The sequence below is a fragment of the Allgaiera indica genome (assembly GCF_900106675.1).
In the GTDB taxonomy this organism is placed as follows: Bacteria; Pseudomonadota; Alphaproteobacteria; order Rhodobacterales; family Rhodobacteraceae; genus Acidimangrovimonas; species Acidimangrovimonas indica.
This window is the reverse complement of sequence record NZ_FNOB01000030.1, coordinates 1-40,815: the sequence shown is the minus strand read 5'-3', so window position 1 is coordinate 40,815 and position 40,815 is coordinate 1. Positions and strand designations below refer to the sequence as shown.

Here is a 40,815-nt window from a genome sequence, read left to right as displayed (position 1 = left end):
ATGCCGGGCGACAACCTGAAGTTCGAGGTCGAGCTGATCGCGCCGATCGCCATGGAAGAGAAGCTGCGCTTCGCCATCCGTGAAGGCGGCCGCACCGTCGGCGCCGGCGTCGTGTCGAAAATCATCGAGTAAAGGCAGGCTGGCGGGGGCGACCCCGCCACCCCAGCCCGAGGGCAGAGATATGCAAGGTCAAACCATTCGCATCCGGCTGAAGGCCTTCGATTACCGCGTGCTCGACAGCAGCACCCAGGAAATCGTCAACACGGCCAAGCGGACCGGCGCGCAAGTGCGCGGGCCGATCCCGCTGCCGAACAAGATCGAGAAGTTCACGGTTCTGCGTGGTCCGCACATCGACAAGAAGTCGCGCGACCAGTGGGAGATCCGGACGCACAAGCGTCTTCTCGATATCGTAGACCCGACCCCGCAGACCGTGGACGCGCTGATGAAGCTCGATCTCGCGGCCGGCGTGGATGTCGAGATCAAGGTTTAAGGGGGCATGACCGAGATGCGCTCTGGAGTTATCGCAAAGAAGCTGGGCATGACCCGGCTGTTCATGGAGGACGGTCGCCAGGTTCCGGTCACCGTTCTTCAACTTGACACCCTGCAGGTCGTCGCGCAGCGCACCGCCGAGAAGGATGGCTACACCGCCGTCCAGCTGGGCGCGGGCACCGCGAAGGCCAAGCGGACCTCTGCCGCCCTGCGCGGCCACTTCGCCAAGGCGAACGTGGCGCCGAAGCGCAAGGTGACCGAATTCCGCGTCTCCCCCGAGAACCTGATCGGGGTGGGCGAGGAAATCACCGCCGACCACTACTTCGAGGGTCAGTTCGTGGATATCGCGGGCACCTCGATCGGTAAGGGTTTCGCCGGTGCGATGAAGCGGCACAACTTCGGCGGTCTGCGCGCCTCGCACGGCGTGTCGATCAGCCACCGCTCGCATGGCTCGACCGGCCAGTGCCAGGACCCCGGCAAGGTGTTCAAGGGCAAGAAGATGGCCGGCCACATGGGCGCCGCGCGCGTGACCACGCAGAACCTGCAGGTCGTGCGCACCGATGCCGACCGCGGCCTGATCATGGTCAAGGGCGCGGTTCCCGGCTCGAAAGGTGGCTGGGTCACGATCAAGGACGCGGTCAAGAAGCCGGTCCCCGACAACGTGATCCTGCCGGCCGCGCTGAAATCCGCCGCGGAAGCCGCGCACAAGGCCGCTGAAGAGGCTGCCGCCGCTGCCGCCGCCGAAGCCGAAGCCGAGGCCAAGCGCCTGGCCGAGGAGCAGGCCGCGCAGGAAGCCGCCGCCATGAAGGAGGCCGAGGCCTCGATCGAGGCGGAGAAGGCCGAGGGCGAAGGCGACGCGTCTGATGGAGAGAAAGAATGAAACTCGATGTGATCAAGCTCGATGCCGGCAAGGCGGGTTCGATCGATCTCTCCGACGAGATCTTCGGGCTCGAGCCGCGCGCCGACATCCTGCATCGCGTGGTGCGCTGGCAGCGGGCGAAGGCCCAGGCCGGCACCCATTCGGTGCTGGGTCGGTCCGAGGTCAGCTATTCGACCAAGAAGATCTATCGCCAGAAGGGCACCGGCGGCGCACGCCACGGTTCCAAGAAGGCGCCGATCTTCCGTCACGGTGGCGTCTACAAGGGGCCGACGCCCCGCAGCCATGCCCATGACCTGCCCAAGAAGTTCCGCGTCCTCGGTCTGAAGCATGCGCTTTCGGCCAAGGCCAAGGCGGGTGAGCTTGTGGTTCTGGATGCGGCCGAGATGGCCGAAGCCAAGACCGCGATCCTTGCCAAGGCCGCGAAGGAGCTGGGCTGGAAGCGGGTTCTCGTCATCGACGGCGCCGAAGTGAACGAGAACTTCGCCCGTGCCGCGCAGAACCTCGAAGGGGTGGACGTGCTGCCGTCGATGGGCGCCAATGTCTATGACATCCTCAAGCGTGACACGCTGGTGCTCACGAAGGCGGGTGTCGAAGCTCTGGAGGCTCGTCTGAAATGAGCACGAAACCCGAACATTACGATGTGATCCGCAAGCCCGTGATCACCGAGAAGGCGACCATGGCCTCGGAGGCCAACGCGGTTGTCTTCCAGGTGGCGCCGGACGCGACCAAGCCGCAGATCAAGGATGCGGTCGAGGCGCTCTTCGGTGTCAAGGTGAAGGCGGTGAACACGACCATCACCAAGGGCAAGACCAAGCGCTTCCGGGGCATCCCGGGCCGGCGCTCGGACGTGAAGAAGGCCTATGTCACGCTCGAGGAAGGAAATACCATCGACGTGACCACCGGCCTCTGATAGAAGGCCGCGAATCTTTCGGCCCCGGGTTCGCCTCGGGGCCGGTGATTTTTCAAGCTCGGGGACCTTCGGGGCCCTATACCAACCATAGGCGGGCCGTTCCGAAACGGACCCCGCCGCAAGCAGACGGAAGACAGGAAGCATGGCACTCAAGTCGTACAAACCGACGACGCCTGGCCAGCGCGGGCTGGTACTGATCGACCGTTCGGAGCTTTGGAAAGGACGCCCCGTCAAAGCCCTCACCGAGGGTCTGACGAAGAACGGCGGCCGGAACAACACCGGACGGATCACGATGCGCCGCAAGGGCGGTGGGGCGAAGCGCCTCTATCGCATCGTCGATTTCAAGCGTCGCAAGATGGATGTTTCGGCCACGGTCGAGCGCATCGAATATGACCCGAACCGCACCGCCTTCATCGCGCTGATCCGCTACGAGGACGGCGAGCAGGCCTATATCCTGGCGCCGCAGCGCCTGGCCGTGGGCGACAAGGTGATCGCGGGCGCGAAGACCGACGTGAAGCCCGGCAACGCGATGCCGTTCTCGGGCATGCCGATCGGCACGATCGTGCACAACGTGGAACTGAAGCCCGGCAAGGGCGGCCAGATCGCGCGTTCGGCCGGCACCTACGCCCAGTTCGTGGGCCGCGACGGTGGCTATGCCCAGATCCGCCTGTCGTCGGGCGAATTGCGCATGGTGCGTCAGGAATGCATGGCCACCATCGGCGCCGTGTCGAACCCCGACCATTCGAACCAGAACCTCGGCAAGGCCGGCCGCAACCGCCACAAGGGCATCCGTCCGTCGGTGCGCGGTGTCGCGATGAACCCGATCGATCACCCGCATGGTGGTGGTGAGGGCCGGACCTCGGGCGGCCGCACGCCGGTCACCCCCTGGGGCAAGGACACCAAGGGTAAGAGAACCCGCTCGAACAAGACGACGGACAAGTACATCGTCCGCTCGCGTCACGCACGGAAGGGTCGCTAACATATGGCACGCTCTGTTTGGAAAGGCCCCTTCGTCGACGCTTACGTCCTCAAGAAGGCCGAAAAGTCCCGGGAATCGGGGCGCAACGAAGTCATCAAGATCTGGTCGCGCCGTTCGACCATTCTGCCCCAGTTCGTGGGCCTGACGTTCGGCGTCTACAACGGGCACAAGCACATCCCGGTGAACGTGTCCGAGGACATGATCGGCCAGAAGTTCGGTGAATACTCGCCGACGCGGACCTATTACGGTCACGCGGCCGACAAGAAAGCCAAGAGGAAATAAGCGTCATGGGTAAGGAAAACAATCCGCGCCGCGTGGCCGAGAACGAGGCGATGGCGAAGACCCGCATGTTGCGGACCTCGCCTCAGAAGCTGAACCTCGTGGCAGCCATGATCCGGGGCAAGAAGGTGGAAACGGCGCTGGCCGATCTGACCTTCTCGAAAAAGCGCATCGCCGGCGACGTGAAGAAATGCCTTCAGTCGGCCATTGCGAATGCCGAGAACAACCACGGGCTCGACGTTGACGAGCTGGTGGTCGCCGAAGCCTGGGTCGGCAAGAACCTGATCATGAAGCGCGGCCGTCCGCGGGCGCGTGGCCGGTTCGGCAAGATCATCAAGCCGTTTTCCGAGCTGACCATCAAGGTTCGGCAAGTCGAGGAGCAAGCGTAATGGGTCAGAAGGTCAATCCGATCGGTATGCGCCTCCAGGTCAACCGTACCTGGGACAGCCGCTGGTTCGCCGACAAGAAGGAATACGGCGATCTGCTTCTCGAAGACCTGAAGATGCGCGAGTTCATCTTCAAGGAGGTCAAGCAGGCCGGCGTCAGCCGCGTCATCATCGAGCGCCCGCACAAGAAGTGCCGCGTGACGATCCACACCGCGCGCCCGGGCGTGATCATCGGCAAGAAGGGCGCCGATATCGAAACCCTGCGCAAGAAGCTGGCGAATTTCACCGACAGCGAGCTGCACCTCAACATCGTCGAGGTCCGCAAGCCCGAGTTGGACGCCCAGCTGGTGGCGGAATCGATCGCCCAGCAGCTTGAGCGCCGGGTGTCGTTCCGCCGCGCGATGAAGCGCTCGGTTCAGAACGCGATGCGCATGGGGGCCCTGGGCATCCGTGTGAACGTCGCCGGTCGTCTCGGCGGTGCCGAGATCGCCCGGACCGAATGGTATCGCGAGGGCCGGGTGCCGCTGCACACGCTGCGCGCCGACATCGACTACGCGACGGCCGAGGGTGTGACGCCCTACGGGATCATCGGGATCAAGGTCTGGATCTTCAAAGGCGAGATCATGGAGCACGACCCGCAGGCCCGCGATCGCCGCAATCAGGAGCTTCAGGAAAGCGGCGGCGCCTCGCGTCCGCAGCGTCGCTGAGCGGAACTGAAGGAGACGCATTATGCTTCAACCGAAACGCACGAAGTTCCGCAAGCAGCACAAGGGCCGCATCCACGGCGAGGCGAAGGGCGGGTTCAATCTCGACTTCGGCTCCTACGGCCTGAAGGCGGTTCAGCCGGAACGTATCACCGCCCGTCAGATCGAGGCCGCGCGCCGCGCCCTGACCCGTCACATGAAGCGTCAGGGCCGGGTCTGGATCCGGATCTTCCCGGACGTTCCGGTGACCTCGAAGCCCACCGAAGTGCGGATGGGTAAGGGTAAGGGCTCGGTCGATTTCTGGGCCGCCAAGGTCAAGCCCGGCCGGATCATGTTCGAGATCGACGGTGTCAACGACGTCGTCGCGCGCGAGGCTCTGCGCCTGGCCGCGATGAAGCTGCCGATCAAGACCCGCGTGGTCGCCCGCGAGGACTGGTAAGTCCTCCGCACGAGCGGATCGAAAAAAAGGCCCCCGCCGAGCGATCGGTGGGGGCCTTTTCGCTCTCGGGGCCGAGCCCGGGGGTCTCGCGTTCCCCGGGGCGCCGCGATTGCCTCCCCTCGGTGTAGGGTGCTCTCACCCCGACCCAGTGCGATATTTCCACCTGAAAGAAGAAGACCCTCATTGCTTTCATTGTTCGGCAAATACGCCGGGGGTGCAGGGGGCAGAGCCCCCGCCAGCGACCAGAGCAAGGAAAGCAGGGGAATACCGCGACTGTAAGGCGATTTCCGCCGGCGCGGGGTTGCCAGACCGCCCCAACCCGCCTATAGGAGCGACTTCTGCAAGACCTCCATCAGAATCGGGGTCACCCAATGGGGCCCTCTGGTGATGTTGAAAGGAAAAATTGGCGATGAACGCCCAAGACCTGCGTGACAAGACGCCGGACCAGCTGCGCGATCAGCTGACCGTCCTGAAGAAAGAGGCCTTCAACCTGCGCTTCCAGCAGGCGACCGGCCAGCTCGAGAACACCGCCCGGATGCGCGTTGTGCGTCGTGACGTGGCGCGGGTTCAGACCGTGCTCAACCAAAAAGCCGCTGAAGCGGCGGCGAAGTAAGGAGCCCGATCCATGCCCAAACGCATCCTGCAAGGCACCGTCACCTCGGACAAGAACGACCAGACGATCACCGTCCTGGTCGAGCGCCGCTTCACCCATCCGATGATGAAGAAGACGGTCCGGAAGACGAAGAAATACCGCGCCCATGACGCGGAAAACCAGTTCAAGACCGGCGACATCGTTCGCATCGAAGAATGTGCGCCGATCTCGAAAACCAAGCGCTGGCGGGTCGTGACCGAAGCTTCGGCTTAAGTCTACGCCTGCCAGTCTGATCGAAACCCTGGGGACCCGAAAACAGGTGGGACCCAAAGGTCGGGAGAAACCTAAATGATCCAGATGCAGACCAATCTGGATGTCGCTGACAACTCCGGCGCTCGCCGGGTGCAGTGCATCAAGGTCCTGGGTGGCTCGCACCGGCGCTACGCGTCGGTCGGCGACATCATCGTGGTGTCGGTGAAGGAAGCCATTCCGCGGGGCCGCGTCAAGAAAGGCGACGTGCGTAAAGCCGTCGTCGTGCGCACCGCCAAGGAAGTTCGCCGCGAAGATGGCACCGCCATCCGCTTCGACCGCAACGCGGCCGTGATCCTGAACAACCAGAACGAGCCGGTCGGAACCCGTATCTTCGGGCCGGTCGTGCGCGAGTTGCGGGCGAAGAACTTCATGAAGATCATCTCGCTGGCGCCGGAGGTGCTGTGATGGCTGCGAAGCTGAAGAAAGGCGACCAGGTCGTCGTCCTTGCCGGCAAGGACAAGGGCAAGAAAGGCGCGATCAGCCGCGTGCTGCCGCAACAGAACAAGGCCGTGGTCGAGGGCGTCAACATCGCCATCCGCCACACCAAGCAAAGCCAGTCCGCGCAGGGCGGTCGCATCCCGCAGGCGATGCCGATCGATCTGTCGAACCTGGCGCTCGTGGATGCGAACGGCAAGGCCACCCGCGTCGGCTTCCGCATGGATGGCGACCAGAAGGTGCGCTACGCCAAGACCACCGGGGAGGCGATCTGATGTTGGATACCGCGAACTACACCCCGCGCCTGAAGGCGGCCTTTCGCGACAAGATCCGTGCCGCGCTGAAGGAAGAGTTCGGCTACCGGAACGACATGCAGATCCCCAGGCTCGAGAAGATCGTGCTGAACATGGGCGTCGGCGAGGCCGTGAAGGACACCAAGAAGGTCAAGGGCGCCCAGGAAGAGCTGTCGCTGATCGCCGGCCAGAAGGCCGTGGTGACCAAGGCGAAGAAGTCGATCGCCGGCTTCCGCGTCCGCGAGGACATGCCGCTGGGCACCAAGGTGACGCTGCGCGGCGACCGGATGTACGAATTCCTCGACCGCCTGATCACCATCGCGCTGCCGCGCGTGCGCGACTTCCGCGGCGTGAAGGGGTCCTCGTTCGATGGCCGCGGCAACTATGCCATGGGCCTGAAAGAGCACATCGTGTTCCCCGAGATCGATTTCGACAAGGTCGACGAGATCCTGGGGATGGACATCATCATCTGCACCACCGCGAAGACCGACGCGGAAGCGAAGGCGCTGTTGAAGCATTTCAACATGCCGTTCAACAGCTGACGCGGGAGGAAGAGAGATATGGCGAAGAAATCTATGGTCGAACGCGAACTGAAGCGCCAGCGCCTGGTCAAGCAATTTGCTGCCAAGCGTGCGCGCCTGAAAGAGATCGCGACCAATCAGGATCTGCCGATGGAAGAGCGCTTCAAGGCGCGTCTGAAGCTGGCCGAACTGCCCCGCAACTCGTCGCCCACCCGGCTGCACAACCGGTGCGAGCTGACGGGCCGTCCGCATGCGTATTATCGCAAGCTCAAACTCTCGCGGATCATGCTGCGTGACTTGGCCTCGTTCGGCCAGATCCCGGGCATGGTGAAGTCGAGCTGGTAAGGAGAGCACGATGTCTGTGAACGATCCTATCGGCGATATGCTGACCCGCATCCGCAACGCCTCGATGCGCGGCAAGTCGACCGTTTCGACCCCGGCGTCGAAACTGCGCGCCTGGGTGCTCGACGTGCTGGAAAACGAGGGCTACATCCGCGGCTACGAGCGCAAGGATACCGCGAATGGCCAGGGCGAGCTGATCATCAGCCTGAAGTATTTCGAGGGCGCCTCGGCGATCCGCGAACTCAAGCGCGTGTCGAAGCCCGGCCGCCGCGTCTATGCCGCCGCGAAAGAGCTTCCGAGCGTTCGCAACGGGCTGGGCGTGTCGATCGTCTCGACGCCGAAGGGCGTGATGTCGGATGCCAACGCGCGTTCGGCGAACGTCGGCGGCGAAGTGCTCTGCACCGTGTTCTAAGGAGGTCTGGATGTCTCGTATTGGGAAAAAACCGGTCGAGCTGCCCAAGGGGGTGACTGCCACCCTCTCCGGCCAGACCGTCGAAGTGAAGGGGCCCAAGGGCACCCGCAGCTTCACCGCCACCGACGACGTGACGATCACGATCGACGGCGACGCGGTGAAGGTGGATCCGCGCGGCTCTTCGAAGCGCGCCCGTGCCCAGTGGGGCATGAGCCGGTCGATGGTGGCCAACCTGGTCCAGGGCGTTACCGAGGGTTTCAAGAAAGAGCTTGAGATCAACGGCGTCGGCTACCGCGCGCAGGCTCAGGGCCAGATCCTGAAACTGTCGCTGGGCTACAGCCACGAGGTGAACTTCGAGGTCCCCGCCGGGGTCACGGTGAGCACCCCGAAGCAGACCGAGATCGTTGTGGAAGGTACCGACCAGCAGCTTGTGGGTCAGGTCGCGGCGAATATCCGCGAATGGCGCGGCCCCGAGCCCTACAAGGGCAAGGGCATCAAGTACAAGGACGAATACATCTTCCGCAAGGAAGGCAAACGGTAAGGGGCGCGATCATGGCGAACACCAAACGACAGCTGTTCCTCAAGCGCCGTCTGCGCGTGCGGAACAAATTGCGGGCGATGGCCAATGGCCGCGCACGGCTTTCCGTGCACCGCTCGTCCAAGAACCTCAGCGTCCAGCTGATCGACGACGTGAACGGCCGCACGCTGGCGGCCGCCTCGACGCTCGAGAAGGATCTGGGCGTGCTCGGCAAGAACAACGTCGAAGCGGCGGCCAAGGTCGGCGCGGCGATTGCCGAGCGGGCCAAGAAGGCGGGCGTCGAGGAATGCTACTTCGACCGCGGGGGCTTCCTGTTCCACGGCAAGATCAAGGCGCTGGCCGACGCCGCTCGCGAAGGCGGGCTGAAGTTCTGAGAGAGGTGGGGGGCGTTCGCGCCCTCCCGATGATCCGGGCCCCGGGGGCAAGTTCCGGGGCACCAGGATTGGACCAAACGGCGCGGCTGAGGCGCCACCAAGCAAGGAATGCCTGATGGCAGAACGTGACAACCGCCGGGACCGCCGCGATCGCGACGAAAACCCGGAATTCGCCGATCGTCTGGTGGCGATCAACCGCGTGTCGAAAACCGTGAAGGGTGGTAAGCGCTTCGGCTTTGCCGCGCTTGTGGTGGTCGGCGACCAGCGTGGCCGTGTCGGCTTTGGCAAGGGCAAGGCCAAGGAAGTGCCGGAAGCGATCCGCAAGGCGACCGAGCAGGCGAAGCGCTCGATGATCCGCGTGCCGCTGCGCGAGGGCCGCACCCTGCATCACGACATCGAGGGCCGCCATGGCGCGGGCCGCGTGGTGATGCGCACGGCCGTTCCCGGTACCGGGATCATCGCCGGTGGTCCGATGCGCGCCGTGTTCGAGATGCTGGGCCTGCAGGATGTTGTGGCGAAGTCGCTGGGGTCGCAAAACCCCTACAACATGATCCGCGCCACGATCGACGGCCTGAAGAAGGAAGCCTCCCCCCGGATGATCGCGCAGCGCCGCGGCAAGAAGGTGGGCGACATCCTGAAGAAGGACGAGGCGCCCGCGGCGGCCGAGCCCGAAGCCGCCCCGGCCGAAGCGTAAGGAGAGCGGACAATGGCAAAGACGATCGTCGTCAAGCAGGTGGGTTCGCCCATCCGCCGCCCGGCCATCCAGCGCGACACGCTGAAGGGTTTGGGACTGAACAAGATGAACCGCACGCGCGAGCTGGAGGATACGCCTTCGGTGCGCGGCATGGTCGCGAAGATCTCGCACCTGGTGGAGATCATCGAAGAGCGCGGCTGAGGCTGGTTCTGACCTGAGAGATTGAAGCGCCCCGGTCCGATGGATCGGGGCGTTTTCTAATTGGCCTTGTGCAATCAGAAGTCCACTCGATCGCCCGACAATCTCTTGAACTCCTTCAGAAAAAGCGCGCATTCGCGCCGAGCGTCTTCGTTGCCGATGGTGGCCGCGACTCGCAGAAATGATAGCACGCCTCGGTAGACATAGTTCCACATGTCATGCTCATGATCCTTCCGAAACGGATTGTTTGGCGACGGTGCGGTGACGAAAAAACTGCTTTCTGGGTCATACATTTCCATGACCTGGCTTGATGCTGCGTGTACGTAGCCGGACAATGTGAAGTGTATGGCCAGCGCATTGTTCGATACTTCGAAGGGGTTATCTCCTGTCCCAACGTAGCTAGCCAAGTAGTTGATAATCTTCCTTCGGGAGGGAGCGCTCCGGCCCTTCACTCTCTGACCTTCTTCCAGACTTTCCAAAGCGATTTCCTCTGCAAAAAACGCGTCCAAATAGTCTGTGAGAAGGCGCGGCGCCGGGTGCTGTCGCGACGCGTGCGCCAAGAACGTTACATCTTCCTCAATGTCGTGAAGCATTCTGCAGAGCGCGATCTGTTCCTGGAAGAGGCCTTGCTCCAACAGCAGAAAGGTGGCTCTTAGCCCCGATATGACGCGAGCGAGTTGCTGAATCATCGCTTGGTCGGGGCGCTTTTCGACAAATCGGAACGTCGTCAGTCCCTTCTGGTCGATACGTTGGGGAGGTGGGATGCTTCGGCAAAGCGCTTGGTGCTGTCGATCCATCCAGTCGAACGTTCGTTCGTAGAGAGCTTTCATCTCATTCTCCCAAGCGCTTCCGCCAGGGTATCTGGGGTACTCCCCTTGATCCAAGACATACTTCAGCTTATACGCCCCCGGTCGGGTCTTCCCGACTCACATGAACCAAAAAACGCCGTGGTCGGCCGCTCCCGTCGCTGGGGGCCGCATCCGGCAAGGAGAAGCGACATGAAACTGAACGAACTTCACGACAACGAGGGTGCGACCCACCGTCGCAAGCGCGTCGCCCGCGGCCCCGGTTCGGGCAAGGGCAAGACCGCCGGGCGCGGTATCAAGGGTCAGAAATCGCGCTCGGGCGTGGCCATCAACGGCTATGAGGGCGGCCAGATGCCGCTTTACCGGCGCCTGCCGAAGCGCGGCTTTTCCAAGCCGAACCGCAAGACCTTCGGCGTGGTGAACCTGGGCCTGATCCAGAAATTCATCGACGCCGGCAAGCTGGATATCAAAGCGCAGATCACCGAGGACGCGCTGGTCGCGGCCGGCCTGACCAACCACAAGCGCGACGGCATCCGCGTGCTGGCCAAGGGCGAGATCACCGCGAAGATCGACCTGGCCGTGACCGGCGCATCGAAGACCGCAGTCGAGGCGATCGAGAAGGCCGGCGGCAAGGTCACGCTTTCGGTAGCGGCGGCGGCTGAAGCGGCCCCGGCAGAATAAGAGGTTGTGAGCGGGCCCGATCCCGCTTACATCGTCTTCCAAGGATTTCCTGCGCCGCCGACCGGAAACCCGGGCTGGCGGCGCTGTGATGAAAGAGATCAAGCATGGCATCTGCTGCAGAGCAAATGGCGGCGAACCTCAGTTGGGGCGCCCTGGGCAAGGCCACCGACCTTCGCCAACGGATTCTGTTCACCCTCGGTCTGCTGATCGTCTATCGGCTGGGCACCTATATCCCGGTCCCCGGCATCGACGGCGCGGCCCTGCGCGACTTCATGGAGAAGGCGAGCCAGGGCGTCGGCGGCATGCTGGCAATGTTCACCGGCGGCGCGCTGACCCGGATGGGCGTCTTCGCGTTGGGGATCATGCCCTACATCACTGCCTCGATCATCGTGCAGTTGCTGGTGACCATGGTTCCGTCCTGGACCGCGCTGAAGAAAGAGGGCCAGCAGGGCCAGAAGAAGATCAACCAGTACACCCGCTACGGCACGGTGGGGCTGGCCACCTTCCAGGCCTGGGGCATCGCCAAAAGCCTTGAACTGGGCCATCTGGCGCAGAACCCGGGCTATTTTTTCCAGATCTCGGTGGTCATCACCCTGGTCGGCGGCACCATGTTCCTGATGTGGCTGGGCGAGCAGATCACCAGCCGCGGCATCGGCAACGGCATTTCGTTGATCATCTTCGTCGGCATCATCGCCGAGGTTCCCGCCGCGCTGGCGCGCTTCCTCAGCCAGGGCCGCGAGGGGGTGGTCTCGCCCGCGGTGATCGTGGGCGTCCTGATCATGGTGGTGGTGACGATCGCGTTCGTGGTGTTCATGGAGCGGGCGCTGCGAAAGCTGCATATCCAATATCCACGTCGCCAGGTCGGGATGAAGATCTACGATGGCGGTTCGTCCCACCTGCCTATCAAGGTGAACCCCGCCGGCGTCATCCCCGCGATCTTCGCCTCGTCGCTGCTTCTGCTGCCGACCACGATCTCTACCTTCTCGGGCAGCCAGACGGGGCCGGTCATGGCGACCATCCTGGCCTATTTCGGTCCCGGCCAGCCGCTGTATCTGGCGTTCTTCACCGCGATGATCGTGTTCTTCACCTATTTCTACACCCATAACGTCGCCTTCAAGGTTGACGACGTGGCGGACAACCTCAAAAGCCAGAACGGCTTTGTGCCGGGCATCCGGCCGGGCAAGAAGACCGAGGAATACCTGGAATACGTCGTGAACCGGATCCTCGTGCTTGGCTCGGCCTATCTTGCACTTGTCGGCCTGCTTCCGGAGATTTTGCGCAACCAGTTCTCCATTCCGTTCTACTTCGGCGGCACCTCGGTGCTGATCGTGGTTTCGGTGGCGATGGATACCGTCAGCCAGGTGCAGTCGCATCTGCTTGCGCATCAATACGAAGGACTGCTTGAGCGTTCGCAGCTGCGCGGCAAGAAGCGCACGGGCGCGACCAAGAAGAAGGCTCCTTCGCGCCGATGACCAATCTCATTCTTCTTGGACCGCCGGGCGCCGGCAAGGGCACCCAGGCGAAGCGTCTCGTCGATCAGCGCGGCATGGTGCAGCTGTCTACCGGGGATATGCTGCGCGAAGCCATGGCAAGCGGATCGGAACTGGGCCGGCGGGTCAAGGACGTGATGGCGCGGGGCGATCTGGTCTCTGACGATATCGTGATCGGGCTGATCGGTGAGAAGCTGGAAGCGGGGGGCGAGGGCGGCTTTATCTTCGACGGCTTCCCGCGGACGTTGGCGCAAGCGGATGCCTTGGCCGCGGCGCTGGCGGCGGCGGGGCAGGGCCTGGACGCTGTGATCGAGATGCGCGTGGACGACGCGGCATTGGCCGAGCGGATCACCGGGCGCTACACCTGCGGCAATTGCGGCGCCGTCTATCATGACAAGACGCGGCCGACGAAGGTCGAAGGCGTCTGCGACGAATGCGGATCGACCGACCTGCGCCGCCGGCCGGATGACACCGAAGAAGCACTGCGCAACCGGCTGATGGAATATTACAAGAAAACCTCGACGCTGATCGGCTATTACTACGCCAAGGGTCAGCTTTCGGTCGTGGACGGGCTGGCCCCGATCGAGGAAGTCGGCGCCGCGATCGACGCGGTGCTGGACGTCGATTGACCGGTGGATCCCACGACCGGGACCGCGCGCGCACTGCCTGCCGTTTCGGGATGCGGGACTTGCGTGATGTTCACCATCACTTTCGTTCCGCGGTCTTGACGTTCGGGTGAAAACCCCTTAGGTCACGGCGTCCCGCTTGGGAATCATCTTGACATGCAAGGTGACATCAACCGGCCCGAAGCCGCGCGTTTCGGGCCTCGATCGTGAAAAAAGGTTCTGGGGTTACGGAACCGCGTCGAAAGGAAAGAACTTGGCTCGTATCGCTGGCGTCAATATTCCGACGGGGAAGCGCGTCCCCATCGCGCTTACCTATATCCACGGCATCGGTCACCACGCCGCCGAAGAGATCTGCAAGGCGGTCAACATCGACCTGACCCGCCGTGTGAACGAACTTTCGGATGCCGAGGTTCTGGCCATCCGCGAACATATCGACGCGAACCTGACGGTCGAAGGCGATCTGCGCCGCGAAGTCGCGACCAACATCAAGCGTCTGATGGACCTGGGCTGCTACCGTGGTCTGCGCCATCGCCGCAACCTGCCCGTGCGCGGTCAGCGCACCCACACCAATGCCCGCACGCGCAAAGGCCCCGCGAAGGCCATTGCCGGCAAGAAGAAGTAAGGGGAGGCAGGAAAGATGGCTCGTGACAAGCGCGCACCGAAGCGCAAGGAACGCAAGAACATCGCCGCTGGCGTGGCGCATGTGAACAGTTCGTTCAACAACACCAAGATCCTGATCTCGGATGTGCAGGGCAACGCGATCTCGTGGTCGTCGGCCGGCACGATGGGCTTCAAGGGCTCGCGCAAGTCGACGCCCTATGCCGCCCAGATGGCCGCCGAAGATGCCGGCCGCAAGGCGCAGGAACATGGCGTGAAGACGCTGGAAGTCGAAGTGCAGGGGCCCGGCGGTGGCCGCGAATCGGCGCTGCGCGCGCTGGCCGCGGTCGGCCTGACCATCACTTCGATCCGCGATGTCACGCCGCTGGCGCACAACGGCTGCCGCCCGCCGAAGCGTCGCCGCGTCTGATCCGGAAGATTTTTCCCCGGGCCGTGCCTTGGTGGCGCGGTCCGGGTTCGTCATTACTGATCCTCGGGCGTCCGCCGCTTTCGGTCATGAGCAGCGGACAAGAATGGAGGCGACACGCATGATCCACAAGAACTGGCAGGAATTGATCAAGCCGACCCAGCTGGACGTCAAGCCGGGGGCCGATGCCAGCCGTCAGGCGACGGTCGTGGCCGAACCGCTGGAACGCGGCTTCGGTCTGACGCTCGGCAACGCGCTGCGCCGGGTGCTGATGTCCTCGCTGCAGGGCGCCGCGATCACCAGCGTTCAGATCGACAACGTCCTGCATGAATTCTCCTCGGTCGCTGGCGTGCGCGAGGATGTCACCGACATCGTGCTGAACCTCAAGGGTGTCGCGCTGCGCATGGATGTCGAGGGGCCGAAGCGGCTGTCGATCTCGTCCAAGGGGCCCGGCGTCGTCACCGCCGGCGACATTTCGGAATCGAGCGGGATCGAGGTTCTGAACAAGGATCATGTGATCTGCCATCTCGACGACGGCGCCGATCTGTTCATGGAACTGACCGTGAATACCGGCAAGGGCTATGTCGCGGCCGACAAGAACCGCCCCGAGGACGCGCCCATCGGCCTGATCCCGATCGACGCGATCTATTCGCCGGTGAGGAAGGTCAGCTACGAGGTCACGCCGACCCGCGAGGGCCAGGTGCTGGACTATGACAAGCTGACGCTGAAGGTGGAAACCGACGGCTCGCTGACCCCGGATGACGCGGTGGCCTATGCCGCGCGCATCCTGCAAGATCAGCTGTCGATTTTCGTGAACTTCGAAGAGCCCGAGCAAGCCGGGCGCGGCGCCGAGGATGACGGGCTGGAGTTCAACCCGCTGCTGCTGAAGAAGGTCGACGAGCTGGAGCTGTCGGTGCGTTCGGCGAACTGCCTGAAGAACGACAACATCGTCTATATCGGCGACCTGATCCAGAAGACCGAAGCCGAGATGCTGCGCACCCCGAACTTCGGCCGCAAGTCTCTGAACGAGATCAAGGAAGTGCTTTCGGGCATGGGCCTGCACCTTGGCATGGATGTCGAGGACTGGCCGCCGGAGAACATCGAGGATCTGGCGAAGCGGTTCGAAGACCAGTTCTGAGGTCCGCGTTTCGCGAAGATTGGCGGCGGGTCCTTCGGGGCCCGCCGTTTTCTTTCGGCCCCAACGTTTTCTTAACCACGCGGGGCTAGAACGGGGCCGAAGGAACGAGGCCCGCGATGATCGTCAGCGACCGTTGGATCTGGCTGCACATGCCAAAATGTGCGGGCACCGCGACCGAACAGCTGCTGCAGCGCGCGTTCGGTGCCGACCCTGCGGTGCGGTTTGATCCGGTCGGGCCGGACCAGCCGGTGATCTGGCATGAAAGCCTTGCCGAAAGGGCGGCGCGGGTGCCCGGCTTCGCGGCGGACGGACGCGCGGTGATCGCCAATATCCGCCGCCTGCCACTGTGGTTGCTGTCACGGGTGCATTTCGAGGTTCAGCGCTATGGCGCCCCGGCCGTCGTCGACCGCGAGGTGCTGTGTTCGGGGCGCTTCCGGCCAGTTCCCAAAGGCGTTGTGAAGCCCCTGCGCCGCGCGGATGACGAAATCGCCCGCTTCGCCGACGGCGTGACCCATTGGCTGCGTTGCGAGCATCTGGCGCAGGATATGGAAGCGGCTTTCGCAATCCCGATCCCGCCGCGCGACGCACGTGCGCGCGTCAACGCGACGACGCTGAACTACATCAAGGATCCGGCCTTCTGGTTCACCCAGGCGGAGGTGGACGCGCTATATGCGGCCAATCCGCTATGGGCGGGGATCGAGGCGGAATGCTACGGCGGACTGCTGCGATTGTCCGGCGACTGACGCGCGGGTGCGCTGCTGCCCCCGCAAAGACAGGGTTTACAAGGCCCTGATCGCAGTCTACAGAGCAGCGTCCCATCAACGGGATGGGCCCTCGGGCCCCAAGGGGTGCGGTCCTCTACGCAAGGACCGCCGGACAAAGTAAAACGCTAGGAGAAGACACATGCGTCACGCCCGCGGCTATCGCCGCCTTAACCGCACGCACGAACATCGCAAGGCACTGTTCGCCAACATGGCCGGCTCGTTGATCGAGCATGAGCAGATCAAGACGACTTTGCCGAAAGCCAAGGAACTGCGCCCGGTTGTCGAAAAATTGATCACCCTCGCCAAGCGCGGCGATCTGCATGCGCGCCGCCAGGCGGCGTCGCAACTGAAGCAGGACGCCTATGTCGCGAAACTGTTCGAGGTGCTCGGCCCTCGCTACAAGGAGCGCCAGGGCGGTTATCTGCGCGTCCTGAAGGCCGGTTTCCGGTACGGCGACATGGCGCCGATGGCGATTATCGAATTCGTCGATCGCGACCCCGCTGCGAAGGGCGCCGCCGACAAGGCCCGCGTCGCCGCCGAGGACGACGCCGAGGACTGAGCCCCGTGTAGGGGTGTTCCCCCTATGAAATGAGGGACCACAGGCCTATTTTCGGCCCGTCGCGCGTGGTGCGGCGGGCCATTCTATTTGCATCGTGTTTTCCGCACCGGGGGTTCTGGACGCTGACGAGGGCCGGTTGATCGCGGCCTGGTCGGCTGGAACCCTGCCTGCATCGGTTCAGTCGCCCCTGGCAACCGGCCCAAAACTGGGCGTGCGCGGCTTGTCTGCATCACGACCGCCCCGGGATGGCCGGCGCGGTCGTGATGCAGACAAGCCGCTTTAGATGCGTTACCACCGCATCTTTCATGCGGTGGTCTGGCGGTGGACGAATCTCCAATCTAAGGTTGACGCAGAATCGTTCAACCTGTCCAAAAAGACATGTCCAACCAGCTAGAGATCGACAGGCAAATACGGAAGCTCGGGCCGATGGCTCCGATGGGCTATTCCATCGGCTTGCATATCCGGTTCTCGGCGCCGCTGATGATGTTCCAGGGCTATGATCAAAGCTGGCTGGATCACTACACCGAAAACGGATTCGTCCTGCGCGATCCTATGGTCGCATGGGGGTTCTCGGCGACCGGTTGGATCCGCTGGAGCGACGAAAGGGTGCCCGATCCCTTCGGCATTCTGGGAGAGGCCGAGCAGTTCGGACTGCGCTACGGGGTGACCATCTCCTGCGGGCCGATCAAGTCGCGCACCATCGCCAGCTTTGCCAGGGCGGACCGGGAATACACCAATGAAGAGGCCGGGCTCATCGAGCCGATCGTCAACCAGTTGCATGTGTTGACCGAGCCTCCGGAAGAGCTGACCAAGGCGCAGGTCGAGGCCCTGCGCTGCATCGCGGGCGGGCTTCGGCACGCGGCGGCGGCCGACAAGCTGGGGATTTCGGAAAGCGCTCTCAAAGCGCGGATTTCCTCGGCACGCGACCGCCTGATGGCCAGGACCACGGCAGAGGCAATTCAAAGGGCAAAAGACAGCCGACTTATCTGACGCGAACCGACCCCCCGGTTTTCGTGTATCCTAGTTGCTGCAGGCAGGAGGCTAACATGCAGACGACGACACTATCTTTCGCCAATTTGCACAATCATGGCGAGCTATTCGCGAACATGCTGCGCGCGCGGCGCGAGCTGTTCATCGTTCACAACAAATGGAACCTGCCCGAGGCGATGGGCATGGAATACGACCAATACGATACGCCGGCCAGCCGCTGGGTCGTGGTGCACGACGAATACGGTCAGGTCCTGGCCGGTAACCGGCTGACCCCGACAACCACCAAATGCGGGATCTACAGCTACATGATCCGCGACGCGCAGCGTGGCCTGCTGGAAACGATCCCCTCGAACCTGCTTTACGACGAGGCGCCGGTGTCGGACGAGATCTGGGAAAGCTCGCGGCTGTTCGTGGCGCATGACGTGCCGGCCTCGATCCGGCGTCAGGTGCATGCGCGGCTGATCACCGAAATCGGCGTGTCGTCCCGGCAGATGGGCGCCAGCAAATGCCTGACGCTTCTGGCGGCCACCTGGCCGCGCTGGTCGAAGCGCGTGAATGTCGACATGAAGGCCATGGGCCCGGTGATGGAGATCGAGGGCATCGCCAACCAGGTCGTCGAGATGGATTTCAGCGCCCAACTGCACTGAGCCTCAGCGCGTGCGGGCAAGGGGCGGTGTGTCTGCGGCCAGGTTCCCGAGCGCGCCCTTCAAATCGCGCCGAACCGGTGGCAAAAGGCCAGCGCCAAAGAGGGAGGTCCCTGATGAAAGCGCTTGCAACCTTGCTTGCCGTCCTGCTGATCGGCGGGGCGGCGATGGCAGGGACGACGGTTCCGACCAGCCGCGCGCAGGTCACGCTGTCTTTCGTCCCGATCGTGAAAGAGGCCACGCCCGCGGTCGTCAATATCTACGCCAAGACGGTAGTGCGACAGCAAAGCCCCTTCGCCGGTGATCCCTTCTTCGGAGAGCTGTTTCGCCAGCTCGGCCCCGGCCAGCCGCGGGTCGAGAATTCCTTGGGTTCGGGGGTGATCCTGTCGCCCGACGGGCTGGTGGTGTCGAACTACCACGTCGTTGGCCGGGCCACCCAGATCCGGGTGGCGCTGAACGACCGGCGCGAATTCAGGGCGCATGTGATTCTGGCGGACAAGCGGCTGGACCTTGCGGTGCTGAAGCTTGATGGAGCGCATGGCCTGCCTTCGCTGCCGCTGCGCAACTCCGACACGGTCCAGGTGGGCGAACTGGTGCTGGCGATCGGCAATCCGTTCGGCATCGGGCAGACGGTTTCGAACGGGATCATCTCGGGGCTGGCGCGTTCGGGCGTGTCGCTGGGGGGGCGCGGCTATTTCATCCAGACCGATGCGGCGATCAATCCGGGAAATTCGGGCGGCGCGCTGGTCGACATGTCGGGTCGGCTGGTGGGGATCAACTCGTCGATCCTGACGCGATCCGGCGGGTCGAACGGCATTGGCTTCGCGATCCCGTCGAATCTGGTGGCGCAATTCCTGAAGCAGGCCGAGGCGGGTGCGAAGCGGTTTCAGCGCCCCTGGGCGGGGGTGAAGGCACAGACCGTCACGGCGTCGCTGGCCGACAGCCTGGGGCTGGATCGTCCCGAAGGGGTGCTGGTATCGGGGCTTGCGCCGGCCAGCCCCTTCGCCAAGGCAGGGCTGAAGCGCGGCGACATCATCCTGACGGTGGGCGGCGAACCCGTCGACAGCCCCGAAGAGATGCTGTTTCGGATGACCACCCTCGGCATCGGTACCCAAACGCAGGTGGGCTTTCTGCGTCGCGGCACCAAGGCGACCGCCACGCTTTCGCTGATCGCGGCACCAGAGACGCCGCCGCGCGACGCGCTGACGATCACCTCGGATCAGAACGTCTTCGACGGGCTGGCATTGTCGCGCATCAATCCGGCGGTGATCGAAGAGATGGGCCTACCGGAAACCGCCAAGGGGGTCGTGGTGACCGCGACGCATGGCTCTTCGGGCCAGACCGGGCTGAAGCCGGGCGATGTGATCCTGGGCATCAACGGCCGCGCGGTCCATACGCCCGCCGGCGTGCGGCGCGCCGGGCAGGATATGCGCAACTACTGGCGTCTGCTGATCGTGCGCGGCGGTCAGCGCATCCGCCTGCAATTCAGCCTGTAGCCGCCGCCGTCCTTCCGCTTGCGCCGCATGGGTCCCCGTCTTGCCTCCCCCCTCGTCTTCCCCTGCGCGGCCGGGTAATCTGGCACGCATGAGTGACCTGTTCGACAAGCTGCCCGGGGATGAGCCCACGCCACAGGCCCCGCGCCCGCTGGCCGACCGCCTGCGTCCCCGCGCGCTGGCCGAGGTGATCGGCCAGGACCATGTGCTTGCGCCCGAGGGGCCGCTGGGCGCGATGCTGGCCGCGCACAGCCTGTCGTCGCTGATCCTGTGGGGGCCGCCCGGCGTGGGCAAGACCACCATCGCCCGGCTTCTGGCCGACGAGACAGAGATGACCTTCGTCCAGATCAGCGCGATCTTCACCGGGGTGCCGGAGCTGCGCAAGGTGTTCGAGGCGGCAAAGCTGCGGCGCCGCAACGGCCAGAGCACGCTGCTGTTCGTGGACGAGATCCACCGTTTCAACAAGGCCCAGCAGGACGGCTTTCTGCCGCATATGGAGGACGGCACGATCCTTTTGGTCGGGGCCACCACAGAAAACCCCAGTTTTGAGCTGAACGCCGCCCTTCTGAGCCGCGCGCAGGTCATCGTGCTGGAGCGCCTGGATCTGGCCGATCTGGAACGCCTGGCGCAGCGCGCCGAGAAGGATCTGGGCCGCGCCCTGCCGCTGACCGGCGATGCCCGCGACGCGCTGCTGGAAATGGCCGATGGCGACGGGCGCGCGCTTTTGAACCTGATCGAGCAGGTGACGGCCTGGAAGGTCGCCAAGCCGCTCGACCGTGCCGCGCTGGCGCAGCGGCTGATGCGGCGCGCGGCGAAATACGACAAGTCCGGCGACGAGCATTACAACCTGATCTCGGCGCTGCACAAATCGGTGCGGGGGTCCGACCCGGACGCGGCGCTCTATTGGTTCGGGCGGATGCTGGAGGGCGGCGAGGATCCGCGCTATCTGGCGCGCCGCATCACCCGCATGGCGGTAGAGGACATCGGGCTGGCCGATCCGCAGGCGCAGACCCATTGCCTGCACGCCTGGGAACTTTATGAACGCCTCGGCAGCCCGGAGGGCGAGTTGGCGCTGGCGCAGGCGGTGATCTACCTGGCGCTCGCGCCGAAATCGAATGCGGGCTACATGGCCTACAAGGCGGCGCGGGCGGCGGCGCAGAAAACCGGATCGCAGATGCCGCCCAAGCACATCCTGAACGCGCCGACGGGGATGATGCAGGATCAGGGCTATGGTGCGGGCTATGCCTATGATCACGACGCCGAGGATGGCTTTTCGGGGCAGAACTACTTCCCCGAGGGCATGAAGCGCCCTGTGTTTTACGCCCCGCCCGAAAGGGGCTATGAACGCGAGTTGAAGAAGCGAGTCGAGTATTTCGCCAAGCTTCGCGCGAAGCGGCAGGGCGGCTGAGGCCCGCGCGCACAGGCAAGGGAAGCGCCTATATGTTGACGACGGTTTTACAGGTCGCCCTGGGTGGCGCGATCGGGGCTTCGGGCCGCTATCTGCTGGGGGTGGCGATCGGCCACAACATCCACAACAGCCCGATCCCGCTGGGCGTTCTGGCGGCGAATATCATCGGCTCCTTCCTGATGGGGGCGTTGGTGGTGTTCCTAGGCCAGAAGGGGCTGACCCATTGGAACGCCTTCCTCGCCACCGGGGTACTGGGCGGCTTCACCACCTTCTCGTCGTTCTCGCTGGAATCATGGCGGCTGATCGACACCGGGCGCTATGAGCTGGCGATCACCTATATCATGCTTTCGCTCGTGCTGTCGCTGATCGCGCTGATGGGCGGCGTGGTGATCATGCGGGGGATGCTGACGGCATGAGCGAGGTCAAACAGCTGACGGTTTCAGCCGACGAGGGCGAGCAGCGGCTTGACCGATGGCTGAAGCGGCGGTTTCCGCAGATCACGCAGGGCCAGGTGGAAAAGATGTGCCGCACGGGCCAGGTGCGGGTGGATGGCGGCCGGGTGAAGGCCAATGCCCGCGTCGCCCCGGGGCAAAGCGTGCGCGTGCCGCCGCTGCCCGGTGCCGATGCGCCCAAACCCGCGAAGGCGGCCGGCGTCAGCGACGCGGACGCCGGGATGATCCAGGCCGCGGTGCTTTACCGCGACGACCATATCATCGTGCTGAACAAGCCCCCGGGCCTGCCCAGCCAGGGCGGCAGCGGCCAAGGCAACCGCCATGTCGATGGGCTGGCCGAGGCGCTGAAATTCGGCCGCTCCGAGAAACCCGCGCTGGTGCACCGGCTGGACAAGGACACCTCGGGCGTGCTGCTGCTGGCGCGTGCGCCGCGCATCGCCCGGGCGCTGTCCGAGGCCTTCCGCCACCGCGATACGCGCAAGATCTACTGGGCCGCTGTCGCCGGCGTGCCGCACCCGAAGATGGGCACCATCCGCTACGGTCTGGTGAAGGCGCCGGGCCGGGGTCGCGGCGGCGAGGGCGAAAAGATGCGTTGCGTGATGCCCGATCAGGTCGCCGCGACCGAGGGCGCCAAGCGCGCCACCACCGATTACGCGGTGCTTGACGCGCTGGCCACGCGGGCGGCCTGGATGGCGCTGGTGCCGATCACCGGGCGCACGCATCAGCTGCGCGCCCATATGGCCGAGATCGGCCACCCGATCGTCGGCGACGGCAAATACGGAGGCTCGGGGCAAGAAAACCTGGGCGACGGCTGGGGCGCCCAGCTGGGCGGCGAGATCAGCCGCAAGCTGCATCTCCATGCCCGCTCGCTGACCATCACCCATCCGATCACCAAGCGGCAGATGACCTTCACCGCGCCGCTGCCCGACCACATGAAGCGCACCTGGAAGACGCTCGGCTGGCATGAGAACGACGTCCCCGCCGACCCCTTCGCGGAGGAAGAATGACCGCGGTTCCGTCCACCGATCTGCGCCTTGTCGTCTTCGATGTCGACGGAACACTGGTGGACAGCCAGCATGAAATCGTGGCCTCGATGCGCGCCGCCTTCAACATGCTGGGCCGCCCCGCGCCCGACCGCGAGACGATGCTGTCGGTCGTGGGCCTGTCGCTGCCGCAGGCGATGGCCGCCCTCGCGCCGGAGGTGACGAAGGACGAACTGCGCGACCTTGTCGACCGCTACCGCGCCAGTTGGGTGAGCGGGCGGACGGCCGCGCCGCTGTTTCCGGGCGCGCTTGCGGCGCTCGACGCGCTTTCGGCGCACGATGAGGTCTTGCTGGCGGTCGCGACCGGCAAGTCCCGGCGCGGGCTGGAAAAGCTGCTGACCGCCCATGACCTGGGAAGGCGGTTCGTGTCGCTTCAGGTGGCCGACGATCACCCGTCGAAGCCACATCCCTCGATGCTGATGGCGGCGCTGGCCGAGACCGGGGTCGAGGCGCATCGCGCGGTGATGGTGGGGGACACGGAATTCGACATGCAGATGGGCCGCGCCGCGGGGCTGGCGACGATCGGTGTCACCTGGGGCTATCACCCGCGTGAGCGGCTGGCGGGGGCTGACGTGCTGATCGACGATTTCGCCCTGCTCGGGGACGCGCTGGAACGGATCTGGAGGGCGTGATGGCCGAATGGGCGCCGAAACGGTTCTGGAAAGAGGCCGCCGTGGCCGACCTGCCGGAAGGCTTCGCGGTGCGCCTCGATGGCCGCCCGGTCCGCACGCCCGGCAAGGCTCCGTTGTCGGTGCCGACGCGGGCCCTGGCCCATGCGATCGCGGCGGAATGGGACGCCCAGGCAGAGCGCGTCGAGCCCGAGACCATGCCCTACACCCGCGCCGCGAACGCCGCGATCGACAAGGTCACCCCGCGCTTCGACGATGTCGCCCGGATGCTTGCCGATTACGCCGATGCCGATCTTCTGTGCTACCGCGCCGAAAGCCCCGAGGCTCTGGTCGCGCGCCAGGCCGCGGGCTGGGATCCGCTGCTGGACTGGGCGGACAAGGCGCTGGGGGCGCGGCTTGTTCCCGTCTCGGGGGTGATGCATGTGCCGCAGCCGGGCGAAAGCCTGCGCGCGCTGGGCAAGCGCGTCTTCGCGCTGACACCGTTCGAATTGACGGCACTTCACGACATGGTCACGATCTCAGGCTCGCTCGTGATCGGTCTGGCCGCGATCCAAGGACACCGCGAGATCGCCGATCTCTGGGAGGTCAGTCGAATCGACGAGGTCTGGCAGGAAGAGGCCTGGGGCATCGACGAAGAGGCCATGGAGCGCACAGAGAACAGGCGTAAGGCCTTTCATCATGCGGCAAATTTTCACGCCATGCTGCAGCGCCGCGTCTGACCTGCCGCCAATCCGTTAATACTAAAGCGACAATGCGACCCGGCCGCCTTGCCGCGCGCGGATGGGATTGGGTCCGTTTCGGACAGATTGCTTGACCTCGTCTTGGCAATTTGAACAAACTGGCTTTCACGAAGGGTCACGAACCCTTGAGTGCATGTCGGCTGAGAGGCCGATCAAAGGCCGCATTATGGAGCGGCGCAGCAGGAAGAGGTAACAATGAAGAAATCCGTAATCCTTGGCGTGGCGGGGGCTGCCAGCCTTGCGGCTGGCATGGCCACCGCGGGCACCCTGGACGAGGTCAAGCAGCGCGGCGAGTTGAACTGTGGCGTGACCACCGGCCTCGCGGGCTTTGCGGCGCCTGACGCGAACGGGGTTTGGCAGGGCTTCGACGTCGATTACTGCCGCGCGGTCGCGGCGGCCGTTCTGGGCGACCCGACCAAGGTGAAGTTCGTTCCGACCACCGGCCAGACCCGCTTTACCGCGCTTGCCTCGGGCGAGGTGGACATGCTGGCGCGCAACACCACCTGGACCTTCTCGCGCGATGTCGACCTGAAGTTCACCTTCGTCGGGATCAACTACTATGATGGCCAGGGCTTCATGGTTCCGAAGTCGCTTGGCGTGTCCTCCGCGAAGGAGCTTGATGGCGCCACCGTCTGCATCCAGACCGGCACCACGACCGAGCTGAACTTGGCCGACTACTTCAAGGCCAATAACATGAAGTACGAGCCGGTCCCGATCGAGACCAACGCCGAGGCCCAGCAGCAATTCCTGGCCGGCGCCTGCGACGTCTACACCACCGACCGTTCGGGTCTGGCCGCCACCCGCGCGACCTTCGCCAAGCCGGACGATTATGTGGTTCTGCCCGAGGTGATCTCGAAAGAGCCGCTGGGGCCGCTGGTGCGCCAGGGCGACGATCAGTGGGCCGACGTGGTGCGCTGGGTTTCGAACGCATTGGTCGAGGCCGAAGATCTGGGCATCACCTCCGCCAATATCGAGGAACTGTCGAAGGGTACCAACAACCCCGAGATCAACCGCATCCTCGGCACCGACGGCGGGCTGGGCAAGATGCTGGGGCTTGACGACGCCTGGGCCAAGCGCGCGATCGCCGCGAACGGCAACTACGGCGAGATCTTCGCCGCGAATCTGGGCGAATCGACCCCGATCGGGCTGGCCCGCGGCCTGAACGCGCTGTGGACCCACGGCGGGTTGCAGTATTCGCCGCCGTTCCGCTAATAGGCAGACACTTGGAGGGGCGCGCCGTGGCGCGCCCCTCCTTTAGCTAGCGAACAGGCTGACCAACCGCACCCGACCCGGGACTTGGCTGCCGGGCACATGAAAACCAGAATGCGGTGGTTTCAGGGGGATCTTCCGACATGGCCGACATAACGACGCCGCCGAAAGACAGCTTTCGGTTGAGCATGCTCATTTACGACACCCGGTATCGGTCGCTGACCATCCAGGTTGTGTTCATGTTTCTGCTGATGGCCGGCGCGACATGGCTTATCAACAACACGATCTACAACCTGCATGTGCTGGGCAAGGATTTCAGCTATACCTTCCTGTGGTCGCGCGCGGGCTATGACATCAACCAGCGCTTCATCGCCTACAACAGCGACGACACCCATGGCCGGGCCATGCTGGTGGGGCTGCTCAACACGCTGTTCATCGCCTTCATCTCCTGCGTCGCGGCGACTGTGCTGGGCGTGATCGCCGGCGTGCTGCGGTTGTCGAAGAACTGGGTCGTCGCGAAGCTGATGGCGATCTACGTCGAGTCGTTCCGCAACATCCCGCTGCTGATCTGGATCCTGGTGATCTTCGCGGTGATGACCGAAGCCGCCCCCGCGCCAAGCGCGTTCCGCGGCGCCGACCCCTCGGCGCATATGTGGTTCTTCGACAGCGTCGCGGTCACCAACCGGGGCGTCTATATCCCCGAACCGCTGTTCGCGCGCAGCCTTGGCAACATCGACCTGGGGATCTTCCTGGTCTCGACCGACCTTCTGGCGATCATCGCGGTCATGGTGCTTAGCATCCTTGGCTACAAGCGCCTGCAGCGCAACGCCGAGAAGGTGCAGAATGCCTCCGGGATCCGCCCGGTGACCTGGTGGAAAAGCGCCCTCATCCTGATCGCGCCGATCGTGATCTTGCTGGTCGCGCTGGGGTTCCATCTGGGCTATCCGGAACTCAAGGGCTTCAACTTCCGCGGCGGCGTCCATGCTCGCAACTCGCTGATCGCGCTGTGGGCGGCGCTGTCGATCTATACCGGCGCCTTCATCGCCGAAATCGTCCGCGCCGGCATCCTGGCGATCTCGCGCGGGCAGACCGAGGCTTCGCTGGCGCTTGGGCTCAAGCCCGGGCAGACGATGAACCTGGTGATCCTGCCGCAAGCGCTGCGGGTGATCATCCCGCCGATGATCTCGGAATACCTCAACATCACCAAGAACACCTCCCTGGCGATCGCCGTGGGGTACATGGATCTGCGTGCCACTCTGGGCGGCATCACCCTGAACCAGACCGGACGCGAGCTGGAGGCGATGCTTCTGATGATGGGCATCTACCTGGTGATCAGCCTGAGCATCTCTTCGGTGATGAATCTTTACAACCGCAGCGTCAAGCTGAAGGAGCGTTGAGATGGCCGAGCAACCCCTTCACTATGTCCGGACCGAAATGCTGGAGGCCAAGGCGCCGCCCAGTTCCCAGATCGGGCCGCTGCGCTGGGCGCGAGAGAACCTGTTCTCGGGCTGGTTCAACTCTTTGCTGACGTTGGTCTCGCTTTACGTCATCCTGACGCTTCTGGCCGGGATAGCGCCCTGGTTCGGCCATACCGTGTGGAACGCGGGATCGCTAAGCGAGTGTCGCAAGATCATCCATAACGATTTCGGCCCCAATGCCGATGGCGCCTGCTTCGCGGTGATCCACGAGCGCTGGAACCAGCTACTTTACGGCTTTTATCCCGAAAACGGCTACTGGCGCGCCAATCTGGCGCTGGTCGGGATGCTGCTGGCGATCGCGCCGATCCTGTTCAGCCAGGTGCCGCGCAAGCTGCTGTGGTTCTCGGCGCTTTATCCCTTCGCGGGCTTCTGGCTGATCTGGGGCGGTTCGCTGTGGTTTCCCGTGGCGGCGCTGCTTGGCTTCGTGGTCGGCGGGATCGCCTTTCGCCTGCTGGCCGAGAAATCGGCGGTTATGGCGGCAGCGGCGGGCTTTGTCGCGGCCTGCTTGTGGTGGTTCTTTGCCGCGGGCCCCGTGGATGAGGGTCTCAGCGCGGTGTTCCCGATTGCGCTGCAAACCGTGCAGTCGCGTGATGTCGGCGGCTTCCTTCTGTCGATCATCATCGGCATCTCGGGGATCACGCTGTCGCTGCCGCTGGGGGTTCTGCTGGCGCTGGGGCGGCAGTCGAACATGTTCTTCATCCGCACCGTATCGGTGGGCTTCATCGAATTCATCCGCGGCGTGCCGCTGATTACGCTGCTGTTCACCGCGTCGCTGCTGTTGAACTACTTCCTGCCGCCTGGCACCAATTTCGACCTGATCCTGCGCGTCGTCATCATGGTCACCCTGTTCGCCGCCGCCTATATGGCCGAGGTGATCCGCGGTGGCCTGGCGGCCCTGCCGCGCGGCCAGTACGAAGCCGCGGATGCGCTGGGCCTCGACTACTGGAAGGCGCAGCGGCTGATCATCATGCCGCAGGCGCTGAAGATCTCGATCCCCGGCATCGTCAACACCTTCATCGGGCTGTTCAAGGACACGACGCTGGTGGTGTTCATCGGGCTGCTCGATCCGATTGGCTTCATCAATGCGATCCGCGCCACTTCCGAATGGAACGGCATCTATTGGGAGCTTTATATCTTCGTCGGCGCGCTGTTCTTCGTCTTCTGCTACGGCATGTCGAAATATTCCATGTATCTCGAGCGCAAGCTCCAGACCGACCATCGCTAGGAGGGTCCAATGTCAGAACTCGTCACCGACCGTGAAGTCGACCGCTCCAAGATGAAGGTCTCGGAGGAGGTCGCGGTCCAGATCACCCGGATGAACAAGTGGTACGGGGCCTTCCATGTGCTGCGCGACATCGACCTGACGGTGCACAAGGGCGAACGCATCGTCATCGCCGGGCCGTCGGGCTCGGGCAAATCCACGTTGATCCGCTGCATCAACCGGCTGGAGGAGCATCAGGCCGGCCAGATCGTGGTGGACGGGATCGAACTGACCAATGACCTGAAGAACATCGACAAGGTGCGCTCCGAGGTCGGCATGGTGTTCCAGCATTTCAACCTGTTCCCGCACCTGACGATCCTGGAGAACTGCACCCTGGCGCCGATCTGGGTGCGCAAGACGCCGCGCCGTGAAGCGGTGGAAACCGCGATGCATTTCCTGGAAAAGGTGAAGATCCCCGAGCAGGCGCACAAATACCCCGGGCAGCTTTCGGGAGGGCAGCAGCAGCGCGTGGCGATCGCCCGGTCGCTGTGCATGAAGCCGCGCATCATGCTGTTCGACGAACCCACCTCGGCGCTCGATCCCGAGATGATCAAGGAGGTTCTCGACACCATGATCGCGCTGGCCGAGGAAGGCATGACCATGCTTTGCGTCACCCACGAGATGGGCTTTGCGCGGCAGGTGGCGAACCGGGTTATCTTCATGGATCAGGGCCAGATCGTCGAGCAGAACGAGCCCGAGGAATTCTTCAACAACCCGCAATCCGACCGCACCAAGCTGTTCCTCAGCCAGATCCTGGGGCACTAAGCGGGCCCGGGCGGCGGTTTCCGAAGGGCAGGGCGGCGCCGTCGGGCGCCGCTCACGCCGTCGTTGCCTCGGGGCAGCGCTGCCGCGTCTGCCGCCGCTTGACAGGGGCCGCGAAAGCGACAGGTTGAGGGGACAACATCGGAGAATGCCATGGACCTTCAGAACACCCAGGTGATCGCAGCCCCCCGCTCGGAGGTTTGGGCCGCGATCAACGACCCGGACGTGCTCAAGCGCTGCATCCCCGGCTGCGAGGAGATCGAGCGCGTCTCGGACACCGAGCTGGACGCCAAGATCACGCTGAAGATCGGCCCGGTGAAGGCCTCGTTCAAGGGCAAGGTGACCTATGAGGACGTCAGGGAACCCGAAAGCCTGACCCTGGCCGGCGAAGGCTCGGGCGGGGTGGCGGGTTCGGCCAAGGGCTCGGCCGACGTGACGCTGAAGGAGGTGCCCGAGGGGACCGAACTCAGCTACGAGGTGCGCGTCAACATCTCGGGCAAGATCGCGCAGCTTGGGTCCCGGCTGATCAACTCAACCGCGAAAAAGCTGACCGGGCAGTTCTTCGAGCGGCTGGAGGCGGAATTCGCCCAGGCCGAGTGACCGGATTGGTTCGGGTTTAAAATTTTAAACTTGAAGCAGTTTCGCGCGGCTGGCATGTTTCGCATGTTGGCGGCGGGAGACAGGCGATGAAGATTCTGGTTATCGGTGGGGGTCCGGCGGGCCTCTATTTCGCGATCAGCATGAAGCGGCGCGATCCGGGCCACGACGTCACCGTGGTCGAACGCAACCGCGCCGACGACACCTTCGGCTGGGGGATTGTGCTGTCGGACGAGACCCTGACCAACATGGCCGCGAACGACGCTGAGAGCGAGGCGCAGGTCCGATCGCATTTCGCCTATTGGGACGATATCGCGGTGATCCATGCCGGGCATCGCACCATGTCTTCGGGGCATGGCTTTTGCGGCATCGGGCGCAAGCAATTGCTTATGGACCTGCAGACCCGGGCGCGCGATCTGGGCGTGGATTTGCGCTTTGAAACCCCGGCGCCGCCGGTTGGGGAGGCAATGGCGGAGTATGATCTTGTGGTTGCGGCGGACGGGCTGAACAGCGGCGTCCGCACCGCGCTGGCCAAGCATTTCCGACCCGAGATCGACCTGCGACGCAACAAGTTTGTCTGGCTGGGCACCCGTCAGAAATTCGGCGATGCCTTCACCTTCATCTTCGAGAAGACCGCGCACGGCTGGATCTGGGCGCACGCCTACCAGTTCGACGCCGCGACCGCGACCTTCATCGTCGAGTGTGCGCCTGAAACCTTCGACGCCTTCGGCTTCGGCGAGATGAGCAAGGAAGAGAACGCAGCAGTTCTAGAACGGATATTCGCAAAATATCTGGGCGGCCATGCGCTGATGTCGAACGCCAACCACATCCGCGGCTCGGCCTGGCTGAATTTCCCCCGCGTTCTGTGCGAAACCTGGCACTGGAAGAACGTGGTACTGCTGGGCGATGCCTCGGCGACGGCGCATTTCTCGATCGGGTCGGGGACCAAGCTGGGGCTGGAAAGCGCGATCGCGCTGGCCAACTTCCTGAACGATGGTTCGGATATGGAAACCGCCTTCCGCCGCTATCAGGAAGACCGGCGCCTCGATGTGCTGCGGCTGCAATCGGCGGCGCGCAATTCCACCGAATGGTTCGAGGAGGTCGAGCGTTACCTCGATCTCGATCCGGTGCAGTTCAACTATTCGCTGCTGACCCGCAGTCAGCGCATCAGCCATGAGAACCTGCGCCTGCGCGACGGCGCCTGGCTGCGCGAGGCCGAGGACTGGTTTCAGGCGCGCGCGGGCGGCAATGCGGGCCATGTGCCGATGTTCGCGCCGTTCCAGCTGCGCGACATGCGGCTGAAGAACCGCGTCGTCGTCTCGCCCATGGCGCAATACAAGGCCGTCGATGGCTGCCCGACCGATTGGCATTTCGTCCATTACGCCGAGCGCGCCAAGGGCGGGGCGGGCCTTGTTTATACCGAGATGACCTGCACCAGCCCCGAGGGCCGCATCACCCAGGGCTGCCCCGGCCTTTACGCGCCGCAGCATGAGGCCGCTTGGCGGCGGCTTGTCGATTTCGTCCATGCCGAGACCGAGGCGAAGATCTGCTGCCAGATCGGCCATTCCGGCCGCAAGGGCTCGACCCAGCTGGGATGGGAAGAGATGGACGCGCCGCTGAAGGCCGGCAATTGGCCGACGTTCAGCGCCTCGGCCTTGGCCTGGTCGCCCGCCCATGCCGCGCCGAAAGAGATGGATCGCGCCGACATGGACCGGATCAAGGCCGAATTCGTCGCCGCGACAGAGATGGCCGCGCGCGCCGGCTTTGACATGATCGAACTGCACGCCGCGCATGGTTATCTGATCTCCTCCTTCATCTCGCCAAAATCGAATGTTCGTTCGGATAGCTATGGCGGCAGCCTGGAAAACAGGATGCGCTACCCGCTGGAGGTGTTCCACGCGATGCGCGCGGCCTGGCCGGCGGCGAGGCCCATGTCGGTGCGGATCTCGGCCAATGACTGGGTCGGCGACGAGGGGGTGACACCCGAGGAAGCCGTCCAGATCGCCCGCGCCTTCACCGAGGCCGGCGCCGATATCATCGATGTCTCGGCCGGCCAGACCTCGACCGAGGCGCGGCCGGTCTATGGCCGGATGTTCCAGACGCCGTTCTCGGACCGGATCCGCAACGAGGCGGGCATCGCCACCATGGCGGTCGGCAACATCACCGAACCCGACCATGTGAATTCGATCCTGATGGCGGGGCGGGCGGATCTGGTCTGTCTGGCGCGTCCGCATCTGGCCGATCCCTATTGGACGCTGCACGCGGGCCTTGCGCTGGGCGACGAGGCGGGTGGCTGGCCGCTGCCCTATCTGGCCGGGCGCGATCAGGCCCGGCGGCTGGCCGAACGGGCCCGCGAGATGGAGCGGGTCTGATGGCGCGGCGGGTTCTGGTCACCGGCGGCGGATCGGGCATCGGGCGCGCGGTGGCGCGCGATTTCGCGGCGACGGGCGATGCGGTCACGATCTGCGGACGCAATGCCGAGGCGCTGGCCGAGACCGACGGCGGGCGCGGCATGACCTGCCGCGTGGCGGATATCAGCGACGAGGCGCAGGTTGGCGCGCTGTTCGACCGGCCTTACGACGTGGTCGTCGCCAATGCGGGAGCCGGGAATGCGGCGAAGCTGGCCGACACCACGCTGGAGGACTGGAACCGCACGCTGGCGGTCACGCTGACGGGGGTGTTCCTGACCTTCCGGGCGGCGCTGCCCTTGATGGGGCCGGGGGGGCGGCTGATTGCGATCGGTTCCACCGCCAGCCTGCAGGGGGGCTCTAACATCGCGGCCTATGCCGCCGCCAAGCACGGGGTGCTGGGGCTGGTGCGTTCGGTCGCGAAGGAGGTGGCGAAGAAGGGCATCACCTGCAACGCGGTCTGCCCCGGTTTCGTCGACACGCCCATGGCAGCGCGCGCGGCCGAGGGGCTGATGTCGCGTCTGGGCGTCGCGCGCGAGGAGGCCGTGGCGATGCTGTGTTCCAACAACCCCGTGAACCGACTGATCACCCCCGAAGAGGTGGCCTCTTCCGTGCTCTATCTGGCCTCGCCCGGGGCGGCGATGGTGAACGGGCACGCGCTGACGGTCTCGGGGGGCGAATTGTGAGCAACCTCTCGAAACGCCGGCTGAAGGCCTGGATCCGGCTTCTGGGCGTCACCCGCGGGGCCGAGGCGCATCTGCGCGATTACCTGCGCCGCAACCATGAGACGACGCTGCCGCGTTTCGACGTGATGGCCGCGCTTTACAGGCGGCGCGAGGGGGTGACGATGTCCGAACTCAGCCGGATGCTTCTGGTGTCGAACGGCAATGCGACCGCTGTGGTGGACCGGCTGGAAAAGGACGGACTGGTGCGGCGCCAGCCGGTGGCGACGGACCGGCGCACCGTCAAGGTGGCGCTGACGCCCGCCGGCCAGGCAGCTTTCGAGACCCAGGCAGCGGGCCACGAGGCCGAGGTGGATCGTCTGTTTTCGGGCCTGTCCGAGGCCGATCTGGACGCCCTGACCGAGATATTGAAACGCATGGGAGCGCGCGAATGACCACGATGGCGGGGTTTTCCCCGAAGCATTTCCTGTGGGAGGTGAAGCAGCGGATCGCGGTGATCCGGCTGAACCGCCCCCAGCGCAAGAACCCGCTGACGTTTCAAAGCTATGCCGAGCTGCGCGACACCTTCCGCGCGCTGACCTATGCCGAGGATGTCGATGTGGTGGTGTTTGCCTCGAATGGGGGGAATTTCTGTTCGGGCGGCGACGTGCATGAGATCATCGGGCCGCTGGTGGGCATGGAGATGAAGGATCTGTTGGCCTTCACGCGAATGACCGGGGATCTGGTCAAGGCGATGATCCATTGCGGCAAGCCGGTGATCTCGGCGGTCGATGGGATCTGCGTGGGGGCGGGGGCGATCATCGCCATGGCGTCCGATCTGCGGCTGGCGGCCCCGGCTGCGAAGACGGCGTTCCTGTTCACCCGGGTGGGGCTTGCAGGCTGCGACATGGGGGCCTGTGCGATGCTGCCGCGGATCATCGGACAGGGGCGGGCGGCGGAGCTGCTGTATACCGGGCGGTCGATGAGCGCCGACGAGGGCGCGGCCTGGGGTTTCTACAACGCGCTGCATCCGGCGGAGGCGCTGGAGGCGGCGGCGATGGCGCTGGCGGCGCGGATCGCGGCGGGGCCGACCTTCGCGCATGGGATCACCAAGACGCAGCTTGCCCAGGAATGGAACATGGGGCTGGATCAGGCGATCGAGGCCGAGGCGCAGGCGCAGGCGATCTGCATGCAGACGCGCGATTTCGAGCGGGCCTACCGGGCGTTTGTCGCCAAGGAACAGCCGGTGTTCGGGGGCGATTGAGGGGCGGCGGCGGGGGGCCTCGGCCCCCCGCGCCCCCCGACCGAGGGGCTGTCTGCCCCTCGGACGCCCCGAGAGTATTTGGACCAAGATGAAAGGAAGAGGGTTTGGATCGGTCGTTTCTGGAATGGCCCTTTTTCGAGGATCGGCATCGCGCGCTGGCCGAGGAGTTGGAGGAATGGTGCGCGCGGCATCTGCCGGTGGATCACGGCGATGTGGATGCGGCCTGCCGGGGGCTGGTGGCGGCGCTGGGCGCGGGCGGCTGGCTGAGGCATTCCGGCGCGGGTGCGGATGAACGGCTGGATGTGCGTGCTCTGTGCTTGATCCGCGAGACGCTGGCGCGGCATGACGGGCTGGCGGATTTCGCCTTTGCCATGCAGGGGCTGGGGATGGGGGCGGTAAGCCTCTTTGGCAGCCCCGAACAGCGCGCCTGGCTGGAGAAGACGCGCGCCGGGCGGGCGATTTCGGCCTTCGCGCTGACCGAGCCGGGGGCCGGGTCGGACGTGGCCAATACCGCGACCACGGCCGAGGCCGTGCAGGGCGGCTGGGTGCTGAACGGTGAGAAGACCTATATCTCGAACGGCGGCATCGCGGATCTCTACGTCGTCTTCGCGCGCACCGGCGAGGGGCCGGGGTCGAAGGGGCTTTCAGCCTTCCTGATGCCGGCGGACAGCGCTGGGCTGGAGGTGGTCGAGCGCATCGAGGTGGTGGCGCCGCATCCGCTGGCGCATCTGCGCATGACGAATGTGGAACTGCCCGAGAGCGCCCGGATCGGGGCGCCGGGCGCCGGGTTCAAGGTGGCGATGTCGGTGCTCGATGTCTTTCGCGCGACGGTGGGAGCGGCGGCGCTGGGCTTTGCGCGCCGGGCGATGGACGAGGCGCTGGCGCGGGTGCGGCTGCCGCGGGCGGGCGGCGGCTGCCTGGCCGATCTGCAGCTGGTTCAGGGGCATGTCGCCGACATGGTGCTGAAGGTCGATGCGGCGGCGCTGCTGATCTATCGCGCGGCCTGGGTGAAGGACATGGGCGCGGCCCGCGTCAGCCGCGAGGCGGCGATGGCCAAGCTTTATGCGACCGAGGCCGCGCAAGAGGTGATCGATGCCGCGGTGCAGCTGCATGGCGGCGACGGGGTGCGCAAGGGGTTTGCGGTGGAAAGCCTCTACCGCGAGATCCGGGCGCTGCGCATCTACGAGGGGGCAAGTGACGTGCAGCGTGTGATCATCGCGCGCGCCGCCCTTCAGGGGGCGGACGCATGAGCCACGAGATCCTGAACCCCCGCAACTGGAAGCCCGCCAAAGGCTATGCCAACGGCATCGCCGCCGAGGGGCGGATGATCTTTTGCGGCGGGCTGATCGGCTGGAACGGGGATCAGGAGTTCGAGACAGACGATTTCGTGGGACAGGTCGCGCAATGCCTTCGCAACATCGTCGCCGTGCTGGCCGAGGGCGGCGCGGCGCCCGAGCATCTGGTGCGGCTGACCTGGTACGTCACCGACAAGCGCGAATACCTTGCCCGGCTAACCGAAGTTGGCGCGGTCTACCGCGAGGTCATCGGCCGGCATTTCCCGGCGATGGCGCTGGTGCAGGTGGGGGCGCTGGTCGAGGACCGCGCCAAGGTGGAGATCGAGGCGACGGCCGTGGTGCCGCGGCCCTGAGGGAGAGAGGATATGCTTGGACCGACCGCACATCAGGATACCTTCACCCGCGACCGGCTGCCGCCGGCGGGGGAATGGCCGGAGATCCGGCTGGCCGGCTTCGACTATCCCGAGCATGTCAACGCCGGGGTCGAACTGACCGACCGCATGGTCGAGAAGGGGTTTGGAGACCACACCGCACTGATCGGCAACGGTCGGCGGCGCACCTACAAGGAACTGGCCGATTGGTCGAACCGCATCGCCCATGCGCTGGTCGAGGATTACGGGGTGAAACCGGGCAACCGGGTGCTGCTGCGTTCGGCCAACAACCCGGCGATGGTGGCTTGCTGGCTGGCGGTGATGAAGGTGGGGGCGGTGGCGATCAATTCCATGCCGCTGCTGCGCGCGGGCGAGTTGACGAAAATCGTCGACAAGGCCGAGGTCAGCCATGCCCTGTGTGACACCCGGCTGATGGAGGAACTGGTCGCCTGCGCCAAGACCTCGGATCATCTGCGCATTGTCGTGGGCTTCGACGGCACCGCCAACCACGATGCCGAGCTTGACCGGATCGCGCTGGACAAGCCGGTGACCTATCAGGCGGTGCGGACCGGCCGCGACGACGTGGCGCTCTTGGCCTTCACATCGGGCACGACCGGGGATCCCAAGGCCACGATGCATTTCCACCGCGACCTGCTGATCATCGCGGATGGCTACGCGAAGGAGGTCCTGGGCGTGGTGCCCGAGGATATCTTCGTGGGCTCGCCGCCCCTGGCCTTTACCTTCGGGCTGGGGGGGCTGGCGGTCTTTCCGCTGCGGTTCGGGGCGGCGGCGGCGCTTCTGGAGGCCGCAAGCCCGCCCAACATGATCGAGATCATCCAGAAATACCGCGCGACCGTCTGTTTCACCGCGCCCACCGCCTATCGGGTGATGCTGCGGGCGATGGACGAGGGGGCGGATCTGTCGTCGCTGCGCGCGGCGGTCTCGGCGGGCGAAACGCTGCCCGCGCCGGTCTATGAGGAATGGCGCCAAAAGACCGGCAAGCCGATGCTCGATGGCATCGGCTCGACCGAGTTGCTGCATATCTTCATCACCAACCGCTTCGACGACCACCGCCCTGCCTGCACCGGCCGGCCGGTGGACGGATACGAGGCCAAGGTGGTCGACGCCGAGGGCCGCGAACTGCCGCGTGGCGAGGTCGGCCGGCTGGCGGTGCGCGGCCCGACGGGCTGCCGCTATCTGTCGGAAACGCGGCAGAAGGACTATGTCCTGAACGGCTGGAACCTGACCGGCGACAGTTTCTATCAGGACGAAGAGGGCTATTTTCACTTCGCCGCGCGGTCGGACGACATGATCGTCAGCGCGGGCTACAATATCGCCGGGCCAGAGGTCGAGGCCGCGCTGCTGGCGCATGACGATGTGCTGGAATGCGCGGTTGTCGGCGCGCCCGACGACGACAGAGGCCAGATTGTCGAGGCGCATGTGGTTCTGGCCGAAGGGGTGGCGGCGGACGAGATGACCACGAGGCGTTTGCAAGACCATGTGAAGGCGGTGATCGCGCCTTACAAATATCCGCGGCGGATCGTCTTCACCCGCGTCCTGCCGAAGACCGAGACCGGCAAGATCCAGCGTTTCCGACTGCGAGAACCTGCATGAGCGACCCCTACGATCCCGCCAACGAAGGCGCCCGCATGGATTTTGACGGACGCATGTCCTACGGCGATTACCTGCAGCTCGACCGCGTGCTGGGGGCGCAGAAACCGCTTTCGGACGCCCATGACGAAATGCTGTTCATCATCCAGCATCAGACATCGGAGTTGTGGATGCGGCTGGCAATCCACGAGATCGGCGCGGCGCGCGCGGCGATCGGGGGGGACGATTTCGCGCAGGCCTTCAAGACCTTGGCGCGGGTGTCGCGGATCTTCGAGCAATTGAACAGCGCCTGGGATGTGCTGCGCACCATGACGCCCGCGGACTACACCACCTTCCGCGCGGCGCTGGGGCAGTCGTCGGGGTTCCAGTCATGGCAGTACCGGCTGATCGAATTCATGGTCGGCAACCGCAACCCGGCGATGATCCGCCCCCATGCCCACCACCCCGAGATCGCCGCGCTGCTGGAGACAGAGCTGACCCGTCCCTCGCTTTACGCGGCGGCGGTGGCGGCGCTGGCGCGCGGCGGGCTGGCGGTGCCGCAGGCAGTGCTGGCACGCGATCCCGCCGCGTCCTGGCAAGAGGATGAGGGCGTGCAGGCGGCCTGGGCCCAGGTCTACCGCGATCCGAGGGCGCATTGGCCCTATTACGATCTGGCCGAGAAGCTGGTGGATTTTGAGGATTACTTCCGGCGCTGGCGTTTCAACCATGTCACCACGGTCGAACGGGTGATCGGCATGAAGCGCGGCACCGGCGGCACCGGCGGCGCCAGCTATCTGCGCCGGATGCTGGAGGTCGAGCTGTTCCCCGAACTCTGGCACCTGCGCACGGTGCTCTAGGCGCCACGCATGTTCGATCGGCGTGAAATCCAGGCCCAGCTGCTGCGGCACATGTCGTCCAGATCGCGCCGCGCCTGGAAGCCGAGCAACGCCTTGGCCTTGGCCGGGTCGCCGAAGTAGCAGGCCAGATCGCCGGCGCGCCGTTCGGTCACCCGATAGGGCAGATCGCGCCCGCAGGCCTTCGAATAGGAGGCCAGCATATCCAGCACCGAATATCCCTTGCCGGTGCCCAGATTGACGATGTGGCTTTCCGCCCCCGCCATCAGCGCGTCCAGCGATTTCACATGGCCCTCGGCCAGATCCATCACATGGATGTAGTCACGCACCCCGGTGCCGTCGGGTGTGGGGTAATCATCGCCGAAGACATTAAGCGTCGGCAATTCGCCCACCGCGACCTTGGCGATATAGGGCATCAGATTGTTGGGAATGTCCCGGGGGTCCTCACCGATCAGCGCGCTTTCATGGGCCCCCGCGGGGTTGAAATAGCGCAGGATCCCATGGCGCCAGCGCGCATCCGAGCCCGCCACCTGGCGGATGATCTGCTCGCCCATCAGCTTGGTCAGCGCATAGGTCGAGGCATAGCCAAGTTCGGCCTCTTCGGGGATCGGCCAGTCCTCGGTCTCGGCATAGACGGTGGCCGAGGAAGAAAAGACGATGCGAAACACGCCCGCGTCGCGCATCGTCATCAACAGGTTCACCAGGCCGGTGCAATTGGTCTCGATATATTCCAGCGGGATGGTTTGGCTTTCGCCCACCGCCTTGCGCGCGGCGAAATGCACCACCGCATCGATCTTGTGCGCGGCGAAGACGGCGGCGACGGCCTGCTTGTCCAGCACATCGGCGCGGTGCACCGTGACGGGGGCGCCGGTAATCACCTCCAGCCGGTCGGGCACATCCGCGCGCGCGTTCGAGAAATTGTCCAGGATGACGACCTCATAGCCCGCCTGCACCAGCGCCACATAGGTGTGTGAGCCGATGTAGCCCGCGCCGCCCGTCAGCAAGATCGTCTTCCGCATCGGTCATCCCCTGTCTGCCCGGATCCGGTGTAGCGTGATCGCTCGTCGCGTTCCAGCGGCGCGCCTCGAAAGGGTGAAATCGCGATGGCACGGGAAACAATCTGTCGCGGATTTTCGGGGAAGCGCCCGGCTCACGGCGCCGTGATGCCGCATTTCAGCCCGGTTTCCTCGCCAACCTGGCTGTCGAAGGGAATTCAGTGCCGGAGGAAAAGGCAGATGAAATTGGTGTGGTGCCTGGTGGCGTTGTTCGGACGCAAGACCGAAGCAGAGGATTGCCGTTTCAGTCTGCGGCTGCGCGCGATGGGTCGACCGCTGCCGTTGCGGCGCCGCCGCGCACAGACGCCGTTCAAAAGTCTACCGTCACGCCCGGAAGCCTGAGTTCGGCGATCAGGTCGCGCACTTCCTGGCGCGCGGCGATGTTCGACAGGTTCAGGTTTTCGACCCCGACGTCGCGCAGATCCAGAAGCGTCAGCCCGCGGGGAAAGAGTTCGCGGAAGATCACGCGTTCGGAAAAGCCGGGCGCAACACGAAAACCGATGCGGCGCGACAATTCGTCCAGCGCCTTTCCGACCTTCTTCTTGTTGTGCATCTGTTGCGCGCCAAGGCGGTTGCGCAGCACGATCCAGTCGATCGGCTTCAGCCCGGCCTGGGCGCGCAGTTGCCGCGCGCTCCACACCATTTCGGAATAGATCGAGGGGCCCAGCACCTTGCCGGTCTGCTGCTCCGTACGCGCCAGCAGGTCGAAATCGATGAAGCTGTCGTTCAGCGGCGTGATCAGCGTGTCGGCCAGCGAATGCGCCACCTGGCTAAGCCGGGTGTGAGAGCCGGGGCAGTCGATCAGGATGAAATCCGACTGCGCCTCCAGCGCCGAGACAGCGGCGGACAGGCGGTGGTCATAGACGTTCTCGTTCGGGCCGATCTTGGCGCGGTCGATTTCGGGCAGGTCGCGGTAATCGGGGGTCGGCAGGTCCAGCCCCTCGCGCGCGGCAAAGGCGCGGCGGTTCTCGACATAGCGGCCAAAGCTGCGCTGGCGCAGGTCCAGGTCGAGCGCGCCGACCCGGTGCCCCATGCGGCTAAGTGCGGTGGCGACATGCATGCAGGTGGTGGACTTTCCCGACCCGCCCTTCTCGTTTCCGACAACGATGATATGCGCCACGTTTCCGTCCCTGACCCTGGTTTCGAAGTGCCGCCGAGGTGGTTCCCCGGTCTGAATGGCGCGGCTATCGCGCGCGCGTCCACTATATGTTGAGCGCCTAGCCATTGAAAGCAGGCCGCGCAAGGGGCGAACGCAATTTCGGACGGGCGTCGCGCGAAGGGCACGCATCGGGCGGCGCCGGCCTGCAATTCGGTGGCGCCGGACCGAAATGAAAAGGCGCGCGCCCTGCGGCTGACGCATTCCGTGCTGTGGGACCTGCCTTAGGGTCAGGATGCATTGATTTCCGGCGTACCGCGTGATTCATGGCTCCGAAAAAGGAGCGGCGAACATGTCTGATCCTTTCTGGCTGACTGAGTGCGGCGGATAAGAAAACAGTCTGGGGGACTGTTTTCCCGCCAAACCAGATGGCCCGTCTGAAACCCTACTTTCCGAAGTCGCATGGTCAGCCTCGGGTCGATGACAGGCGGGTTTTGAGCGGGATTATCTTCATCAACCGCAATGGGTTAAGGTGGCGCGATGCGCCTGAAGCCTAGGGTGAGGACTCATAGCCAATAGATGACAGTTGCGGCAAGGGCGATGGCTGAGAGGAAGACCTTCGGACATCTATCGTATCGTGTTGCGACAC

General features: G+C 64.7%; 53 protein-coding genes and 2 pseudogenes. 51 read left to right on the top strand and 4 right to left on the bottom strand.

Annotation, left to right across the window (positions count from 1 at the left end; all coding sequences use genetic code 11):
• From BLV97_RS18580 to rpmD, 21 genes are all read left to right on the top strand, one after another.
• Positions 1–132, top strand: a 132-nt coding sequence (locus BLV97_RS18580) for an EF-Tu C-terminal domain-related protein (RefSeq protein ID WP_483063685.1), incomplete at its 5' end; no start/stop codon positions are given.
• 49 nt (positions 133–181) lie between these two features.
• The gene (gene rpsJ, locus BLV97_RS18575; RefSeq protein WP_035839223.1) at positions 182–490 is read left to right on the top strand and encodes a 30S ribosomal protein S10; all 309 of its coding nucleotides are present in this window, start codon (positions 182–184) and stop codon (positions 488–490) included.
• Between the two features lie 15 nt (positions 491–505).
• A complete protein-coding gene (rplC, locus tag BLV97_RS18570; RefSeq protein ID WP_051645893.1) occupies positions 506–1,369 on the top strand; it encodes a 50S ribosomal protein L3 in 864 nt (287 codons plus the stop codon).
• Positions 1,366–1,986, top strand: a complete 621-nt coding sequence (rplD, locus tag BLV97_RS18565) for a 50S ribosomal protein L4 (RefSeq protein ID WP_035839229.1) — start codon at positions 1,366–1,368, stop codon at positions 1,984–1,986. Before rplC ends, rplD begins: the two co-directional genes overlap by 4 nt.
• On the top strand, positions 1,983–2,279 hold the full coding sequence (locus tag BLV97_RS18560) for a 50S ribosomal protein L23 (protein WP_035839232.1): 297 nt from the start codon (positions 1,983–1,985) through the stop codon (positions 2,277–2,279). Before rplD ends, BLV97_RS18560 begins: the two co-directional genes overlap by 4 nt.
• Positions 2,280–2,421: 142 nt before the next feature.
• Positions 2,422–3,258 (top strand): 50S ribosomal protein L2, encoded by an 837-nt coding sequence (gene rplB, locus BLV97_RS18555; protein WP_035839235.1) that lies wholly within the window; start codon positions 2,422–2,424, stop codon positions 3,256–3,258.
• Between the two features lie 3 nt (positions 3,259–3,261).
• Positions 3,262–3,540 (top strand): 30S ribosomal protein S19, encoded by a 279-nt coding sequence (rpsS, locus tag BLV97_RS18550; RefSeq protein WP_035839238.1) that lies wholly within the window; start codon positions 3,262–3,264, stop codon positions 3,538–3,540.
• A gap of 5 nt (positions 3,541–3,545) precedes the next feature.
• Positions 3,546–3,926 (top strand): 50S ribosomal protein L22, encoded by a 381-nt coding sequence (gene rplV / locus BLV97_RS18545; RefSeq protein ID WP_035839240.1) that lies wholly within the window; start codon positions 3,546–3,548, stop codon positions 3,924–3,926.
• A complete protein-coding gene (gene rpsC, locus BLV97_RS18540) occupies positions 3,926–4,630 on the top strand; it encodes a 30S ribosomal protein S3 (protein ID WP_035839242.1) in 705 nt (234 codons plus the stop codon). The genes rplV and rpsC overlap by 1 nt, the downstream gene beginning before the upstream one ends.
• Before the next feature lie 22 nt (positions 4,631–4,652).
• Entirely contained in the window at positions 4,653–5,066 is a 414-nt protein-coding gene (rplP, locus tag BLV97_RS18535; RefSeq protein WP_035839244.1) for a 50S ribosomal protein L16, read from the top strand.
• A 409-nt stretch (positions 5,067–5,475) separates the two neighbouring features.
• Positions 5,476–5,679: a 50S ribosomal protein L29 gene (gene rpmC / locus BLV97_RS18530; protein ID WP_035839247.1), complete on the top strand. Its 204-nt coding sequence runs from the start codon at positions 5,476–5,478 to the stop codon at positions 5,677–5,679.
• Between the two features lie 12 nt (positions 5,680–5,691).
• Entirely contained in the window at positions 5,692–5,931 is a 240-nt protein-coding gene (rpsQ, locus tag BLV97_RS18525; RefSeq protein ID WP_035839251.1) for a 30S ribosomal protein S17, read from the top strand.
• A gap of 75 nt (positions 5,932–6,006) precedes the next feature.
• Positions 6,007–6,375 carry a 50S ribosomal protein L14 gene (gene rplN / locus BLV97_RS18520; protein ID WP_035839254.1) on the top strand — a complete coding sequence of 123 codons (369 nt, stop codon included), beginning with the start codon at positions 6,007–6,009 and terminating at the stop codon, positions 6,373–6,375.
• Entirely contained in the window at positions 6,375–6,680 is a 306-nt protein-coding gene (rplX, locus tag BLV97_RS18515; protein WP_035839257.1) for a 50S ribosomal protein L24, read from the top strand. The genes rplN and rplX overlap by 1 nt, the downstream gene beginning before the upstream one ends.
• Positions 6,680–7,240 carry a 50S ribosomal protein L5 gene (rplE, locus tag BLV97_RS18510; RefSeq protein ID WP_035839260.1) on the top strand — a complete coding sequence of 187 codons (561 nt, stop codon included), beginning with the start codon at positions 6,680–6,682 and terminating at the stop codon, positions 7,238–7,240. The genes rplX and rplE overlap by 1 nt, the downstream gene beginning before the upstream one ends.
• Before the next feature lie 18 nt (positions 7,241–7,258).
• Positions 7,259–7,564 (top strand): 30S ribosomal protein S14, encoded by a 306-nt coding sequence (rpsN, locus tag BLV97_RS18505; protein WP_035839263.1) that lies wholly within the window; start codon positions 7,259–7,261, stop codon positions 7,562–7,564.
• A 10-nt stretch (positions 7,565–7,574) separates the two neighbouring features.
• Positions 7,575–7,973, top strand: coding sequence for a 30S ribosomal protein S8 (gene rpsH / locus BLV97_RS18500; protein ID WP_035839266.1), 399 nt, complete (start codon positions 7,575–7,577; stop codon positions 7,971–7,973).
• Between the two features lie 10 nt (positions 7,974–7,983).
• Positions 7,984–8,514: a 50S ribosomal protein L6 gene (rplF, locus tag BLV97_RS18495; RefSeq protein ID WP_035839268.1), complete on the top strand. Its 531-nt coding sequence runs from the start codon at positions 7,984–7,986 to the stop codon at positions 8,512–8,514.
• A gap of 11 nt (positions 8,515–8,525) precedes the next feature.
• Positions 8,526–8,885: a 50S ribosomal protein L18 gene (rplR, locus tag BLV97_RS18490; protein WP_035839270.1), complete on the top strand. Its 360-nt coding sequence runs from the start codon at positions 8,526–8,528 to the stop codon at positions 8,883–8,885.
• Positions 8,886–9,000: 115 nt separating this feature from the next.
• A complete protein-coding gene (gene rpsE, locus BLV97_RS18485; RefSeq protein ID WP_035839274.1) occupies positions 9,001–9,579 on the top strand; it encodes a 30S ribosomal protein S5 in 579 nt (192 codons plus the stop codon).
• A gap of 12 nt (positions 9,580–9,591) precedes the next feature.
• On the top strand, positions 9,592–9,780 hold the full coding sequence (gene rpmD, locus BLV97_RS18480; protein ID WP_035839276.1) for a 50S ribosomal protein L30: 189 nt from the start codon (positions 9,592–9,594) through the stop codon (positions 9,778–9,780).
• A gap of 74 nt (positions 9,781–9,854) precedes the next feature.
• On the opposite strand, the gene BLV97_RS18475 is transcribed toward rpmD, so the two are convergent.
• Positions 9,855–10,607 (bottom strand): hypothetical protein, encoded by a 753-nt coding sequence (locus tag BLV97_RS18475; RefSeq protein WP_035839279.1) that lies wholly within the window; start codon positions 10,605–10,607, stop codon positions 9,855–9,857.
• A 168-nt stretch (positions 10,608–10,775) separates the two neighbouring features.
• Here BLV97_RS18475 and rplO point away from each other — a divergent pair, with 168 nt between their 5' ends.
• From rplO to kynA, 29 genes are all read left to right on the top strand, one after another.
• Complete coding sequence (gene rplO, locus BLV97_RS18470; RefSeq protein ID WP_035839289.1) at positions 10,776–11,264, top strand: 50S ribosomal protein L15; 489 nt, start codon at positions 10,776–10,778, stop codon at positions 11,262–11,264.
• A 104-nt stretch (positions 11,265–11,368) separates the two neighbouring features.
• The gene (secY, locus tag BLV97_RS18465; protein ID WP_035839292.1) at positions 11,369–12,736 is read left to right on the top strand and encodes a preprotein translocase subunit SecY; all 1,368 of its coding nucleotides are present in this window, start codon (positions 11,369–11,371) and stop codon (positions 12,734–12,736) included.
• Positions 12,733–13,383: an adenylate kinase gene (locus BLV97_RS18460; RefSeq protein ID WP_035839295.1), complete on the top strand. Its 651-nt coding sequence runs from the start codon at positions 12,733–12,735 to the stop codon at positions 13,381–13,383. Before secY ends, BLV97_RS18460 begins: the two co-directional genes overlap by 4 nt.
• A 250-nt stretch (positions 13,384–13,633) precedes the next feature.
• The gene (gene rpsM, locus BLV97_RS18455; RefSeq protein WP_035839297.1) at positions 13,634–14,002 is read left to right on the top strand and encodes a 30S ribosomal protein S13; all 369 of its coding nucleotides are present in this window, start codon (positions 13,634–13,636) and stop codon (positions 14,000–14,002) included.
• A gap of 15 nt (positions 14,003–14,017) precedes the next feature.
• The gene (rpsK, locus tag BLV97_RS18450) at positions 14,018–14,407 is read left to right on the top strand and encodes a 30S ribosomal protein S11 (RefSeq protein ID WP_035839300.1); all 390 of its coding nucleotides are present in this window, start codon (positions 14,018–14,020) and stop codon (positions 14,405–14,407) included.
• Positions 14,408–14,525: 118 nt separating this feature from the next.
• On the top strand, positions 14,526–15,542 hold the full coding sequence (locus BLV97_RS18445) for a DNA-directed RNA polymerase subunit alpha (RefSeq protein WP_092164187.1): 1,017 nt from the start codon (positions 14,526–14,528) through the stop codon (positions 15,540–15,542).
• A 116-nt stretch (positions 15,543–15,658) separates the two neighbouring features.
• On the top strand, positions 15,659–16,285 hold the full coding sequence (locus tag BLV97_RS18440; RefSeq protein WP_035839313.1) for a hypothetical protein: 627 nt from the start codon (positions 15,659–15,661) through the stop codon (positions 16,283–16,285).
• A gap of 160 nt (positions 16,286–16,445) precedes the next feature.
• Positions 16,446–16,865 carry a 50S ribosomal protein L17 gene (gene rplQ / locus BLV97_RS18435; RefSeq protein ID WP_035839315.1) on the top strand — a complete coding sequence of 140 codons (420 nt, stop codon included), beginning with the start codon at positions 16,446–16,448 and terminating at the stop codon, positions 16,863–16,865.
• A gap of 378 nt (positions 16,866–17,243) precedes the next feature.
• The gene (locus tag BLV97_RS18430; RefSeq protein ID WP_035839317.1) at positions 17,244–17,855 is read left to right on the top strand and encodes a helix-turn-helix transcriptional regulator; all 612 of its coding nucleotides are present in this window, start codon (positions 17,244–17,246) and stop codon (positions 17,853–17,855) included.
• A 56-nt stretch (positions 17,856–17,911) separates the two neighbouring features.
• Positions 17,912–18,502: an acyl-homoserine-lactone synthase gene (locus BLV97_RS18425; protein ID WP_035839320.1), complete on the top strand. Its 591-nt coding sequence runs from the start codon at positions 17,912–17,914 to the stop codon at positions 18,500–18,502.
• A 113-nt stretch (positions 18,503–18,615) separates the two neighbouring features.
• Entirely contained in the window at positions 18,616–19,995 is a 1,380-nt protein-coding gene (locus tag BLV97_RS18420) for a Do family serine endopeptidase (RefSeq protein WP_035839323.1), read from the top strand.
• A gap of 88 nt (positions 19,996–20,083) precedes the next feature.
• Complete coding sequence (locus BLV97_RS18415; protein ID WP_035839325.1) at positions 20,084–21,400, top strand: replication-associated recombination protein A; 1,317 nt, start codon at positions 20,084–20,086, stop codon at positions 21,398–21,400.
• A gap of 32 nt (positions 21,401–21,432) precedes the next feature.
• Complete coding sequence (crcB, locus tag BLV97_RS18410; protein WP_035839328.1) at positions 21,433–21,816, top strand: fluoride efflux transporter CrcB; 384 nt, start codon at positions 21,433–21,435, stop codon at positions 21,814–21,816.
• Positions 21,813–22,859 (top strand): RluA family pseudouridine synthase, encoded by a 1,047-nt coding sequence (locus tag BLV97_RS18405; protein ID WP_035839330.1) that lies wholly within the window; start codon positions 21,813–21,815, stop codon positions 22,857–22,859. Before crcB ends, BLV97_RS18405 begins: the two co-directional genes overlap by 4 nt.
• Positions 22,856–23,527, top strand: coding sequence for an HAD-IA family hydrolase (locus BLV97_RS18400; RefSeq protein WP_035839333.1), 672 nt, complete (start codon positions 22,856–22,858; stop codon positions 23,525–23,527). Before BLV97_RS18405 ends, BLV97_RS18400 begins: the two co-directional genes overlap by 4 nt.
• On the top strand, positions 23,527–24,243 hold the full coding sequence (locus tag BLV97_RS18395; protein WP_035839336.1) for an ATP12 family chaperone protein: 717 nt from the start codon (positions 23,527–23,529) through the stop codon (positions 24,241–24,243). The genes BLV97_RS18400 and BLV97_RS18395 overlap by 1 nt, the downstream gene beginning before the upstream one ends.
• Positions 24,244–24,459: 216 nt before the next feature.
• On the top strand, positions 24,460–25,476 hold the full coding sequence (locus BLV97_RS18390; protein ID WP_035839339.1) for an amino acid ABC transporter substrate-binding protein: 1,017 nt from the start codon (positions 24,460–24,462) through the stop codon (positions 25,474–25,476).
• Between the two features lie 140 nt (positions 25,477–25,616).
• The gene (locus BLV97_RS18385) at positions 25,617–26,870 is read left to right on the top strand and encodes an amino acid ABC transporter permease (RefSeq protein ID WP_035839342.1); all 1,254 of its coding nucleotides are present in this window, start codon (positions 25,617–25,619) and stop codon (positions 26,868–26,870) included.
• Between the two features lies 1 nt (position 26,871).
• Entirely contained in the window at positions 26,872–28,176 is a 1,305-nt protein-coding gene (locus BLV97_RS18380) for an amino acid ABC transporter permease (RefSeq protein ID WP_092164186.1), read from the top strand.
• A gap of 9 nt (positions 28,177–28,185) precedes the next feature.
• Positions 28,186–28,977 (top strand): amino acid ABC transporter ATP-binding protein, encoded by a 792-nt coding sequence (locus BLV97_RS18375; protein ID WP_035839351.1) that lies wholly within the window; start codon positions 28,186–28,188, stop codon positions 28,975–28,977.
• A 150-nt stretch (positions 28,978–29,127) separates the two neighbouring features.
• Positions 29,128–29,574, top strand: coding sequence for an SRPBCC family protein (locus BLV97_RS18370; protein ID WP_035839353.1), 447 nt, complete (start codon positions 29,128–29,130; stop codon positions 29,572–29,574).
• Positions 29,575–29,660: 86 nt separating this feature from the next.
• On the top strand, positions 29,661–31,943 hold the full coding sequence (locus BLV97_RS18365) for a bifunctional salicylyl-CoA 5-hydroxylase/oxidoreductase (RefSeq protein WP_035839356.1): 2,283 nt from the start codon (positions 29,661–29,663) through the stop codon (positions 31,941–31,943).
• Positions 31,943–32,665 carry an SDR family NAD(P)-dependent oxidoreductase gene (locus BLV97_RS18360; RefSeq protein ID WP_035839358.1) on the top strand — a complete coding sequence of 241 codons (723 nt, stop codon included), beginning with the start codon at positions 31,943–31,945 and terminating at the stop codon, positions 32,663–32,665. Before BLV97_RS18365 ends, BLV97_RS18360 begins: the two co-directional genes overlap by 1 nt.
• Positions 32,662–33,096 carry a MarR family winged helix-turn-helix transcriptional regulator gene (locus BLV97_RS18355; protein WP_035839361.1) on the top strand — a complete coding sequence of 145 codons (435 nt, stop codon included), beginning with the start codon at positions 32,662–32,664 and terminating at the stop codon, positions 33,094–33,096. The genes BLV97_RS18360 and BLV97_RS18355 overlap by 4 nt, the downstream gene beginning before the upstream one ends.
• On the top strand, positions 33,093–33,905 hold the full coding sequence (locus BLV97_RS18350) for an enoyl-CoA hydratase family protein (RefSeq protein WP_035839363.1): 813 nt from the start codon (positions 33,093–33,095) through the stop codon (positions 33,903–33,905). Before BLV97_RS18355 ends, BLV97_RS18350 begins: the two co-directional genes overlap by 4 nt.
• A gap of 104 nt (positions 33,906–34,009) precedes the next feature.
• Positions 34,010–35,155, top strand: a complete 1,146-nt coding sequence (locus tag BLV97_RS18345) for an acyl-CoA dehydrogenase family protein (RefSeq protein ID WP_035839365.1) — start codon at positions 34,010–34,012, stop codon at positions 35,153–35,155.
• Positions 35,152–35,553, top strand: a complete 402-nt coding sequence (locus BLV97_RS18340) for a RidA family protein (RefSeq protein ID WP_035839367.1) — start codon at positions 35,152–35,154, stop codon at positions 35,551–35,553. The genes BLV97_RS18345 and BLV97_RS18340 overlap by 4 nt, the downstream gene beginning before the upstream one ends.
• A 12-nt stretch (positions 35,554–35,565) precedes the next feature.
• Positions 35,566–37,185: an AMP-binding protein gene (locus BLV97_RS18335; protein WP_092164185.1), complete on the top strand. Its 1,620-nt coding sequence runs from the start codon at positions 35,566–35,568 to the stop codon at positions 37,183–37,185.
• A complete protein-coding gene (kynA, locus tag BLV97_RS18330; RefSeq protein ID WP_035839372.1) occupies positions 37,182–38,018 on the top strand; it encodes a tryptophan 2,3-dioxygenase in 837 nt (278 codons plus the stop codon). Before BLV97_RS18335 ends, kynA begins: the two co-directional genes overlap by 4 nt.
• Here kynA and galE read toward each other — a convergent pair.
• Positions 38,015–39,034 carry a UDP-glucose 4-epimerase GalE gene (gene galE / locus BLV97_RS18325; protein ID WP_092164184.1) on the bottom strand — a complete coding sequence of 340 codons (1,020 nt, stop codon included), beginning with the start codon at positions 39,032–39,034 and terminating at the stop codon, positions 38,015–38,017. The genes kynA and galE overlap by 4 nt on opposite strands.
• Before the next feature lie 346 nt (positions 39,035–39,380).
• Positions 39,381–40,190, bottom strand: coding sequence for a division plane positioning ATPase MipZ (locus tag BLV97_RS18320; RefSeq protein ID WP_092164183.1), 810 nt, complete (start codon positions 40,188–40,190; stop codon positions 39,381–39,383).
• A gap of 404 nt (positions 40,191–40,594) precedes the next feature.
• On the opposite strand from BLV97_RS18320, the pseudogene BLV97_RS18315 reads away from it, so the two are divergent.
• A pseudogene (locus BLV97_RS18315) lies at positions 40,595–40,717 on the top strand (transposase); the annotation flags it as partial.
• 15 nt (positions 40,718–40,732) lie between these two features.
• Here BLV97_RS18315 and BLV97_RS20930 read toward each other — a convergent pair.
• Positions 40,733–40,815 (bottom strand): annotated as a pseudogene (locus BLV97_RS20930) (IS5/IS1182 family transposase); the annotation flags it as partial.

What these genes read in the sequence shown, in the direction of transcription:
- rpsJ (WP_035839223.1), top strand. Translation starts at nt 182, where the DNA reads ATGCAAGGTCAAACCATTCGCATCCGGCTGAAGGCCTTCGATTACCGC.
- rplC (WP_051645893.1), top strand. Translation starts at nt 506, where the DNA reads ATGCGCTCTGGAGTTATCGCAAAGAAGCTGGGCATGACCCGGCTGTTC.
- rplD (WP_035839229.1), top strand. Translation starts at nt 1,366, where the DNA reads ATGAAACTCGATGTGATCAAGCTCGATGCCGGCAAGGCGGGTTCGATC.
- BLV97_RS18560 (WP_035839232.1), top strand. Translation starts at nt 1,983, where the DNA reads ATGAGCACGAAACCCGAACATTACGATGTGATCCGCAAGCCCGTGATC.
- rplB (WP_035839235.1), top strand. Translation starts at nt 2,422, where the DNA reads ATGGCACTCAAGTCGTACAAACCGACGACGCCTGGCCAGCGCGGGCTG.
- rpsS (WP_035839238.1), top strand. Translation starts at nt 3,262, where the DNA reads ATGGCACGCTCTGTTTGGAAAGGCCCCTTCGTCGACGCTTACGTCCTC.
- rplV (WP_035839240.1), top strand. Translation starts at nt 3,546, where the DNA reads ATGGGTAAGGAAAACAATCCGCGCCGCGTGGCCGAGAACGAGGCGATG.
- rpsC (WP_035839242.1), top strand. Translation starts at nt 3,926, where the DNA reads ATGGGTCAGAAGGTCAATCCGATCGGTATGCGCCTCCAGGTCAACCGT.
- rplP (WP_035839244.1), top strand. Translation starts at nt 4,653, where the DNA reads ATGCTTCAACCGAAACGCACGAAGTTCCGCAAGCAGCACAAGGGCCGC.
- rpmC (WP_035839247.1), top strand. Translation starts at nt 5,476, where the DNA reads ATGAACGCCCAAGACCTGCGTGACAAGACGCCGGACCAGCTGCGCGAT.
- rpsQ (WP_035839251.1), top strand. Translation starts at nt 5,692, where the DNA reads ATGCCCAAACGCATCCTGCAAGGCACCGTCACCTCGGACAAGAACGAC.
- rplN (WP_035839254.1), top strand. Translation starts at nt 6,007, where the DNA reads ATGATCCAGATGCAGACCAATCTGGATGTCGCTGACAACTCCGGCGCT.
- rplX (WP_035839257.1), top strand. Translation starts at nt 6,375, where the DNA reads ATGGCTGCGAAGCTGAAGAAAGGCGACCAGGTCGTCGTCCTTGCCGGC.
- rplE (WP_035839260.1), top strand. Translation starts at nt 6,680, where the DNA reads ATGTTGGATACCGCGAACTACACCCCGCGCCTGAAGGCGGCCTTTCGC.
- rpsN (WP_035839263.1), top strand. Translation starts at nt 7,259, where the DNA reads ATGGCGAAGAAATCTATGGTCGAACGCGAACTGAAGCGCCAGCGCCTG.
- rpsH (WP_035839266.1), top strand. Translation starts at nt 7,575, where the DNA reads ATGTCTGTGAACGATCCTATCGGCGATATGCTGACCCGCATCCGCAAC.
- rplF (WP_035839268.1), top strand. Translation starts at nt 7,984, where the DNA reads ATGTCTCGTATTGGGAAAAAACCGGTCGAGCTGCCCAAGGGGGTGACT.
- rplR (WP_035839270.1), top strand. Translation starts at nt 8,526, where the DNA reads ATGGCGAACACCAAACGACAGCTGTTCCTCAAGCGCCGTCTGCGCGTG.
- rpsE (WP_035839274.1), top strand. Translation starts at nt 9,001, where the DNA reads ATGGCAGAACGTGACAACCGCCGGGACCGCCGCGATCGCGACGAAAAC.
- rpmD (WP_035839276.1), top strand. Translation starts at nt 9,592, where the DNA reads ATGGCAAAGACGATCGTCGTCAAGCAGGTGGGTTCGCCCATCCGCCGC.
- BLV97_RS18475 (WP_035839279.1), bottom strand. Translation starts at nt 10,607, where the DNA reads ATGAAAGCTCTCTACGAACGAACGTTCGACTGGATGGATCGACAGCAC.
- rplO (WP_035839289.1), top strand. Translation starts at nt 10,776, where the DNA reads ATGAAACTGAACGAACTTCACGACAACGAGGGTGCGACCCACCGTCGC.
- secY (WP_035839292.1), top strand. Translation starts at nt 11,369, where the DNA reads ATGGCATCTGCTGCAGAGCAAATGGCGGCGAACCTCAGTTGGGGCGCC.
- BLV97_RS18460 (WP_035839295.1), top strand. Translation starts at nt 12,733, where the DNA reads ATGACCAATCTCATTCTTCTTGGACCGCCGGGCGCCGGCAAGGGCACC.
- rpsK (WP_035839300.1), top strand. Translation starts at nt 14,018, where the DNA reads ATGGCTCGTGACAAGCGCGCACCGAAGCGCAAGGAACGCAAGAACATC.
- BLV97_RS18445 (WP_092164187.1), top strand. Translation starts at nt 14,526, where the DNA reads ATGATCCACAAGAACTGGCAGGAATTGATCAAGCCGACCCAGCTGGAC.
- BLV97_RS18440 (WP_035839313.1), top strand. Translation starts at nt 15,659, where the DNA reads ATGATCGTCAGCGACCGTTGGATCTGGCTGCACATGCCAAAATGTGCG.
- rplQ (WP_035839315.1), top strand. Translation starts at nt 16,446, where the DNA reads ATGCGTCACGCCCGCGGCTATCGCCGCCTTAACCGCACGCACGAACAT.
- BLV97_RS18430 (WP_035839317.1), top strand. Translation starts at nt 17,244, where the DNA reads ATGTCCAACCAGCTAGAGATCGACAGGCAAATACGGAAGCTCGGGCCG.
- BLV97_RS18425 (WP_035839320.1), top strand. Translation starts at nt 17,912, where the DNA reads ATGCAGACGACGACACTATCTTTCGCCAATTTGCACAATCATGGCGAG.
- BLV97_RS18420 (WP_035839323.1), top strand. Translation starts at nt 18,616, where the DNA reads ATGAAAGCGCTTGCAACCTTGCTTGCCGTCCTGCTGATCGGCGGGGCG.
- BLV97_RS18415 (WP_035839325.1), top strand. Translation starts at nt 20,084, where the DNA reads ATGAGTGACCTGTTCGACAAGCTGCCCGGGGATGAGCCCACGCCACAG.
- crcB (WP_035839328.1), top strand. Translation starts at nt 21,433, where the DNA reads ATGTTGACGACGGTTTTACAGGTCGCCCTGGGTGGCGCGATCGGGGCT.
- BLV97_RS18405 (WP_035839330.1), top strand. Translation starts at nt 21,813, where the DNA reads ATGAGCGAGGTCAAACAGCTGACGGTTTCAGCCGACGAGGGCGAGCAG.
- BLV97_RS18400 (WP_035839333.1), top strand. Translation starts at nt 22,856, where the DNA reads ATGACCGCGGTTCCGTCCACCGATCTGCGCCTTGTCGTCTTCGATGTC.
- BLV97_RS18395 (WP_035839336.1), top strand. Translation starts at nt 23,527, where the DNA reads ATGGCCGAATGGGCGCCGAAACGGTTCTGGAAAGAGGCCGCCGTGGCC.
- BLV97_RS18390 (WP_035839339.1), top strand. Translation starts at nt 24,460, where the DNA reads ATGAAGAAATCCGTAATCCTTGGCGTGGCGGGGGCTGCCAGCCTTGCG.
- BLV97_RS18385 (WP_035839342.1), top strand. Translation starts at nt 25,617, where the DNA reads ATGGCCGACATAACGACGCCGCCGAAAGACAGCTTTCGGTTGAGCATG.
- BLV97_RS18380 (WP_092164186.1), top strand. Translation starts at nt 26,872, where the DNA reads ATGGCCGAGCAACCCCTTCACTATGTCCGGACCGAAATGCTGGAGGCC.
- BLV97_RS18375 (WP_035839351.1), top strand. Translation starts at nt 28,186, where the DNA reads ATGTCAGAACTCGTCACCGACCGTGAAGTCGACCGCTCCAAGATGAAG.
- BLV97_RS18370 (WP_035839353.1), top strand. Translation starts at nt 29,128, where the DNA reads ATGGACCTTCAGAACACCCAGGTGATCGCAGCCCCCCGCTCGGAGGTT.
- BLV97_RS18365 (WP_035839356.1), top strand. Translation starts at nt 29,661, where the DNA reads ATGAAGATTCTGGTTATCGGTGGGGGTCCGGCGGGCCTCTATTTCGCG.
- BLV97_RS18360 (WP_035839358.1), top strand. Translation starts at nt 31,943, where the DNA reads ATGGCGCGGCGGGTTCTGGTCACCGGCGGCGGATCGGGCATCGGGCGC.
- BLV97_RS18350 (WP_035839363.1), top strand. Translation starts at nt 33,093, where the DNA reads ATGACCACGATGGCGGGGTTTTCCCCGAAGCATTTCCTGTGGGAGGTG.
- BLV97_RS18340 (WP_035839367.1), top strand. Translation starts at nt 35,152, where the DNA reads ATGAGCCACGAGATCCTGAACCCCCGCAACTGGAAGCCCGCCAAAGGC.
- BLV97_RS18335 (WP_092164185.1), top strand. Translation starts at nt 35,566, where the DNA reads ATGCTTGGACCGACCGCACATCAGGATACCTTCACCCGCGACCGGCTG.
- kynA (WP_035839372.1), top strand. Translation starts at nt 37,182, where the DNA reads ATGAGCGACCCCTACGATCCCGCCAACGAAGGCGCCCGCATGGATTTT.
- galE (WP_092164184.1), bottom strand. Translation starts at nt 39,034, where the DNA reads ATGCGGAAGACGATCTTGCTGACGGGCGGCGCGGGCTACATCGGCTCA.